This is a genomic window from Pseudoalteromonas sp. SG45-5 (assembly GCF_014164085.1).
Taxonomy (GTDB): Bacteria; Pseudomonadota; Gammaproteobacteria; order Enterobacterales; family Alteromonadaceae; genus Pseudoalteromonas; species Pseudoalteromonas aliena.
In genome coordinates this window covers 1-52,904 of record NZ_JACJEM010000031.1, presented here as the reverse complement: position 1 = coordinate 52,904, position 52,904 = coordinate 1, and the positions used below count along the sequence as shown (strand labels likewise).

41 protein-coding genes are annotated in these 52,904 nt (G+C 37.7%); 7 read left to right on the top strand and 34 right to left on the bottom strand.

All coding sequences use genetic code 11. The features are described from left to right. The first annotated feature begins 280 nt into the window (after positions 1-280). Positions 281-730 carry a hypothetical protein gene (locus H5119_RS11570; RefSeq protein WP_182702334.1) on the top strand — a complete coding sequence of 150 codons (450 nt, stop codon included), beginning with the start codon at positions 281-283 and terminating at the stop codon, positions 728-730. Between the two features lie 14 nt (positions 731-744). Here H5119_RS11570 and H5119_RS11565 read toward each other — a convergent pair whose 3' ends face one another. The 27 genes from H5119_RS11565 to tagH form a co-directional block, all read right to left on the bottom strand. Continuing rightward, positions 745-4,155 (bottom strand): ATP-binding protein, encoded by a 3,411-nt coding sequence (locus tag H5119_RS11565; RefSeq protein WP_182702333.1) that lies wholly within the window; start codon positions 4,153-4,155, stop codon positions 745-747. Positions 4,156-4,672: 517 nt separating this feature from the next. Next, positions 4,673-5,647: a transposase gene (locus H5119_RS11560; protein WP_182702332.1), complete on the bottom strand. Its 975-nt coding sequence runs from the start codon at positions 5,645-5,647 to the stop codon at positions 4,673-4,675. 42 nt (positions 5,648-5,689) lie between these two features. Next, positions 5,690-6,376 (bottom strand): RHS repeat-associated core domain-containing protein, encoded by a 687-nt coding sequence (locus tag H5119_RS11555; RefSeq protein WP_310737454.1) that lies wholly within the window; start codon positions 6,374-6,376, stop codon positions 5,690-5,692. 596 nt (positions 6,377-6,972) lie between these two features. Continuing rightward, a complete protein-coding gene (locus H5119_RS11550; RefSeq protein WP_138586855.1) occupies positions 6,973-7,725 on the bottom strand; it encodes an immunity protein YezG family protein in 753 nt (250 codons plus the stop codon). Positions 7,726-7,736: 11 nt separating this feature from the next. Further along, positions 7,737-12,548 carry a DNA/RNA non-specific endonuclease gene (locus H5119_RS11545; protein ID WP_182702331.1) on the bottom strand — a complete coding sequence of 1,604 codons (4,812 nt, stop codon included), beginning with the start codon at positions 12,546-12,548 and terminating at the stop codon, positions 7,737-7,739. Beyond that, positions 12,548-13,399, bottom strand: a complete 852-nt coding sequence (locus tag H5119_RS11540) for a hypothetical protein (protein WP_182702330.1) — start codon at positions 13,397-13,399, stop codon at positions 12,548-12,550. The genes H5119_RS11545 and H5119_RS11540 overlap by 1 nt, the downstream gene beginning before the upstream one ends. Continuing rightward, a complete protein-coding gene (locus H5119_RS11535) occupies positions 13,396-14,424 on the bottom strand; it encodes a hypothetical protein (protein ID WP_138585664.1) in 1,029 nt (342 codons plus the stop codon). The genes H5119_RS11540 and H5119_RS11535 overlap by 4 nt, the downstream gene beginning before the upstream one ends. A gap of 2 nt (positions 14,425-14,426) precedes the next feature. Then, positions 14,427-14,717, bottom strand: coding sequence for a PAAR domain-containing protein (locus tag H5119_RS11530; protein WP_077535561.1), 291 nt, complete (start codon positions 14,715-14,717; stop codon positions 14,427-14,429). 31 nt (positions 14,718-14,748) lie between these two features. Then, the gene (locus H5119_RS11525; protein ID WP_077535560.1) at positions 14,749-15,105 is read right to left on the bottom strand and encodes a hypothetical protein; all 357 of its coding nucleotides are present in this window, start codon (positions 15,103-15,105) and stop codon (positions 14,749-14,751) included. Positions 15,106-15,112: 7 nt separating this feature from the next. Continuing rightward, positions 15,113-16,966, bottom strand: coding sequence for a type VI secretion system tip protein TssI/VgrG (gene tssI, locus H5119_RS11520; protein WP_182702329.1), 1,854 nt, complete (start codon positions 16,964-16,966; stop codon positions 15,113-15,115). 73 nt (positions 16,967-17,039) lie between these two features. Further along, positions 17,040-17,519 (bottom strand): type VI secretion system tube protein Hcp, encoded by a 480-nt coding sequence (locus H5119_RS11515; protein WP_077535558.1) that lies wholly within the window; start codon positions 17,517-17,519, stop codon positions 17,040-17,042. Positions 17,520-17,768: 249 nt separating this feature from the next. Then, positions 17,769-20,372: a type VI secretion system ATPase TssH gene (tssH, locus tag H5119_RS11510; protein WP_182702328.1), complete on the bottom strand. Its 2,604-nt coding sequence runs from the start codon at positions 20,370-20,372 to the stop codon at positions 17,769-17,771. Between the two features lie 22 nt (positions 20,373-20,394). Next, positions 20,395-21,384, bottom strand: a complete 990-nt coding sequence (gene tssG / locus H5119_RS11505; RefSeq protein ID WP_077535556.1) for a type VI secretion system baseplate subunit TssG — start codon at positions 21,382-21,384, stop codon at positions 20,395-20,397. Next, positions 21,381-23,207, bottom strand: a complete 1,827-nt coding sequence (tssF, locus tag H5119_RS11500) for a type VI secretion system baseplate subunit TssF (protein ID WP_077535555.1) — start codon at positions 23,205-23,207, stop codon at positions 21,381-21,383. Before tssF ends, tssG begins: the two co-directional genes overlap by 4 nt. Then, the gene (tssE, locus tag H5119_RS11495) at positions 23,204-23,689 is read right to left on the bottom strand and encodes a type VI secretion system baseplate subunit TssE (RefSeq protein ID WP_077535554.1); all 486 of its coding nucleotides are present in this window, start codon (positions 23,687-23,689) and stop codon (positions 23,204-23,206) included. The genes tssF and tssE overlap by 4 nt, the downstream gene beginning before the upstream one ends. 15 nt (positions 23,690-23,704) lie before the next feature. Next, a complete protein-coding gene (locus tag H5119_RS11490) occupies positions 23,705-24,484 on the bottom strand; it encodes a type VI secretion system accessory protein TagJ (protein WP_182702327.1) in 780 nt (259 codons plus the stop codon). 2 nt (positions 24,485-24,486) lie between these two features. After that, complete coding sequence (gene tssC / locus H5119_RS11485; protein ID WP_182702326.1) at positions 24,487-26,013, bottom strand: type VI secretion system contractile sheath large subunit; 1,527 nt, start codon at positions 26,011-26,013, stop codon at positions 24,487-24,489. A gap of 36 nt (positions 26,014-26,049) precedes the next feature. After that, positions 26,050-27,540, bottom strand: coding sequence for a type VI secretion system contractile sheath large subunit (gene tssC, locus H5119_RS11480; RefSeq protein WP_138585659.1), 1,491 nt, complete (start codon positions 27,538-27,540; stop codon positions 26,050-26,052). Continuing rightward, complete coding sequence (gene tssB / locus H5119_RS11475; RefSeq protein ID WP_077535550.1) at positions 27,537-28,040, bottom strand: type VI secretion system contractile sheath small subunit; 504 nt, start codon at positions 28,038-28,040, stop codon at positions 27,537-27,539. The genes tssC (H5119_RS11480) and tssB overlap by 4 nt, the downstream gene beginning before the upstream one ends. A gap of 16 nt (positions 28,041-28,056) precedes the next feature. Beyond that, positions 28,057-29,172, bottom strand: coding sequence for a type VI secretion system protein TssA (gene tssA, locus H5119_RS11470; protein ID WP_182702325.1), 1,116 nt, complete (start codon positions 29,170-29,172; stop codon positions 28,057-28,059). A gap of 456 nt (positions 29,173-29,628) precedes the next feature. Continuing rightward, entirely contained in the window at positions 29,629-30,426 is a 798-nt protein-coding gene (locus H5119_RS11465) for a PP2C family serine/threonine-protein phosphatase (RefSeq protein ID WP_138584789.1), read from the bottom strand. Beyond that, positions 30,419-31,147: a type VI secretion system-associated protein TagF gene (gene tagF / locus H5119_RS11460; protein WP_182702324.1), complete on the bottom strand. Its 729-nt coding sequence runs from the start codon at positions 31,145-31,147 to the stop codon at positions 30,419-30,421. Before tagF ends, H5119_RS11465 begins: the two co-directional genes overlap by 8 nt. Beyond that, on the bottom strand, positions 31,129-34,638 hold the full coding sequence (gene tssM, locus H5119_RS11455) for a type VI secretion system membrane subunit TssM (protein ID WP_182702323.1): 3,510 nt from the start codon (positions 34,636-34,638) through the stop codon (positions 31,129-31,131). The genes tagF and tssM overlap by 19 nt, the downstream gene beginning before the upstream one ends. A 10-nt stretch (positions 34,639-34,648) precedes the next feature. Further along, a complete protein-coding gene (tssL, locus tag H5119_RS11450) occupies positions 34,649-35,929 on the bottom strand; it encodes a type VI secretion system protein TssL, long form (protein WP_182702322.1) in 1,281 nt (426 codons plus the stop codon). Between the two features lie 20 nt (positions 35,930-35,949). Further along, the gene (gene tssK, locus H5119_RS11445; RefSeq protein ID WP_138584786.1) at positions 35,950-37,278 is read right to left on the bottom strand and encodes a type VI secretion system baseplate subunit TssK; all 1,329 of its coding nucleotides are present in this window, start codon (positions 37,276-37,278) and stop codon (positions 35,950-35,952) included. A gap of 13 nt (positions 37,279-37,291) precedes the next feature. Beyond that, positions 37,292-37,756 carry a type VI secretion system lipoprotein TssJ gene (tssJ, locus tag H5119_RS11440; protein ID WP_077535543.1) on the bottom strand — a complete coding sequence of 155 codons (465 nt, stop codon included), beginning with the start codon at positions 37,754-37,756 and terminating at the stop codon, positions 37,292-37,294. 14 nt (positions 37,757-37,770) lie between these two features. After that, positions 37,771-39,024: a type VI secretion system-associated FHA domain protein TagH gene (gene tagH / locus H5119_RS11435; protein ID WP_182702335.1), complete on the bottom strand. Its 1,254-nt coding sequence runs from the start codon at positions 39,022-39,024 to the stop codon at positions 37,771-37,773. 538 nt (positions 39,025-39,562) lie between these two features. On the opposite strand from tagH, the gene H5119_RS11430 reads away from it, so the two are divergent. Further along, on the top strand, positions 39,563-41,533 hold the full coding sequence (locus H5119_RS11430; protein WP_182702321.1) for a serine/threonine-protein kinase: 1,971 nt from the start codon (positions 39,563-39,565) through the stop codon (positions 41,531-41,533). A 190-nt stretch (positions 41,534-41,723) separates the two neighbouring features. Further along, on the top strand, positions 41,724-42,059 hold the full coding sequence (locus tag H5119_RS11425) for a PEGA domain-containing protein (RefSeq protein ID WP_138584784.1): 336 nt from the start codon (positions 41,724-41,726) through the stop codon (positions 42,057-42,059). A 158-nt stretch (positions 42,060-42,217) separates the two neighbouring features. On the opposite strand, the gene H5119_RS11420 is transcribed toward H5119_RS11425, so the two are convergent. Continuing rightward, on the bottom strand, positions 42,218-42,586 hold the full coding sequence (locus H5119_RS11420; RefSeq protein WP_182702320.1) for a DUF1294 domain-containing protein: 369 nt from the start codon (positions 42,584-42,586) through the stop codon (positions 42,218-42,220). Between the two features lie 51 nt (positions 42,587-42,637). Here H5119_RS11420 and H5119_RS11415 point away from each other — a divergent pair, with 51 nt between their 5' ends. After that, complete coding sequence (locus H5119_RS11415; protein ID WP_182702319.1) at positions 42,638-43,171, top strand: hypothetical protein; 534 nt, start codon at positions 42,638-42,640, stop codon at positions 43,169-43,171. 61 nt (positions 43,172-43,232) lie between these two features. On the opposite strand, the gene H5119_RS11410 is transcribed toward H5119_RS11415, so the two are convergent. Continuing rightward, complete coding sequence (locus tag H5119_RS11410; protein WP_182702318.1) at positions 43,233-43,775, bottom strand: carboxymuconolactone decarboxylase family protein; 543 nt, start codon at positions 43,773-43,775, stop codon at positions 43,233-43,235. 113 nt (positions 43,776-43,888) lie between these two features. Between H5119_RS11410 and H5119_RS11405 the strand changes: the two genes are divergently transcribed. Further along, positions 43,889-44,473 carry a TetR/AcrR family transcriptional regulator gene (locus H5119_RS11405; protein WP_077535536.1) on the top strand — a complete coding sequence of 195 codons (585 nt, stop codon included), beginning with the start codon at positions 43,889-43,891 and terminating at the stop codon, positions 44,471-44,473. An 84-nt stretch (positions 44,474-44,557) separates the two neighbouring features. On the opposite strand, the gene H5119_RS11400 is transcribed toward H5119_RS11405, so the two are convergent. The 5 genes from H5119_RS11400 to H5119_RS11380 form a co-directional block, all read right to left on the bottom strand. After that, complete coding sequence (locus H5119_RS11400; protein WP_182702317.1) at positions 44,558-46,678, bottom strand: methyl-accepting chemotaxis protein; 2,121 nt, start codon at positions 46,676-46,678, stop codon at positions 44,558-44,560. A gap of 109 nt (positions 46,679-46,787) precedes the next feature. Then, positions 46,788-48,014 (bottom strand): organoarsenical effux MFS transporter ArsJ, encoded by a 1,227-nt coding sequence (gene arsJ, locus H5119_RS11395; protein ID WP_182702316.1) that lies wholly within the window; start codon positions 48,012-48,014, stop codon positions 46,788-46,790. Positions 48,015-48,038: 24 nt separating this feature from the next. After that, positions 48,039-49,049: an ArsJ-associated glyceraldehyde-3-phosphate dehydrogenase gene (locus H5119_RS11390; RefSeq protein ID WP_182702315.1), complete on the bottom strand. Its 1,011-nt coding sequence runs from the start codon at positions 49,047-49,049 to the stop codon at positions 48,039-48,041. Between the two features lie 32 nt (positions 49,050-49,081). Continuing rightward, positions 49,082-49,438: a metalloregulator ArsR/SmtB family transcription factor gene (locus tag H5119_RS11385; protein ID WP_182702314.1), complete on the bottom strand. Its 357-nt coding sequence runs from the start codon at positions 49,436-49,438 to the stop codon at positions 49,082-49,084. Between the two features lie 166 nt (positions 49,439-49,604). Continuing rightward, positions 49,605-50,033: an organic hydroperoxide resistance protein gene (locus tag H5119_RS11380; RefSeq protein ID WP_182702313.1), complete on the bottom strand. Its 429-nt coding sequence runs from the start codon at positions 50,031-50,033 to the stop codon at positions 49,605-49,607. A 123-nt stretch (positions 50,034-50,156) separates the two neighbouring features. Here H5119_RS11380 and H5119_RS11375 point away from each other — a divergent pair, with 123 nt between their 5' ends. Both H5119_RS11375 and astB read left to right on the top strand, forming a co-directional pair. Beyond that, positions 50,157-50,591 (top strand): MarR family winged helix-turn-helix transcriptional regulator, encoded by a 435-nt coding sequence (locus tag H5119_RS11375; protein WP_182702312.1) that lies wholly within the window; start codon positions 50,157-50,159, stop codon positions 50,589-50,591. Between the two features lie 702 nt (positions 50,592-51,293). Continuing rightward, a complete protein-coding gene (gene astB, locus H5119_RS11370) occupies positions 51,294-52,640 on the top strand; it encodes an N-succinylarginine dihydrolase (RefSeq protein WP_182702311.1) in 1,347 nt (448 codons plus the stop codon). Positions 52,641-52,904 lie beyond the last annotated feature (264 nt).

The window sequence follows — 52,904 nt, the reverse complement described above, 5'->3', positions numbered from 1 at the left end:
TCATGCTGTTGTGTGGTAACAAGCCTAATTGCACGTTCACGAAATTCTGATGTATAGCGATTTGATTTTTTCATAGTTCCAGTTTCTCAAGTTATTGAGTCTCTGGCAAACACGGGGCGATTCAAGTTAATTTTTCCGTGCGACTAACCTTTATTTAGTTATTATAAAAAACTTCGTACTTTTATCCTCTATTCGATAAAAACACAATGTAAATAGTATCTTTTAAACTCTATTTTTTATAGAGTTAAGTAAATAATATTACTAAAAAAATTATACACTAATGTCCGATTTAAAAGAGCAACTAGCACTAGAACATTACAAGTTCCTGTTATCTAAAATACAACACCTAGATGAAGCATTATTTAAAAATATAACCATGTATGGAAAGTTTATAACTTCAGTTTTTGCTTTTATCATTGCAGCGGTTATATTCGAGAAATCAGGAAAGATAACAAATGAACTTCTGATTTTGACTTTTAATCTTTCAAAAGTTTTTATACTTTTTCTTTCGCTCATTTTTGCGCTAATCACAATCGCCAATATTTTTTCATGGCGTGATTATAGAAAAGAAGAAATGGCTTTACTTCAGAATTTAACAATCAACTTTGGTAGAAAAGCACCAAGTTTCAAAAACATTCTTAGATGGGTAGAAACTTGGTTTTTGGTGGCGTTATTAGTTATTTCAATAGTTGCATTTAATTTAGAAAATTTCTTAATAAGCCTAATGTAGGCTTATTACAGTAATTATATTCGTTTCATTTCTGTTCCATCAAGAAACCAAAAACTTTTATCTTCATATTCTGACCAAAAAGATTCAGATAGCTCTTTAACCATATCATCTCTAGTTTGAAGGCCAGCTTTAATAATTGAGTTTTGCTGTTTCATTCCTGTAAATAAAATACTCCATCCTTCTTTAACTCCTTTAACGTATGCGGGATCTTTTTCCAATAATTCTGATAGGCTACTCTCTTCTACATCACTTAAGGTTCTAGGTGATACAAATACAAATACAACATTGAACTGCTTATCTTCAAACATTGATTTGTGAGAGTTAATTTCACTCAACCAAAATCCAGTTCTTCGGCTATGAAAACTATAAATTTTGTCTTTATCATCATTCCCAAATGAATCTATTTCTGGGGAGTATAGCCCCATAGTCTCACTGATCATTACAGGATCTTGTTTGAATAATGCCCCTAGTCCATTACTATATGAATTTATCTTAATTCCCTTATCTCCAATTTTGCCTTTAAATGCAAATTCTCCTTTCTCCAAAGCATTAAAAAGCCTATTTGGAACAACAGGTAACATCTCAGAAATAAGATCAAATTCAATAGATTCATCCCACGATGATGAAATCAATATTTCATCATCTCTATACCCATATGCGTCTGATATATTAACCAATTGAAAGCTTTGGCCTGCTTGAATATAAACTTTGTTATTCGTCACAGATATTGATTCGGCGGAGAGTAACTTACCCAACAAGATTTGTTCGGCTACCTTACTCTTTTTAACATTGTTAGGAGATTTGATTACTAATTCTTTTGCTTCAATAAAATTTTGAATAGTTGTATCTGTGGCAGTAAGTTCATTAAGTTCAGACCAACTAACATTTCCTACATCAGAATTGACTAACTCACGAATTAAATAAGAAGAAGCGAATTCAAACCGACTAAATATATAATTCCAAATTAAGTTAACTTCATTACTATCAGGAAGTAAATTACAGGATTCTATATGTTTCTTTACTGTTTCTATTATTGAATTTATCAGCTTTATCGTAATTGAACTCATGCATTGGGACAGGTTGTCAGGCCACGAAGTAACCGATTTCCGATCAACAGATAATTGTGGCCTAATATCACCAGTAAAATTTAGTAGCGATATACGCTCTATGGCAGCCAAATTTTCAATTTCTCTGTCCAATGAAACATTACTGTCAATTGCAATCCCATCAATGCAGACACCATATTGTCCAATGAAGGGGCTTACATTCAATGCCTTTACATCGTTAAATGGAAATCCATTCTTTGGTAAGCAAATTAAACACGTTACCTGAATTCCTTGGTGTTCTATAAATTGTTTATAATTCTTTGTATTAGGAATTACTTGAGAATATGTAAAGTCAGGCATTCTCATGAAATTTCCTGAAACTAAATAATCAATAAATGGAAGCTCATCTTTTACATTTTCAAATTCACAATAGCTATATGGTTTTTCGCCAACCTCAAGATTCCTGCCACTAACCAAGCTTACTTTTACTTTAACACCCATGGTTGGGGTACTAACCATTTGATTAATTTTATTAAATAAATGGTTATCCCAATCTTTAAAGTATTTCTTATAGTGCTGAAATTCCTCATTGAGCCTATCTCCCCGACCTAAAAGCAAAAGTTCAAGTTTCTCTAGTTCAGATACTAATAGCTCTTTCTTTATAGAAGGTGATAGTAGAACTTTCACTATCGTTCCTGAAGTACCTATTCTCTCAGTATCTAATTTATTAGGAAATTTGTAATAAAAGCTTTCATGAGGCCCATCTATAGCACATGAGATAACTTTCTCATTTAGAGATTTAGTTGTGATATCAATGCGAGAACCAATCATGAAACAAGACAAAATACCTATTCCAAACTGTGATGTTGGCGTAAAATTTCCTTCCCATTGAGCTTGTTTTTTAAAAAAATCTGAAGATTTATAATAAGAGTTACCAATATTTAGAAGGTAGTTCTCAATAATATCTTTTGTCATTCCTATACCGTCATCCTGACAGATTAAGTATGTGCCTTCTTCATTGTCACTAAGAGAAAAAGTGATTGAGTTGTCTATTTGGTAACTAGATGATGATTTAAGGCATCTACATGCATCTAGAGCGTTTTGATAAAGTTCTCGTAAACAGGAATATTTGTCTTTATATAACCCTACCCCCATTAACAGCTCTAATATTTGCTTCTGATTTAATTTAAACTTTAGATCTCGAATAGGGTAAAAAACATCTTCATCATGCCTTACACCATCACGGCAAACTTTTTCATTCAATTCAGTAAGGTAATTCTTTTTCCAGTTTCGCTCAAAACGAAAGTAATTTTGAATTTCAACATCAATCCAATCAATATATTCATGGATTTTGAAGTAGTCTTTGGGAGTTCCGCAAAATGCTTTAAAAGAAATAAGACCATTTTCAATAGTATAATTAACACCATTATTTTTAACAGCCCACTCATGAAAACTATAATTAGATTCAAATACTTTAGACGCTCTGATCTCAATAGGTGCTCTATCAAAACTAAAATGAATGATGTCACCTAAACGCAATAATATAGCCACCATTTGTAAATTTGCGGTTTCTTTTCCAAAGTAATGTGATTTTGAATCTACATTCTCTATAAACGGTATATCTTCACAATGAGAACGACATATAGTTGCTAAATCCCTCGCAAGCTGTTTTCCCCATGCTGCTTGCTCTAAATTGGTTTCAAAAATCTTAGAGAGATTCTTAATATACTGCTCAATTCGCAAATGATGGTTTTCACGTATAAACCCCGTTCTTATGGATTCATTTAATAACTCAAATTCTTCAACCGATTTCAATTTTGTGAGTTTTTCTTTATGACCATTTCTAAACGATTGATAGTTAACTAATAAGTCTCCAAGTTCTTCAATAAGCTTACTTTCATCTGACGGAGAAAAAAACCACTGTGATACTTCATCAAAATTTTGATACAACGTCTTACTTTTTATAAACTCTATTGCTTCAGATAACTTAAAAGGACGCTTTAAATCATGTTTGACTGATTCAGCATCCGTATAAAACTCTTCAGTTCCTTCAGTCAATTGAAACAGCTTAATCTCCCATTCAGCAGGAGCCATTGCACAGTCATGTAAAAATGGAGCTAAGTGCAATAAAAATAATTCATAAGAGGATAATTCTTTTATAGTATTATCGCCTAACAACTCTTCTATATTTTCCAGAACTTTTTCGCTATGTGACCCATCATGTAAATCAAATTCCTTAAGAACCGTTATTACTCTTTTCAAATGTTCACGGCATTTTTTCTCTATATCAGTAGCTAAAGTATATAATTGAGATTCTATATTTACTTTTCCGTCTATTGGATCCTGTATTCTTTCACTTAGAGTTTTTATTATTTTCATTTTTGTAAATAATCCTTCAATTATGTATTTCTGACTTATCCAATGAATTAAAATGATTGGTGATGTACGCGATCAAAAACAATTAGTTAATTTTTTATTGCAAGCTTTATCTATTTCTTTTCTTTGGCTTTAATTAGCTTAATTCTTTCAATATTCGATTCTAACGCAAGAATATCTATCCCTTTCGAAAGGTTCGGGTAATACTCTGTTTGTAAAACTCTATAGTGTTGAAGATCATCGAAGTAATGAAAAGCAGAAATAACTTCATGGTTCAACAGTATATTTAATGCTGATTTCAAATATTCGCGCTTTTTCGGAACTAAACTAGACAGCCACTCTAATTTAGCAAGCAAAGCTGTGTCACTAGATTTATTTTTTTAGGTTAATAATTTATTTTTTAAGACTGCGTTACTTCTTTTCATCTACTAAATAAGCCACTTTCATCTATAAACCTAAATTATACGCATAAAAACAACTGCATTGGTGCAGTTATGATTTATTAATGAATAGTTTAAGTCTATGCCAGTAGCTTTTCGCAGTTACTGATATTCGCTCGCCGTTTTCTGTTTAAGCTTTCACAGTAACTTCCTTGTGAGCTGGGTCGCCCTACTGCGCCGTGAAATACGCGCGTAAATTGTGTGGTGAGTTTTAACCAGTTTTCTGGGGAAATATTGACTCTTTCGAGTAAGGGTAAGTGTGTACTCTCAATATACCCTCGTTTGTCCTCTCGTATACAACGTCCTGTTAACTCAACAAGTTGAAGGTACGATTTAAGCTCAAAAGGGAGTCCTTTTGGCATGATTTGACGTGGCATGCCTGCAAAGCGCAGTAGTTGTTTTGGTTGTTTGCCATCTTTTGCGTATGTTAGTCGCTTTTGAACACTGGTATGGTTAGATTCTTCTGGTGTCTTTGCCATTTTTGCTCTGATGGGGTTTAAATCGACATACGCCATGCAGGCCGCAAGGGCTGCTTCATCCAATAATGCTTGTGATGTAAAACGTCCCTCCCAAAACCTGCCAGTGCAGTTATCTTCTTTATTTGCTCTGCGAGCTATGCTTTCATTTAATAATCGCATAAACCAACTAATACTTGATAGGCGTTCTCGGTATTGCTTTACTGTTTGATTAAAAAAGATAAGTTCAGCTTTACTTAGCTTTTCACCTTGTATGTATTTTTGCGTGAGTACAGTACCTTTACAAAGTTTATGCCAGCGAATAACAATTGCTTTGTCATTCAGCCGATTCGCTTTTTTATCATCAACATACATGACTAAATGGGTGTGGTTACTCATAACAGCATAAGCACAGACATCAATACAAAACACCTTGGCTAACTCAAGCAGTTTGTCTTCAACCCACCCTCTACGATGCTCGTAGGATTGACCCGTAAAGTGGTCTTCACCACACAAAAAAGCACGTCGAACACAGCGCGAGATACAGTGGTAATATTTTGTATCAACCAAACTTACTTGTCGCTTTCTTGCAATTGCCATAAGACACCCTGCTCATTTCTCATACTAACAAAAGCCTAGTACTTAGTTCGCCAAACTGCAAAAATTAGGGTGGGTGTCTAGTTTATTCTGGTTATGATTTATCCCACCCACTAGTCCAATTGGGTCTTGGTTTATAAAGCGTTGTTGTTTGGGGCTGTAGTAGCGATAACGGTTGTAATGTAATCCGCTCTCTTCATCTAAATATTGCCCTTGAAAACGGATTGGTTGAGTGAAAGAGTCTTCTTTATTTGATTCTGCTTTTAACTCTTCATAACCATACACATCGGCTTGGTTTTCCCATACGACTTCTGCTTTGTTATTGGTTACAAAGCGAGGGGTATTCAGTTGGTCTAGGTGGTAGAAATACATCTCACCTTGTTTAATTAGCGCAACTGGGTGAAATTGATTTGGCAGGTTAATGTACCACGTATATTCACCGTGTTGGCATTCGCCGATTAACTGGTCGTTATCCCAAATGTAGTCAATTTTACCGTGCTCAGTATGCTTGGCTATACGTCGACCAAGTGGGTCGTAGTCGTATTGCGTGAGCGTGCCGTTGTTATTAAAGCAGCTTAATTGGTTAAACGCGTTGTATTCGCGGCGGGTTTTTATGCCTTTGCCTGTTTCGCGTATTTGATTACCAAACTCGTCGTAGTAAAAGTCGCTGTCGCCAAAGTGAGTTAAACGGTCTGCGTCGGTGGCACTGCTTATTATAGAATACTCGCCCAAGGAAAATACTAAATTATCAGACAGCTGAAGAGGCCTTTATTAATTAATTAGTGATTTAAGGTTTGGTGCACTTGGAACCTGAATTCGGGAAAAATTAGGGTGGGTGTCTAGTTTATTTGGGTGGTTACAATTTAGCGCTGTTTGGCGGGAATAAAAGATAAGGGCTTAGGTTAAAAACCTAAGCCCTTACAACATCCATGTTATTAAAGAGCATATTTTTAATATAGATTTACAATGACTGTATTATATTATTTCGTTACTTTTTTAGTGTTATATTGTTTGATTACAACGTGTTACCAGTAAGTTAACACCTACTATTTAAAGTGGGTGTCATTGTTATTTGTCCAATGACTGCATTATATTATTTCGTTATTTTTTAGTATTATATTGCTTTATTACAACGTGTTATCAGTAAATTAACACCCACCATTTAAAGTGGGTGTCATTGTTATTTTTGCCTTCACACTGATAAAAGCCTAGTACTTAGTTCGCCAAACTGCAAAAATTAGGTTGGGTGTCTAGTTTATTTGTCATTTGAGATGGGTGTTTTTATTATTTAAATTTTTATAAATAAAATATGAAAAAACTAAAATATTTTAACTTAGTTTTGAAATTTCTATAAATATCCATTTATAAAACCCTAAATCATCTTCCTCAGAGTTTTGATAAGGCATAACAGCAAAATCATAATTAAGGACAAATATTAATTCTTCTATACTGTATTTGCTTTCCAGTTTATTTTTATAGGTTTGCTTTATCTCTTCCCATAATTGCATTGCATTATCGGAGTACTTATCTTGCCAGTGCTCTTTCAACAATGCTGAGTTATTATGTTTTAAAGTAAATGCAGAAACATCTGCTCTCGTTAACGTATCAATATTTGGAAGTATTAATAGCGTTTTTTTCCAATACCTAGGGTAACTTTCAGGCAAGCCTTCCCATGTTTCTATTGCTAAAATTTCATCCGAACTTGGATACTTATCTTTATCAGGATCTAATGAATTTAAATAAGCAAAATCTTCATCATATTTAAAATCAATTGTAAAATCACCTTCCGAAGTTATTTCAAAACGAACTTTGTTCCAAGGAACATCATTTTCATTCTTTTGCATAAGGTGATAAAGCGCACAGAAAGCTTTTCCACATTTTGCATTTTTAGCAACTCCATTTATGATATTTGTATCAAAATTGAATTTTTTGTTATTTAAAATGTATTCCTGATTAGATTGAATTGCTCCATCAGGATTTAATAATAAAACTTCAAACCAAGCCTTTTCCCATTGTTCAGGAAGAGCATTAAACATCGCTTGCCCGATATGGTTGTATATATCATCAATTGTTTCAAACACTTTAATATTCCTTAATTATCAAATTCAAACGGAATTGGGTTTCCATTACCTATTACATAGTTACCAAACAAAGAATCTGGAGTTATCCCATCATCTGAATATTCTATCAATATTTCCACCTCAACGCCTTTACCATCTTCCAAATGCTCTGCCCACTTTCTTTCCATTTTACGCCAATCACCATAACGATTTTGGTCTTTTAACTGAGGTACCAAGTTTATTTTTTCTGCTGGGCCTTGGAATAGAGTACCAATTAAATGCCCGCCATCATAGTCAGGGTTATCCCCACCATAACTACTTTGTTTAGAGCTGCGGTGCTTTTTATCTCTTTCTTTTTGCTTTTCAATAGCTGACTTTTTGAGCTTGCCTGTAACTTTTATTGTACGTCCTTGATCATCCGTTTCATAAGTATAAGTTGCAGGTTGACCATCATGGATAGAAGTAACCTCGTATATAGTATTAGGTTTAGGGTTTTCAAGTTCTTTCGCCCAACTACCTCTTTCTCTAGGTTTATCTGATGCACTTCCAGCCAAAATTTTTACAATTGGCTTATCTACCTTGTCATTCTCTGCTTTTGGTTTTTTAAAATTGAATTTTTTAGGTTTTTCTGGCTCTTTTGGTTTTTCTGGTTGATTATTTGTGACTACAATATAACCCCCAGATTTCTTACCTAAAACAGAGCCATTAAACCTAAAATCGGATAGCACTTTTGCATCAGGGTTTTTATCTAACAACTCACCTACAGTTGCTTGTTTTAGTTCCACATCATCATCAAAATACCCTTGCTTCTTCCTCAACTTTGTTAGTTCGTCGAGGTTTGGTTCCGAAGCAGCAAATAACGCTTGATAGTAATCAGGCTTTAAACCATATTCCATCGCCTTTGAAACATCAAAAAATGGAGATTCATGTGGTGTCATAGGTGTACTTTCTAGCGGGCTCTCGAATCTCACTAATTTAGTATCAATTGAAATATGTTCAACTATTTTACCAGAAGCTCCTATAACAGGAATTAATCTATTAGTAGGGGTTTCCTCCTTACACTCTAACCCAAACGGATCCACCCAATTAATCGGATTGGGCGCATATTGATAATGGTTTATCCCACCCACTAAACCAATCGGGTCTTGATTTATAAATCGCTGTTGTTTGGGGCTGTAATAACGGTAGCGGTTGTAATGTAAGCCGCTTTCTTCATCTAAATATTGCCCTTGAAAACGAATTGGCTGAGTGAAGCTATTTGTAGTGCTTACCTCTGACTCTTCATAACCATACACATCAGCTTGGTTTTCCCATACGACTTCTGCTTTTTTATTGGTTACAAACCGTGGGGTATTCAGTTGGTCTAGGTGGTAATAATACACCTCACCTTTTTTAATTAATGCTAATGGGTGAAATTGATTTGGCAGGTTGATATACCAGGTATACTCACCGTGTTGATATTCACCGATTAACTGGTCGTTATCCCAAATGTAGTCTATTTTACCCTGCTCGGTGTGCTTGGCGATACGACGCCCTAATGGGTCGTAGTCGTATTGGGTAAGCGTGCCGTTGTTATTAAAGCAGCTTAACTGGTTAAACGCGTTGTATTCGCGGCGGGTTTTTATGCCTTTGCCAGTTTCGCGTATTTGGTTACCAAATTCGTCGTAGTAAAAGTCGCTGTCGCCAAAGTGGGTTAGCCGGTCGGCGTCGGTGGCACTGTTTATTGTGGTGTTGTTAGTGTCTTCATTGTTTACTACTGAGTCAGCGTTACTGCTATTTTTATTACTATATGGCGCTAACTCTTTGTATTCGCCATGGGTGGCGCGTGTTAAATCAATAGAAGAGCTGGCATCAGTATTTGTAGTATTTTGCTCACTACTGTCTGCATCACTTGTGCTTGATTGCACTGTTTGGCTTTGTGGGTTACCAAAGCTATCCCACTGGTAGTGTGTGATTTTATTGTTCTCATCACAGGCTAGATTTTGTTGTATTAACTGCCCCAAGCTGTTGTATTCAAAATTGATATTGTGGCTGCTAACACCTTCGTTTTTACGGGCAATCAGCTGGTTGATGCTGTCGTAATTGTACGTACAGGTATCGAATAGTGCTTGCGCTGGGTGTGTAAGCTGTTGCTGTGTTAAGCGGTTGAATACATCAAACTGTTGAGTAAGGGTAATGCTGTTACCAGACTGCTGCGTTTTAATATTGCCTTGGCTGTCGTAGTTTAATGTTACGAGCGGCTTTGCTGCGCTAGCTGAATCATTCGCTTTGCTGTTTGCTTGCTGTAAATGAATAGCACTTAACTGACCGAATTTATTGTAGCTGTAGTTAAGCGTGCTTGAGTCTGGCAGCGTCAGGGTTTGGCGTCTGCCGTAGTCATCGTAGCTGTATTGTAAGGTATGCGCTTGTTGCTGGTTATGTACTTGCTCGGCATGCAGTAGTCGCCCGCCTTTATCAAAGCGTTGTTTAAGTGTTGATTGTGCGTTGTGGGCACGGGTAATTTTACCTTGCAGGTTATAGCCGTAATAATTGGCGTTATTAACGATATGTGAGTCGCTTGCCAAGCTTGCATGTTGTGCGGTTACGCGGCCTAGGCTGTCGCGCTCTATTTTTACGTGGCGTTTATCGCTTTGTGTTACCGAGGCTAAGCGGTTACAGGCATCGTATTTATATTGTTGTAGCGTGCCATCAAATCCAGTGACTTGTGTTGGGTTTTCGTTAGCATCGTAACTTATGCGGTATACGTGGCCGTCGCTACGCTCAATGGCCGTTAAGTTACGCTCTTTGTCATAGGTTAAGTGCAGTGCGCTGCCATCGGGCTGAATAACACAATGTGGCTGGCTTAGCCCTTCAAAGTGTTGCTCTGTGGTGTCGCCTTTGCTGTTTTGTGAGCTTATTAGCCGCCCTGCGTCGTCGTAACTAAAATATTGATGCTGTTTATGTTCAGGGTCGTTTTCGTCAAAGGCGGTGGTTTGCGCAAGCTGCCCATGCGCGTTGTATTTGTATTGAGTCAGCAGCCCTGCGTTATTTATGGTGGCGTTTACACGGCCTAAATTGTCGTAGCTGTAACGTATTAGCTCGTCGTTATGGTGCTTGGCTAATAGCTCACCTTGCTCGTTCCATACAAATTGAGTGATTTGGCCATTTTTATTAATGTGTTGGGTTAACTGGCCGAGTTTGTCGTAGCTGTATAATGTGGTGCGGCCATCGCCAAACGTTTCGCTTTGCAGTAAACCCGCTACGCTGTATTTGCGCGTAATGGTTTGCCCATCTGGCAAGGTGGTTAATACCCGTTGCCCTAGTTGGTTATACGCAAAGTGAGTTTGGTTGCCATCAGGCTGCGTGATGGAGGCTAATTGCCCATAAGGCGTATAGCTGTAACGCGTTATGCTGTTATCGGGTTTAACGTCAGTTACTTTTTGCCCCTGTGCGTTATACGCGTATTGCCACACATTGCCATTAGGGTCGGTATGTTTAACTAATTTACCTTGCGCGTTGTGTACAAAGTGCTCTTTATGGCCCCGTGAGTCTATACAGGTTGTTTCGCCGCGCTCAAGGTTGTATTCAAACTGATAGGTATAGGTGTTGTTATCGCCCCATTGTTTTATACATTTAGCACTCGGTGAATAGCTATCCCACTCAAAGTGATGGCTAAAACCGCTGGCTCGGGTTCGCTTGGTTAATAAATTAGCGGCGTTGTAGGCGTAGCGTTCAGTCTCGTTTTGCTGATTAGTGGCTTGAACAAGGTTGTTGTTTTCATCGTACTCATAGGTTGCAAGTACGGGGTATATAAGCTGCTGTTTATTATTTTTATCGCTCTGATACGCTGCAATTTTACTCAGTAAACCCTGTTGGTTGTAACTAATAATACAACCACGTACTTTGTTGACTTCTATACGGTTTATGCGCTCTTTTGCATCGTAATAAAAACCAATACGTTGACCTTTCTCATTGATTATTTTTTCAAGTAACCACGAATTTTCACCGGCTTTAAAGGTCAAGTGTTGGTCGTCAGGCGTCACGAGCACGTGCTTACCATTGGTTTGATAATGCAGTGCCAGATTACTGCTTAACTGATAGCTCGATTGCCCAGGCTTTACTTTTTCAAAGCGATGTTTAGCGCCATGCTCGTCTTGGTACTCTAACCAATACGTGCCTTTTTGTTTAGGCCCTACGTTGGGTGGTGGCTGGTAATGCTCAGTTAAGCGCACCATAAAGTCGTGTCGCCAACCATTGCCCATCACACTGCACACATCGGCATGGGATGAACGGTACAGACGTCGCCAAATTAATTGTTTGCTGCCTGCTAGAGTAAAATCGATTAAAGGTAATATTTCTTCACCCGATAGCATTGAAACCGGGTCTGAGCGGCATGCTTGCTCTGTAATAGGGGTTTCACTTGCGGTCGCATTACTGGCACTGCCTGAGTTTGATTTAGGTGCTTGCGCGGCGCTTTTTCCAGAGGCAGGAGACGCGCCCTTTTTCGCTGATTTTTTACCGGCAGAGCCGCTGTTTGTGTTATCGCTTACCTGAATAGCCGACTTCGCTTTTTGGTGGTAACACGTCACAGCACCTGAAATAAGGGCTTGGGTGAGTGCGCTTGCTGTTTCGCGTGCAGTTGCACTGCGAGAGCACCCCCCCCCCGCACTATTGAGTAAATTAATGACATCGAGGCGCTTAGTAGCATCGCTTGTTAATGTACTGCCAACTTGGGCAATTTGCTTGCTTGCGCTTTCAGGAGTATTTGCCACGGCAGGGGCATAACCAGACGGCGTACTACCTTTACCAGCAACTAGGCAAATAGGGTAACTCGTTCCTTGTAAAACAACTGTATTATTTTGCATTAGTTGTGTACTTCCTCACTTATCCATAAGTATGATGCTGTTGCTTGGTGTTTTGCTTGCTCTTGTGAAATCATTAAGGCATGTTCGTAATGATTAACAATCATGGGGCTTGTTGTTAATTGGTACAAATTAACTAATCCCTCAAGGGCACCAATTTGGCCTAGTTTATAATTAGGCAGCTCATAATGTGTATGCTCATTAATTAAAGTACTGAGCAATTGTAAATTATTTACCCACACGTCGCCGTCGGGATTAATGCCATTTCCTGGCGCAAAAATGATGTCTATTGGCTGCTGAGTTTGCTCTGCTATTCGCGAAAACATACCATTTAATTGATTATGCTTTAAAAAATCGACAGTCGGTGCCAACTCAAAACTGGATTGTGACCAGCCCGATTTTACATGCTCAAACGTGGCAAGTGCACCACCAACGCCTTGGTAACTGTATTCACCTTGAGCATTTGCTTTAAAGGTTGCATCAAGTGCAATAACGTTTACTTTATCCCAGTGATTTTTTTTAGCTAATGCAACCAATGCATGCGCACCCGTTGCACCATAAAACAATAAGTGCTCAACATGATCTGGATACAGCTGCTTCAAACTACTTTCAAAAACTTGCTTAAGCTCATTTTGATATGACAACGCAGGTAAAAGCCACACCAGTGGTCTATTTAAATCCTCTACATTAGCCATTAACGCTTTAGACTTGACTATACAGTCGTATATACATATATCCCACGATTGCCAAACGGACTTCGCTGAGGCAACCGTGATCTCACCATACACAAGCTCATCAATGCTTGTTTCAGCAATAACCAAAAAATCATTAATTTCAATGCTGAAAGCGCTCATTTTTGCACTCCAGAGCTTACTTTTTCTGCCGCTACATGTCGGTAGTAGGTGTATAAATTAAATAAAGCTTGGCTGTAGCTGTCCATTGCAGACATTTGTATCGCATTTAATGGCTCATCAAGCACTTTACCCGCTATTAATCGTTGTGTTGAGAGCTGAGTTTCGTATTTTGGCCAATTCAGCTTTAACTGTTGCTGAAAATCTATAAGGGCATGCTCATCATCATTATATGCTTGAACTTGTGTTTCAAAATTAACAAGCAAATCTAGTGTCTCGCCTAATGTACGTTTAATTAGCGCTATTATTTTTTTTGGTTGCTCTAATTGCAGCAATGACGCATTAGCAAGAGGCACAAGCTTTACAAAACCGCTTTGTAATAACACCTGTAAGGTATCATCAATACAAAGCGTGTTACTTGCGTGATTACCTATTTTATTGACTTGGTCGGCGCTTAGTAATAATAAAAAAAGTGACATTAACGGTGAGTTAATCAGATCATTTTTACAAAGTTCATCGAAAATAGTGAGCATGCTTTCATTACTCGACTCTTCAGTGACTAATATAGCCTGATTTATTGCAATAAGTGCTTGTTCTGAATGCTCGCTTTGAGCCGTGTAAGCAAAAAACAACGTAGTAACGTCAAGTAACCGAATAAGATTAAAACTATGCTGTTGCAACAATACTTTACTTATAATAAGTTTTGCGAGCACCGTTAATTTGGGCTCATTTAGGACATTATTTATAAACGTTATGTTTATGTTTTGAGGCAAATTTGCCATTATTTCAATACATGCTTGGGAAACAATGGCTGGATTTTCGTCACTTTCTATAAGCGAAATAAGTAAATCCAACTTTGGCGCTGTAAATGCCCGGGATAAGTTATTGCATTTGGCGTTTAGCCAGCATAATTCTAACACTCTTTTTTTCAGCATTTTTACATGCCCTACCGACGTAAACGGACACAGCTGCGCATTACTAATAGCAAGTAATTGAGCTGGGTGATTACTTAAGTAGTTAGACAGCAAGGTTACCCACCAATTAATACAGTCGGATTGCCAACAACTATTTTGCCGCCATGTGAGCTATCATCGCCCAGTCGAGCTGCAGGTTTACCATTAATTTTAACCGTGCCAGAGCCACTTTTAATGCTATCCGGTGGACCAACGCATACCATCATGTCGCCTTTACGCGCCGCAGGTATACCGCCAATTAATACGTTAGCAGAACCTAAAACAATAGGGCCGCCAACATGAGGAACATTACCTATAAATTTAGGACAAACGTGCATGTGTCCTATTGTAGCAGCGGGCTTACCCATTGAGACTCCTTGTCTTATTACGGTTTAACGTTTATTCGTATAAAGGAATAATTAATAACTTATTTTGAGTAACTAAAAGAGATAGCTCTTCAATTAGCTCGCCTTTTGTATAATCCGACAGCGCCACAGGGCTTTGCATTGCATACTGATACAAACCAGATACAACATCTTCGCTATTGAGTGTGTTATGCAAATAAATAAAAAACTGCTGAGCAAAGTAACCATTCATCGCTTTTAAATGACTGATAGCAGGGCTTAACAAAGGGTCATCCGGCCTATTAATCGGTAAACACACTAAATGGGGCAAGCCATAACGACAATATACAACATGCCCATTATTATTAATGCCGTTTCGAAGTCCTGCTTGAAAACTATTTATTATTTCCATAATTGCATTAATTTAATTTAATTAAGCCAGCAGATAAAGTGATTGCACTACCATCAACTTTTATATTGCTGCCTTTAATATCTATATTAGTGCCTTCGATAGTGATGTTACCGCTACTGCTCATTTTTATTTGTGCTGAGCCAGTTTTAATAATAATCTCATCGCCCGCTTCTATATTTAATGTTTTACCTACTTTTAGCGTGTCGTTTTTCTTTATATCAGAGAGACGATTTGCCGTAACGTTTAAACTATCGTCATTACCTATTTCGACTTTTCGATCGTTATCTATTTTTTCATTTTGATCGTTTTTAACATACAGTTGCTTATCTTTTTCGGCTTGAATATAAACAAGCTCACTGCCTTTTTTGTCTTCAAATCGTAATTCGTTAAAGTTATCTGCGCCGCCCTCTTTTGTAGAACGCGTTTTAATCCCGCTTTGTGTTTTTTCAGCCGGTAATGCATACGGAGGCATTAAATCAGCGTTGTATATTGCACCGCTGATAATAGGCTGATCTGGATCGCCATTAATAAAATCAACAAGCACCTCTTGCCCAACACGTGGGAAAAAGAAAGCGCCCCATTTTTTTCCGGCCCAATTTTGTGAAACTCTGATCCAACACGAGCTTTTTGAGTCTTTTTTACCTTCACGATCCCAGTCAAACTGCACTTTAACGCGACCAAACTGGTCAATCATTATTTCGTCAGCACTATCACCGGTGACTATTGCTGTTTGTACCCCATTAATTACAGGCTTTTTCTTATTAATTTGTGCTCTGTAGGGTATTTCTTTAGGTACGCACTCAAAATGGTTTGAATAAACCTCGTCTGCCGCGCTTTGCTGACCACCTGATTGATTAGGCACGGTAATCGACGTCATCATTGACGTGATTACAAAGGTTTTACCTTCTAATCGAGGGTCTTCGTGCTTTTTAAAGCCAAATAATTTACCCACCGTGAATGAGCGACAATCACTTCGTCCACTCGATAGTTTCATATCTCTTTGCAGTGATTCTAACTGAACTGACGCCATGCTAGCAGCACGCGGGTGACACTCAGATTCACCTGTGTATTCAAATATTTCTGATACCGATTGTGTTGGCAACTCCGGATTAGCTTGCTCTCCGTCTGGGTATCTTGACGGCTGTTTAAAGTCGTAACCTATACGTTTAAAGCTGCCCGGCGCAATGCTTAAACCACCTTGCCAGCGCGATACATGTGATTCGCTAAGGTGTCCGGTTGAGTAAACAACTTTGGCCTCATCGCATAATTCGTAAGCTGTAATATCATCAGCTAAAACAAGTGTATGATTGCTGCTTGAGTGTTCAAAAAAGTAAAAAATACCTTCATGCTGAAGCAAACGCTGAATAAAATCAAAATCAGATTCTTGGTATTGAACACAGTATTCGTACTTAGGATAGGTTTTGCTAGTTTTGTCTGAAAAAGCGACATTATGCTGACCAAATAAATCGGCAAAAATGTCTTTAATTGTTTTCTTTTGGAATATGCGACTATTTTTACGATTACGCATTGATGCAGCAAAAGGGACTATAGTTGCTTGGTAATCTATGTAGTTTTTTTGTTCGTCAACATCGGCGGTGCGACTACCATTAGAAACAAGATGACTAACTATACCGTGGTAATAACGCTCTGCGCCCCCATCTGCATTTTTAACCTTTATTGAGACAGGCTTACCCACTAAGTCTTCATGCGTTATTTGCTTGCCAATGGTGTACATATTAGCAGACATTACAAATAAATCTGACATTGCTTCTTGGGCAACAAAACGAGTTAAGTAAAGGGCATCTTTACCAGCAGGGGTGCTAATTTGAATTACGTTTTTGTCTTGTGTTGCTTTTTGCATTCCTTGCTTTTCCCATCCTAGAGATCAAAAAAAGCTCTGAGCAAAGCCCAGAGCCATTATTAGACAACAAATATTACATTTGTTGACCTTTAACACCGCTGTAACCATATACTAGTGGCGCAGTAATGTTATTTTGGTCGTCTGTAGGTGTCACTGTCATCATCATTTCTGTGTAGCTGATAGTGATAGTTTCAATTGGACGATCGTTTTGTACTGATACCGAGTAGCTAGAAATCATCGCATCTGTTAGTTCGATTTTCATGATTTCTTCTACTTTATCACCTTGTTTAGTGATATGGAAAATAGCTGGTAAACCTTTACCAATAGTCGCTTCTTTGAAAAGATCCGGAGATGCTTTATCTTGAAGTTTAGTAATTGTTACGTCGCCTAAACGAGTAGAGCTAGATTCACGATCCATCGCTGTACCAGTGGCTGAGCTAATTTCACGGCTTACGTTCCAATCTAATGATAAAACTGTAATTAAATCTTTGAAAGACTCAGCAGTAGTTTCGCCTTTGATTGAACCGTATTTTAAATATGTATTTGCTTGCATTTGATAATGCTCCTTTTAATTAAACAATGTTATCCATTAATACTGGATTCTTTACTTTGGTTTCCCAAAATTCCTTGAAATCATTATCTTTACTACAGCAACGAAAAGGTCTTCAGAATTCCTTTCCCTAGATGAAGACAATGTCTCAAAAATTCCATGTAGTTACCTAAGACGGCTAAAATTATAATGCCCTAGAATTAAAGAAACAACCTTAATTACTAGTTATTTTTAATTAAATTGAATTAAATCTTAATTCAGCGCCAGTTCAAATTCATTTTCGTTGATTAGCAGCGAAATAGCGGTAACTTGGTTGCCATCTACCATATTCGAGAGTAAAACCTCTGATAATAAAGGTAATACTTTATTCTGTAAAATCGTGTGAATATTTCGTGCACCTGAACCTGCATTTTGACAATTAGCAATAATATACTCAATTACGTCGTCAGTATAAGTAAGCTCAGCATCATAATGCTTTTTAACACGCTTAATTATTTTATCTATTTGCAGTCCTGCAATCTTGGTAAGGATATCGTCACTTAGTGGAATATAAGGTATGACGTTAATTCTACCTAAAAATGCTGGTTTAAATGAGCCCAATAAATCATCTTGCAATGCTTTAAGTAGCCCTTTAATGCTCGGCTTACTTTCTTCATCCTCAAACAAACTCATTGTGGTATCGGTGCCTACATTTGAGGTCATTATAATAATGGTGTTTTTGAAGTCGATATCTCTGCCTTCACCATCTTTAATTGTTCCTTTATCAAATACTTGATAAAAAATATCTTGAACACCTGGATGCGCTTTTTCCATTTCATCTAGCAATACAACACTGTAAGGTTTTCTTCTAACGGCTTCCGTTAAAATACCGCCTTCGCCATAGCCTACATAACCTGGAGGCGATCCCAGCAGTAACGATACTTTGTGCTCTTCTTTAAATTCAGACATATTGATAATAGTGACATTTTCCTCACTACCGTAAACTTCTTGGGCAAGCGATAGCGCAGTCTCAGTTTTACCGACTCCACTTGGGCCAGCCAGCATGAAAATACCATTTGGTCTGCTTTCATCTGCCAGTTGAGCGCGAGAAGTTTGCACAACCTTTGCTATTAATTCCAGTGCATGGTCTTGCCCTACTACTCGCTGCTTCATTTGGCTCGCTAAATTTAAAATGCCATGAATTTCATCCTCATGCATTTTACCAACGGGAATACCTGTCCAGTCAGAAATAACCTGCGCAATTAACTCTTCATCAACCTGCCAATGCACCATATTGTGCTCAAATGAGGCAAGCTTTTGCTTACTTTCCTTTAACTTATCAAGCATTTCACTCGTTGAGCTATCATCTTCAGCGTTAATTGATTGAAGGGCTTCGTTAAGCTCAATAACAATTTCTTTTTCTACTTTAAATTGCTCATTAAGTGGTAAAAGCTGAGTTTCTATGTCAACCAATTCTGCTTTTAACGTATTTATCTGCTCTGAGTGATCTAAACCCGTTTTTTGCTCTCGATTTAGCATCAATACTTGCGTTTCTATTTCACTTAATCTATTTACAAGCTGCTCAATTGTACTTGGGGTTGATGCTTGGCTCATCGCAACGCGCGCGCATGCCGTATCAAGTAATGCAACCGCTTTATCGGGTAATTGTCGTGCCGTTATGTAGCGATGAGACAAATGCACCGCGCTCTCTAGTGCTTGCTCAGAAATAAATACCTTATGATGACGCTCCATCACCGGCACTAATCCACGCAGCATAGCCACCGCTTTTTCTGGTGTTGGCTCTTCAACCTTAACCACTTGGAAACGACGTGTAAGTGCGGCATCTTTTTCGAAGAACTTTTTGTACTCGGCCCATGTAGTCGCTGCGATTGTGCGCAGTTCGCCTCGCGCTAATGCAGGCTTTAACAAGTTAGCTGCATCGTTTTGCCCGGCTGCGCCACCACTACCAATCATAGTGTGTGCTTCGTCAATAAAAAGAATTACCGGATTAATTGCATTTTTCACTTCATTGATTAAAGATTTCAGACGGTTTTCAAACTCGCCTTTCATCCCGGCACCTGCTTGTAATAAAGCCAAATCTAAACTGTGAATTTTTACATTTTGTAAGACTGCAGGGACATCTTTTTGTGCAATTCTAAGTGCAAGACCTTCTACTACAGCCGTTTTACCAACACCAGCTTCACCGGTAAGTATTGGGTTGTTTTGACGACGTCTGGTTAAAATATCAACCATTTGACGAATTTCGAAATCGCGTCCTAAAATTGGGTCAATTTTACCTTCAAGTGCTTGCGCAGTTAAATCAACGGTAAATTGATCAAGACTCGGGGTTTTAGAATTCAAATTAGTCTGTGTTGTTGCACTTTGAACAGACTGATTGCGCTCTTCTGACTGCGCAACTATTTCTGGCCACGCATGTAAAAGCTGACCTGGTTCAATTTTATTAAACAGCTTGCTACAACGTGTTACTAAGCTTGAAAGCGTATCGTCTTTTGTTAGCGTATAAATAACATAAGCACTACGAATTTGGTTATCGGTAAATTCTATACTGGTACTTAGCCAAGATTGCTTTAATAAACTTGTGACATGAACCGATAAACTCGGCGATGATTCACTGCCGGTTTTTAACGATTCTAATGACTGGTTCAAGTCTTGTTGAACCTTATCAATATCGATATCAAATGATCCAAATATTAGTCTAACGTCATCTAGCTTTTGCTCAATCATGGCGAGTAACCAATGCTCCAGCTCAACAGTAAAATGACTGCGACTATTACAAATAGAAACAGCCGCTTCTAGACTTTTTCTACAATCAGGACTTAATTTCTCAACTAGCTTATTTAGTGTCATCGAAGACATACGCTGTTCCTTTTAATTTTAATTATCCTTTAAACGATAACTTAGTAGGGTGTGTTGTTAACTTGTTTTTACGTGCACTCAAAAAACTATTTGCACCAAGTTGATAATCATTATTCGACAGTTTTGTTGCCTCTAAATCTTGGAAGTTAGCTTCAATTACTAAACGAAACTGAACTGTATTTCCCACATAATCTTTTATTATTTTATTGGTCAATTTAAACAAACTACCGCTAGGTAGCAGTAATTTAGCTTTAAGTGGATCATCGCAAGAAATATGAACTTCTATATTTGATGATATATCCCACACTTGCTTACCAATAACGGTATCAACGCCCAAACGAGCATGTTGTCCTTCGTAGAGTACTTGGCTGGCTAAGCATGTTTGTTCTTGTAATCGCAACTTATGCCACTGGCCGACCATTTGCTTGATCTGAACATTACACTCTAAATAAGAAGTTAAAATGTTTTTAAGATCAGAGGCATTTCTAATTTTTCGACTATATAAACCCGAAAAATGAAGTTGGTGCTCATTATAACCACCACTTAATAACCCTAAAATTTGGGTATACGAGTCTTTATTTTTATCTTTATTAATATGATTAAGCGCTGGTTTATATTTTTTCCACGCTCTGTAATACAGTGAAATTAGACGATGGTTAAACATGTCATAAAAATCACGCATCGTCGTATCTTTGTATCTCAAACGCTGCATAACCAGTTCACTATAAAACTGTGGTAAAGCACCTGAGCAACCCGTTAACCCCATAAACGACACTTGCATCGTGACTTTATGTAAACCCTCTTCGTAGCTGGTTTCTTCTAATTTAGTAATTGCATTACCAGGATAGCCAAACTTTTGAGTTGATGTAAATTTAATCAACTCTTGTTTGGGATTACTATCGTAACCAACATGGCGGTGCTCTAATCCCTGCTTTTTAAGCTGATTTTCAATAATGAAAACCGCTTTATAAAAGTCGATTTGCGACGCTTGAGAAATAATATGCTTAATCATAAAAGAGGACTATCACCGACTCTTGCCGGCCATTGATAATATATTTGCTCTTGTTCTTTTAAGCGAAGACTGACACGCGTAAAGCTATTTATAGCTGAAAACTGCGCAAAAAAATGGTCCAGAATAGATGCAAAGAAAAACATACCACTGCCAGAGAAATCATCATTAGCAAAGGTAATTTCAATATCACTGCCTGTTGCAAAACTCACTCTACCACTTTGCACAACTCGTGCAGTAGAGGGCGTAATTAATACTCTATAAATATTATCAATCATGCCTTTTGTTTGTGGTGAGGCCCTAAAATCATAAAGTCTCAATACCTCTTTAAGTTTGCTGCAAGCATCGTCACCACTAAATGTGTCCAGGGTTAGATGATTTACTAACTGCCATCTCGTCGCGTCCGCCAAAATAGGCCGAACAGCGTGAGTAAAAGGGATTAAGCAGCGAATTTTTTTAATAACATCACCACGCTCAGGCATCAATAAACCCAGCTCATCATCACCAAAAGGCATACTGGCTGGCAAGTTTCTGTTGCTACAATTTGCACGGACAGTTAAAACAGTATTCCCTTCTCCATACTCCATTGCGGTATTTTCAAATGTAGCATCGACTAGAGACAAAAATGTTTCAGTTCCGGATTCAACATAACCACCTGCCCATGAGGCCGTTTCTCTGCGTATATGCCAAAATAAATCAGCATGACCGTGATATTTTGGGTGTGTTTGCCCATAAAAAGGAGACACAACTTGCTTGTTACCTTTATGGTCAAAAGCAATGACTTCAGTCAGACCAATTACCTCTGAGATCTCTGAATCCATATAGCGCGGCGTTAATTTGTATTCATACTCACTTATTTCCGGACGAATCGGTTCCAGCTCTTGCTCAAATAAGTTAATGATGGGTGTGCAACCAAGCAAAAACATATTTTTATCGACTTGTTTTTCAAGCTCAGCTGACTCTGTATCTAGGTAAAAATAAACATTACATTGATTCGATTTTTTTGGAAGAGACGATTTTATCCCCTGTAATTCAAAAAACCTAAATTTCTCCGGAAAAGTAAAATTTTCAACTAATAAACGATAGCCCGCAGACGAGCGTTGTGAATAGGGAACAACGGCTTCATTTGAACTAAACCCAACGGCTTTTAGCTGACTCTTGGATAAGTACTTAATTCCTTCTTCACCATTATCAAATGCAATGCCGATGCAATGCTTAAACAATAACTCATACACTTTTAGAGTATGATGCCATTGTCCATTTATAAATATTCTTAGTTTTTCAAGCCCTGTTTCAGCAAGTGATACACCTTCGTACTCACCGGTTAATTCTAGCTTAAATATAGATTTCGCTTTTTCATGCCAACGTGGTTTAGGTGCAACAAATGGGCTGTTATCAAACTGCACATTGGTAATTTCTACAGGCCATAGGTAGGTTTCGTAGCAAGTTTGAAACTTACATTGTTTCATCGACTCAACATTGGTTTCTACTTCACTCGCTTTTGGAATGATAATACCGGTTGTCGATAAATTTTCTGCTTCTAATTTTACTATCGACATTGAGGGAATAGGCGCTTGATAATCAGGAAACATTTGGCCCAATAAAGCATCCGTTAACTCTGGGAAACTGTCATCCAATTTTTGCCTGATATTTGCTGTTAAAAAAGCAAATGATTCAATCAACCTTGATACGTGAGGGTCTTCAATGTGATCTTCACTTAGCTTTAAACGCCCAGCTACTTTTGGGTATTTATCTGCAAAGTCTTTACCTAAGTGACGCACAAATGCTAATTCACGATTGTAATATTTTAATAATTCATCGTTCATAAAGATGCCTCAATAATCTTCATACCTAAGTTAACGGGCTCAACCTCAGAGTCAAAACTGATAAATTCAGGTTCAGGATCCGCATACAAAAGCGCATTTATACGTAAGTTAAGCACTCTATTTACAGGCACTTCTTCATCTGTAAACACCTCAACTTCAAGAAATCGCGGCTCAAATTTTAAAATTGTGTCCCTAACGGTTTCACACAATAATGTTCGCCCTTCGTGAGAGCTTACAGACATACTTGAAAAGTCTGGCAGACCGTATGATAAGCAAGATGTTGCTAACTCATTATATTGCGATGGCCAGGTATGCCATTGGATCCTTGCATTAAGCAACGCTTCTATATCCCTTCGTACATTATTTCTTAGCTCACTAATGGTAATACCTTCTGTACGAGAAGGCGCATCTTGAAAGTCTGGCTCATCGTCGATAAGTCTATCGATAATAGATGCTTGAAGCTGTTGCTTATGTTCAATCATAATAGTTCAAATGGATTAAACGCTTTCGAACACGTTTATTTTTAAATTTGGGATAGTGATTGCCTCGTCGTTAACAAACAGCATTTTCATCCCTTTACCAATAGTAAGCTCTTCTTTAAGATCGACCCAATCAGAAACTTGCCCTAGCTTTTCTAGTTCTGTATCTGCGTTTGCATACACCAGCGGTAAATGTGCAGTACCTGAAGGACCATCATTTTTAATAGTAATTTCAACTCTTAACCAAATACTTTCAAGTAACGATGCGTTTGGCTCTACTTTTAATGCTTCTATCTCATTAAAGTTTGCTAAATAAAACTCACCATTAGTGCCTAAAACCTCTAAATATGGCGCTAGGCTGTCATCAAGGTCTCTCACTACTGAGTCGCTGTCTTGAGACGTTTCAATTCTTAGCAATTCCATTTCTTTTGCTAATTTGCCCGCTTCATCAATCTCGCCTTCGAGTAAAGCCATATGCATTTTTAAAAATAAAGTATCAAGCTCATCCGCTTCATGAAATAACTTAGGGATGCCTTTACCTTGATAAAAATCAACTCTTGATTGCTGTGCTCTAATTAAGTGGCGAAGGTTAACTGCACCCACCGCAAACTCTGGGTTTTTCTGAACCATAAAGTCTAACTGCTTATCCGCTTTTTCAAGCTCGCCATTAATGCAAAGTAACTCAGCATAAATACTTCTGATATCAAAGTTTAAAGGCTCATCTTGTAATTGTGTTGCGCACCAAGATAATGCATCAGTAAGTTTACCCTCGCGAATTAAGCTATGTATTTTTTTCATGACTATTCCTTTATTTTATGATGAGGACTGAGCTCTGTAATTAATTTTATACTAGAGACCATTTGATCTAATTGAAAATGTGGTTGTAACTGCAAAACAGAAAAATAGTGCCCTGGGTTAGCCTTGTTTTCACTAACTTTTATTCTAGCATTACTCAATGGGTACTTGCTTCTAATATGCTCAGAAGCGGAATCTGATGCCGTGGTATAGTTATTTATCCAAGCTTGTAAATCTCGTTCACAGGCCTGTGCTGTACTATAAGAACCCACTCTGTCACGTGCTAATAGTTTTAAATAATGCGCAAATCGAGAAACACATAAAATATACTGCAGCATCGATGATAAACGGGCATTGATATTCGCAGCATTTGAATCGTAGTTTATTGTTTTTTGAACCGATGCATTACTATAAAAAACAATATGCTCAGTATTTGTTACAGACGATGCTGGAATAAACCCAAGTTCAGAAAATTGTTTCTCAAATTTACTGGTTACCAGTAAATCTAAAGGCGGTTTTGCCTCTTTTTGATAAGTATCGTTAGCAAAACTATCTCGAGCAAGTCCTGTGACTAACCCTTTAGAAATCTTCCCAGGCTCTATACCGCGAATATGACCAAACCAACCACTTTCGCAATAGGCTCTTATTATTGTTGATACAAACTGATAAGCGGCGTTACCCCAAAGCATATCTGTCTCAGGGTTGGTTATTTGTTCTTTAAAATAAAAATCTTGATGGCGTTTTCCATCATTGCTGTAAGGGGGCCTTACTAATACATGGGGTAATGTGAATCCAACAAATCGGGACTCTTCCATTTTTCTAAAACTCTGCCATTTTGCGTATTCTGGCTGCTCAAAATGATTAAAAAGATCTGAATAATAGCCCAAGTCTGAAAAACTATCTGCACCAAACAAATTAGCTGAGGCAGAACAAATAAAGGGAGCAAATGCAGCGGCCGCAGTTCTTGAAATTTCTTTAATGGTGTCGATATCGTTGTGAGTTGTTCCCTCAGAGCAAGTATTGGTTATTTCATAATCGCCAATAACAACGCCAAAAGGCTCTCCTCCAGCACTATCAAATTCACTTTGGTAAAGTAATTGAAAAAACAAACTTTGGTCAAAATCAATCGCTTTATTTACATCTTTTGATAATGTAACCCAGTCGCAATTTAATAATTTTACTTTTACTTTATTTTCTTTGTCGTACTGCTCACTTTGCAGTAACAGCCACCATAAATTACGCCAGCTGGCTTCTAATTTTTGAAACTTTTTCGCGTGAATAATCGTGTTTAGTTGATTAGATATTTGTTGATCTAATTCCACAATTATACGTTGTAGGTAGGGACCTATAGATTCCTTATTCCATGAAATAGGTGAATCAGAAGAGCCTTCAAGCCATAATAACAATGCTTTATCTAGATTTTTTTCGTTCAAAAATCTATCAAGCAAAGCATCATTATCACTTATTCGAGACTGTGCTTTTTGTTGAAAAGCAATGTCTTGATTTATAAATGAAAACTCTTCGTGATTCATTCTACTGCATTATCCTTAACGCTTGAGATTAGTTTATTAACCAATCTCTGGAATTTTAGCTACAAGACGTAAAGAAGAAGTCAGTTCTTCCATTTGTAGCCAAGGCTTTAACCAAGCAACCGCATTGTAAGCGCCTGGTTGGCCTGGGATCTCTTTAACAGATACTTTTGCATCAGCTAATGGGTAACGTGCTCTAATATCTTGACCACCCCCTTCTGTCGCATTCACGTATGACAGGATCCAACGGTTTAACCAAGACTCAACATCCTCAGCTTCCATAAAGCTACCGATTTTATCGCGCGCCATAACTTTAAGATAATGAGCAAAACGAGATGTTGCCATTAAATAAGGAAGACGAGCAGAAATAGCAGCATTTGCAGTTGCATCTGGTGTCGAATATATCTTTGGTTTTTGACAGCTTTGTCCGCCAAAGAAAACAGCGTAATCTGTGTTTTTATAATGACAAAGTGGTAGGAAACCTAATTTACTTAGCTCTGCTTCACGACGATCTGTAATACCGATTTCAGTAGGACATTTTAGATCCGGATCACCATCATCACTTGTGAATATATGCGTAGGAAGACCTTCAACTTTACCACCGCCTTCAGCACCACGAATAGCAGTACAAAAGCCGTATTGAGCAAAGGCTTTTGTCATATTAGTCGCCATCGCATAGGCTGCATTACTCCAGCAGTAGTCTTTATTTTCAGTACTCACTGAACGACCCGCTTTAGGCTCAACTTCAAACTCTTCGTAGTTAAACTCTTCTACAGGTTTTGACGCCGCACCATACGGCAGACGAGATAAGAAGCGAGGCATAGTTAATGATACAAAACGTGAATCATCGCTATCTCTAAATGAACGCCATTTTGTATATTCTAGCGATTCAAAAACTTTTTCTAAATCACGAGGTTTTGTTAGCTCTTCCCAGTTATCAAAACCAAATAAAGAAGGTGATGATGCAGCAATAAATGGGCAGAAACCAGCTGCGGCAACATTAGACATTAAACTAAGCGTTTCAACATCTTCTGGGTGATTAGTAAATTCAAAGTCACCTACAATAGTGCCATACGGTTCGCCACCAGGCGTTCCAAATTCAGACTCGTATATTTTCTTAAAGGTCTGACTTTGATCAAATTCAACCGCTTTACTTAAATCTTTATGAAGCTCTTTCTTCTTCATATTCAGAACACGAATTTTAAGCGTACCACTCGTTTCTGAATTCATTACAAGGTGGTGTAAACCACGCCATGAACCTTCAAGCTTTTGAAACTCTTCACTGTGCATAACAACGCTAAGCTGTTTCGATATTTTTTGATCGATTAATTGAATAGCTTCATTAAACGTCACTGTCATGTTTTTATTCCACTGAACAGTGCCTTTTAATGCTTCTTCTGTCAGTGTTTTAAGTAACTCTTCAGCGCGGCTTGCATCTGTTTGTTTAGTTGCGCCGATAGCTTGTTCTAAAAGTGAAGAACTTGCCTCAGAAGTAGACTCTAGTTCTGTACTTAATTGTTCAGTACTCATTTTTCAGTCTCCTCTAATTTCAATTCCTTCGCGATAGAATCTAAACTTGCTGTATTACTTAGTACTTCTTCTAATACATTCTCTAGTTCTTCTGAACGATCAATTTTAGTCATTAAATCACGTAGTTTGTTTCTCGTTTCCATTAACTTACGTAATGGTTCTACTTGATTTACAACGGCAGCAGGCTCAAAGTCTTCTATTGATTTAAAATTAAGGTCGACTTGAAATTCAGAACCATCATCCGTTAATGTATTTGCAACTTTCCAGCTTAGTGACGGACTCATACGTTTTAAAACATCATTAAAACTGTCACGATCTATTTGTATAAATCGTCTGTCTTTAAGAGGTTTTAAAGCATCGGTATTATCACCAGAGAAATCGCCCATTACACCAACAACAAATGGTAATTCTTTCTTTACCTCTGCGCCTTCCGTTTCTACATCATAAGTGATGTGTACTCTCGGTTTACGAACTCGTTTTAATTTATCATGGATACTCATTGAGAACTCCTTTTACCTATGTTTCAGTTTCGCTGATTTTAATGCCAGACAACTTAAAGTACCCAGTCCTAGCATCGCTATCTGTAATTAGTTCATTTAATAATTCAGGCAGCGATAATTCGCTCCATCGAATTACTTGTTCTATGGTGTACGACATTGGTGAGTGAGGCTCTGTATTTCTAAAAAACAGAGCGATCTCTTTCAATTTTTTTATCGCATTCTCTCTTGAATTTATCTCGTGATTATTCGCTTTTTCGACCACTGTTGCTGTCGATTCAACGTCATCATCTTTCAATTCAATTTCTTCTTCTTTATTATTTTCAGCAAGCGCTTTCTCAGCCGCTTCAAGCTTATCGGCTGCAACATGTTTCACAGCCGTAAGGCTGACTTCAAGTGCTTGCTTAATACTCGACGTTGGTTGGGGTTGCCCCGTTGCTTTATCCATTACGTCACTGAGTATTGAAAACTGCTCAATCGCTTTTTCTATATCTTGTTTAAGTGAAACAAAAAACTCTGTACTTGTCTCTGCTGCACTCTTTTCAATTAGTTCAAAGTCAACTGAGCCCTGAGTAATCTTTTTTTCTCGTTTGTCGTCACTTAAGCGCGATACGTCATAACCTTGTTGATATTCCCAAAAAGAAAAAGAGTCGATACTTACGCTATCTGTAAGGTAGATGCTCTTGATAGGAATAATCAAAGTCCCTTCACCAGCGGCTCCATTTAAGCCAGCTAACGCCGATACTTTATCCGAAATTTCGTCGTCGTCATCCAATGTTGGATAAAGTGATTCAAAGTGACTGTCAATTAAATTATGTGCAACATTAAAACCAAATGCTAAACCTTTAAACCCGTAAATACGGCACATCGCCTCTATGAACCATGCTATATATTCAATGTCTTTACTTTCAGTTTTAATTGCTTTACTGCATTGCTCAAGCAAAGGTAACCAATCACGGGATAAAGATGCAATACCTTGCTCATCAACTAAAGCATTTCTTTCAGCTGCTCTTAACTGGTTTCTTAAATCTTTTAAGGCATAATATGTGGACGTAGGAGAAACATCTGAGCGAGGATCAATGCCTGCAAACTCAGTATCTGAAATAGGGGAGATATATTCGTCTAATAAAAACATTCCGTCGTCCTAATAATTATCCATAAAACCCCAATAAAGCGAGGCGGATTTTATATTACATTCTTTATAAGAAATTACAAGCCTAGCCACACTAGCATTTATGTGCGGACTATTGCGAATACAAAAACAATCACGTACTAATTTACTATTTTTGCTGGTGAGAAAATGATTCAGTCAAACCATGTTCAGTTCCGTTTATAGCGCCTATTTTAAAAAACTTTATGCCAGTAAACAAACTATTTAACCTCAAATCTGATTATTTAACCTAAACTCTGGTTAAGAGACTTACTAACGTATTGAATCATAGTGATATTTAAATTTATTTTTCTCTAGCCAGAAATTTTCAGTGAAAACAAGCCGAATTTACGCGTCAATAGCGGGCCTATTGCAAGTAAATTCAACGCAGTTAGCGCTGAAAATAGCTGCTCGAGATAGATTTATTATCCAGAGTTCAGGTTATTTAGTAAATAAAGGGATTGTCGCTTCATCTTGAATATTAAAGGTTTCACTATGCTGATTACTTTTAGTCTCATCATATTTAACAATAATACACGTTACATTATCTCGAGCACCTCGCACTAAAGAGGAGTGCATTAAGGCCATTCCTGAGTCAATAATACTGCTTGGCTCTAATGATAAACATATTTCATCATCAGACAACTCGCCTGTTAGTCCATCAGAACAAAGTAAGAAAAGATCGCCCGTTTTAATGTCATTTTGAATAACATCAACGTTTACGTTTTCCATTACACCCACAGCTCGCGTTATTACATTCGATAGAGGGTGATCTTTAGCCTCCTCTACAGAAATAATCCCTTCATCAATTAAATCATTAACTTGGCTATGATCTCTTGATACTTGCGTAAGTACTCCATTGCGCAGCAAGTAAGCTCTGCTATCGCCTACCCACAAAATATAATACTTTCCATCTTTGACAAATAATGCTGTAACGGTACTACCCGCTGTTTTGTTTTCGAGATACTGGGAGCTGTAATCGTTTAGTTGTTTATTTGCCTCTTCTATCGCACTTACAATGTGAGAAACAGTTAAGTCTTTTAAGTCGCGCTCTTGTACTTTTGCTCTAATTACGTCAACAACTAACTGACTTGCAACCTCGCCGGCCTCATGTCCCCCCATTCCATCAGCCACAACCCATAAGTTATGGCTGTTTATCTCTACATGGGAATCTTCATTGAGCTGTCTTACAACACCTCGGTGAGTAATTGCGTAACTTGTATTAAAATTGCTAATCACTATTTTTTACCTGTGTGTAATTCCATTCCCAATGCTTCCATCTTCCATCTAACATTGCCGCAACTTGATTTATAGGAGGTAATGCTGAAGTTATCAGTACCATGGGCTTTATATTACAAGAGCCATGTGTCCACCAAACACTGTATTCACCATGCTTTTTATACAATAATGCATGCATCGCATCTTTCAAAACATCACTGCTCAGTTCTGTTCCTGAAAATTCAAAAGCTTCACCATCTTTATTTTTATCAACAGAGTGGGAGTAAGTCACTTGCTTGTTTTCACAAGCTGCGATTTTAATCGTTTTAGAGACCTCTTTTCGCCATGAAAAAAGATCGACCGAACCGTCTAAAACTTTTAAAACTACATCTTCATATTCAAGTGAAAAAACGCCTGAATTTAAGATATCAATAGGGTTATTGTCTGTAGTACTCAAAACCGTAAAAGGATAATGTCTGCCAACTGCATCCATACTTGGGAGCAATGTCCCCATAACGCCTTTATCGCCTACTATATTTGGGCTCAAAGCAAAATGCCAAACAGGACCTGTTAAATAACTATCTTGCCATACATCCCCAAGTTGCTCTTTGCTAACAGCAATGGCTGCTTGCAGCCATTGCTCCCAATGCTTTGAGAAGTCTTTAGAGACATTATCTTGAACAAAGTCACCTAAACAAGGCACTTTGCCTAAGTAACCAATATTTATAATCGCGTCGGACATGAAAACTTCTCTACACTTGAATTCCAAAATGGGTGTCTAATTGACTTAGGCAAGAGCTCTACTTTTGCATTATTTCCCATTAATGAGAAATGCAGCTTTAGATCTTTACGTGTTTCACTTCTTTTTTCGCTAAGTTCATCAAGCATTCTATAAAGTGACCACTCACCTTGATAAGTCGTGTTAATAGAACGTCCACCACTTGGAGGAGTAAATACAACTCTTGTTTTACTTTGTCCTGAAGCGCCAGGCCAAATAAAGTTAGTTACTTTTAACGGGCCATGACGATACGTCATAGACTGGCCATCAATTTCTATCATTAAGCTAGATACGGTACGGTCAAGTTCAAGTGGGCGTAACCCAAATTCAATCCTTGGTGTATCACTACCACGGTCGAAAAATGCGGTTTGAATTTGGTAAGCGTGTTCAAACATTTTTAGTGCTTCATTACCAATACCAATATCTTTTTCGAACTTCCAAGGACTTGAACTTATATCAACACTCGGTGCAACGTAACTATTAAAGAAAGAGTCAATTGTGCCATTTGGGCCAAAAAAGCGAGTAAAGTCTTTCATGTTCACTTCTTTATCAGCCTGCGGTGCAAAAGGGTACCTGCCAACAATTGCAGCGTTGTATTCTCTTAACACTTTACTCTTCCAAATTTCATTTAAGTGTCTGTTTGCACTATTTTTAGTGATATTGCTTGTATCTCGGCTTATGTCTAACAACCAGCTATTAAACGGGTACGGTAAATCACGACTCTGAAATTCTAATTGACGTATAAAGCTAGGCTTACTTTTACCGCTAATTTGATCTTTTATTGAATCTTTTAGCTGATCGCCTCGGTCAAGCTTGGTTAAATAGACATTAAGCTCTCTAAGGTTTTTTTGAATATTATCTAATTGTTGCGAGTCAATTGCTATCACCTCTTCAAATGCCTCTTCAACCTGATGGCCCGGTAATTTAATATCAAACGTGGGTGCCTCATCAGGTAAAAATCGCTTGATCCGATTCGCCTTAGTTTGCAGTGCAATTTTAGCGGCATTACCGGCAACTTTACCTGCGACCTTCTGGTTTTCTGATACAGGTAATTTAGTTAATTGAACATTTTTTTGGACCGCTGCGATGATGTTTTTGATTGGTGCTTCAGAGCCCGCGAGTACATCTGTAACATTAACCCCTTCAGCAGGCGAACTATACTGATTAAGACTCAAATCATCCAAAAATGACTGCCAATAATAAATATAATCTTGGAAGTAACGTTGCTCTAATTTTTTCTCAATTTCGTCTTTAGATATGTCATAAGTGCCCGATGCTTCTTCACCATAAACCCAGCTACTGGCCATTAAATTACCGAGCATTTTACTTTTTTCAACGTTGAAAATACCGTGGAAACCGTTAAACGTGTACAAACCAGGTATACTTCTGGTGAGCTCACCATTGTTACGAAAAGTAAACTTTTGAGCGCTTTCAAAACTAATAATGTCAGTGAGTCTAAACGGCGGAATACTGCTGTTAAGAAAATCAGCTTGAAGCCGTTGATATGCTCTCTCTGCTATCGGTAGTTTAGTTAGCTCACTACGAGCTGTACGCACAGCTTGATTATCGATGTCACTTTGAGTGATGCCTTTGTTTAATAATGCAGAAATATGGCCCATTAACTCATCCCTGGTTTGCATATTTTTATCACCAGGTAAGTTTCTTTCTAAATAAGCATTAAACCACGCCGTAATATCTTCGCTTTCGAAGTATTCAGGCTGAAATAGCATTAAATAGCATTTTAATGTTTCATATAAATAGCTCAGGTGCTCCGGGTGAGCTTCCATTTCTTTAATTAATGTATTGCCTACAAAAGGTTCTAGATACGTTTGTAAAGAGCGATCATAAGCGTTAACCGACGACTCTTTTATTTCGCTTAACTTATTAAAGCCAAACGATGACGACTCTTGTAACTCGCTTACAAGCGGCCCACTTGCAGGTAAATTTCTCAAAGCATTGAGTCTATCATTGAGAACAAGTAGGTTATTACGATCAAAAGAAGCCGAATCAAGTTCTTGATAGGTAACAATGGCTTCTTCTGTTGCAGAAATTAAATTACTATTCCACGCAAAACTAAAATACCAAGAAATTGAAAAGCCAAATAACGCTAGGCAGGCAAAGGTAATGCTCACAATGCGTAACCATTTATTTTGCTTATCATGGTGTTTATTAGTGCTGGCTAAGTTCTGCTCAGGAAAAATAACACTTTCTAAAACATTTTTTATAAAAAAGCTTTTTGACTGATTTATATGCTCAGATTTTCCTAAATTGCTATCACTTAAAAAGCTCGAAGGTGTACCTTCTTGGGTCGCACTTGTTAGGTAAACGCCCCTAAACATCGGCAATTCTTCATATGCGTTAGGTGTAAATATTTCCTTTAAAAATCCATCAGCAACACCTTGTAATACCCTAAGCTGCCTTGGAAATTCAAATATTTTAGCTCTTATTACTTCATTTCGCTCATTGATCAATCGACGATTTAGCATTTCTGTTAGTTTAGAAATCAACGAATGGAATTCTTTATTAAAAGCTTCAACTTGGGTGTCTTTTGCAAGGTCAAGTTCAAAGGTAACACCCCAAACTTGTTCACATTCTTCTTCGCTTAATTCACCAAAAAACTCTCTAAACCCATCAATTAAATCTACTTTCGAAAAAATAACATAGACAGGGAAAGTCATTCCAAGTTGATTTTGAAGCTCTTGTAATCTTTGTTTTATTGCGCGAGCATGCAGGTTTCTTTCGGTCTTGGTCTGGCTCATTAGCTCAGAAATACCCATGCTGATCATGACACCGTTGATAGGCCTAAGTGGGCGGTACTTTCGAAGTAAACCTAAAAAGCCTTCCCATGCTCGTGAGTCATGCTTTGCATGACTGTTTTGCGTTGTATATCTGCCAGCTGTATCTATCAGTACTGCTTTATTAGTAAACCACCAATCACAATTTCTAGTGCCACCTATGCCGTGCACTAAATCAACTCCTAACTTATCCTTAAGCGGATAATCTAATCCTGAGTTGTGTATTACTGTTGTTTTACCCGCACCAGGCGGGCCTATCATTATGTACCAAGGCAGCTGATAAATATTTTTGCCTTTAAATAACTTAACATCTTTAAGCAGATCAATCGCTTCGTTCATTCTTGCTTTTAACGTTGTGATCTCTTCGTTAACTTCACTGCTATTTGAATCATCACTGTCAATAAGCTCATCAGCCATTTTCTCGTCTCTTTTGCTTTGTTGCATAAGACGATAAATTTTTGATACAGAAAAAACGAGTAGCACTAGCAATATTGTTAACAATCTTGAGGCTATGCTTTCTAATGGAACGTAATCAGCAACAGCAATTAATGGACCGCCAAACCAGATCAATAATGATAGAGCAAGAAAACCTATAATTAATATCCCAGTGCGTGATGTAAGCGCGTATGTCATTTTTTTAATTTTTTGCGAGAAACTCATGTCAGCCCCATTAAAATAATAAATCGATTTCAATTCGTCGGTTTAATGACCGAGAAGCTGAATCTGAATTGCTGGCTATTGGCTCTGCAGCACCTTTACCTTCTGGCCATAAACGTCCACTAAGGTTTGTACTTTTAGCCATTGAATTAGCGACTTGTGTTGCCCTGGCTAAAGAAAGATGCCAATTAGAGGGGTATCTATCGGTATTAATAGGCGTGTCATCAGTATGACCCGTAATTAATATACGCCCTTTTGTCCCTTCTAAACTAAGTGCGAGTTTCTCAAGAATAGGCTGAAAAGAAGGCAGCAATTTTGAATCTCCTTGATTAAAAAGACTTTCACTATTAATCGAGATTCGAATACGATCATTACTTTTTTTAATTTCGACAATGCCCATTGTTATTTCAGTTTGTAATAACTGTTCTAAAACGAGTAATTGTTGGTCTTTTTTATCAATAGATACGTCATTTGCCAGAGGATGAATGACGGCAAGCTTTTCATTAACGGAAAAAACGGCATCATTGAGCCTCATGTTAATAAATAAATAAACAGTGAGCAGCACTAAACCTAACACAGAGAAAACGACCCAAAGTGGGACTTGATTTCTTAGTTCAACACCTGCAGCGACTCTGCTTTTCCAATTGGGGGATAATTTATTACTAACTGGGCCATCTAATTGATTTAAAAGATGATAAAGTTGAGAGCGATACTCTTCGACTTTATTATCTCCGCCTGTATCTAGTCTATATTTCCCTTTAAAACCTAAATTTAGGCAGTGGTATTGTAGCTCTAAAAACTGTTTGTTTTTTTCGGGTTGACCCAATGCATCATCAAGAAGAGTGTAAAAATATTCGCCACCAAACGTTTCTTTATGGAATGTTGACAATAAGCTTTCATCGGCCCATTCCATTGAACTCCACTTTGAATTTAATACCGATTCATCTAAGATTGCACACAAGCAGTAGCGAGAATTATTAATCACATTTTTAGGTAGATTTTGGCTTCGAACTTCAACTTCAAAGCGCTTTAGTGCTTCAACACAGCGATGCTTAAGTGCTGCTAAATTAGTCATCTCCTTTGACTGACTAATTGAGATAACTAATGAAAAACAATCTGTGGCAGCTTCTAAAAGAGGGTTTTTAAATATAGATACTTTAATATTGCTTGCTTGTCTAGCTGATGGTGGCTCTACCGACATTACGGTCTTATCAGCGTCATTGCTATCAGTATTAATACTTGGTGCATTTCGCCCCAATCTACCAGGGCGAGGTTTTATAATGGTTTCGTCCATTGAAACTCTTCCTTTAAAAGTTAAGTTCTAATAGCCCAAAGGCTTAATTGAAGTTCTGGGTAATTCCCTGATAAATGAATAGCTATTCCACCACTTGAGCGAAGTTTTTCCCAGTGTTCGCCATGCTTATTTAGCTCAAAGTAATGAAAGCCTGCATGATACGGAATTTGCCTAGGTGCGGTAGGTAAACTACTAATTGTTATTCCTGGAATTTGATTATTTACAAGATCACGAATTGTTTCAACACTGCCAATTTTTATTTGTGACGGGAGTATTTTACGTAATTCTTCATGTGGCACACTTGCTTTGATAGCAAGAACAAATTGAGCTGAATTAAGCACCGATTTGTCTTTTAAAGCACCAAATGAAATACCAAACTTACTTTGCTCCAGCTTAATTTCAGTCGCTGTTTGCTCTATTACATGACTTAATGACTGATATAAGAAATTAACGACTTCGCTAAATACTTGTCCTAAATTCTTGTGGTCGTATTTGGGAAGCTTAGGCACTCTTTTGTTGACCGTACTGAACGTAGACAACTCTCCTGCGAGCTCAATAAGCCGCGTATAAAATACATTTGGGTGGAGGTTATTGACTGTTAATAGGTTTTCAAATACCGCATCATACTTATTCAGTGTTTGTAGCATAATAAAGTCAGCAACAGACGTACTTCCGGCATAACCTTGGCATAGCCTAACGGCAATACTTTCTGCGCGTTGCTTAATCATCGAACCTATTTCACGTACTAATCCAACAAGAGGTTTACATTGTCCAACCTGCAATGAGGCTGGAATATATTTAGTGTCTAACTTTATTCTACCTTCACTACTTACATCTAAAATTTTCGCTAAAGGAAGTAAAATATAACCAGAGTGATCATCTGAGGATAACACCAACTTACTGAATGTTTTCGCAACTTGGATTATTTCTTGAGATTGAGAGCCAATTAAGTCATCACTTACAGACAAATCATGCAATTTGTAACGAGTGACTATATTTTCTTCAGGCGCTGAGATATTAATCCCGCTATTTTTAAACGCAGGTATAGCAAGATACACTATCTCATCATAGACATCTTTGCCTACTACCAAAGGTTCTGGTAATGGGGTTGATTGAGGCATATCCAGCGGCAGTAGATCTGGAGTTATCGCAGATAATGCTTCAATAGCAAATTGACCTGAATTCAATAATTCAGTATCTATTGCTACTTCAAGTATTCCCCACGGATCGGCCAAATTCCCGCTACACACTTGCTTTATTACATTCGCAATATGTTTATCTGATTGCTGAAAGTGCTGTGGTCTTAAAAACATCCCTTCAGTCCACGCAACCCGAGTATTGTCACTCATTTACAAATCCTTTTTATTGCTCTCTCATGTATGTAGCAATTGCTTCCACATTAACATCTATGTCGTCATAACCAGTTGGATCTACCTCAATAACAGATCGCCATCTAGCTTGGTCTATATTTCTATACGCAACCACAACGCCTACATAACGAGTATTTTTGTTTAAACTCATTTTATATTTTTGCACTGAGTTTGGCTGTAATTCAAGTTCATCTTTTTTAATTAGGTCAGGTCCAAGTAATTTCTCAGGTGTATCATAAAGACTAAAGAAATCCTGCGTATCAAAGATAGTACGTGAACTAAGTTCAAAAATTTTCATAACTACCGGAGACGGTCTATCCGATGTATCCGGGTTTACGTTCTTGGATACATTAATAATTAAATCCGTTGAAGGCGGAACCAATTGATTAACAGTACTGCAACCGAGTACTAAAAATAGTAAACTAAAACTCATCAAATAGAGCTTAACTTTATACATTATTGCTTTCCTTTCTAGAGCGTTTCTTTAATTCTATCGTTATATGCTTTTAAGAAGTCATCTGACATCGCCATCGCACCTTTCGTATTCACTTCTTGCGATAAATCATCATGTAAACTTTCATATAGTTTCCAGCACTTGTAATCAATCTGCCCTGGTATAATCTTTAGTATATTGGCGTTATCATTTACTTGTTGACTTATATGCTGCGGAGAAACTTGCGCTAACATTCCTTTCAATACACCGTCAGCTCCTGCCAATAATGCATGTTCGTGTCTGCGCGTATCAACAAAGCTTTCTTTTATTGATTCTTTAGAGGAAAGGAAGCTTGCACTATTTCTGATGAATAAATTCTGAATAACATCATCAACATCCGCAGAAAATTTTAAAGGGTTGTTTTGCTTAGTCTGAAACATCGTGTGATTTAAGCGAAGTTGGTTTTTTACATGCGCTCTTTGGCGCAGAGATTCCATAAGCTCGTTTAGTAATAAATTTAAACCTTGCCCCATTTCGAACCAATGTTCTTGTGTATTTAAAGCATCCTGCAATTCGGCTTTAACGCCTAATCCCTTTAAAAAAGCATCTGATAGCACGGAGCCACTGCTCACAGTGGCCTTCGCTGATGATGGCTCTGGTGTGTGAACTTTAGCCGCTACATTTTGCTTTGGAGGTGTGGGTGCAATTTCAGGTTTTTGAGGTTCTTCAAAAACCGGCTTGTCTGCAACTAAAGATGCAGGAGCCATAAGACTCGATAACTCATCCCAATCTTCAGGTATTTGATTATTACCACCAGAGAAGCTTTCTTGTACCATATCAACAGCAGGCATAGATTCATCTAACAGAGATTCGTTTGTAAAGTGATGCGGTTGCGAAAATGACTCAGGCTTATTTCCCATAAAATCATCACGGTGTTGAGACAAACCAGCATTGCTCGTAGCAGCGCCCTGCGGCTCAACTAACTTTACATCAATTTGAAAATCGCCAATAGTAAGTACATCTTTATCTGAAAGGCGTTGTCGATTACCTTGACCAAGCGGCGTCACACCAAAATTGACAAAAACACCGTTAGTAGAGTCGTCATAAACGTAAAATGCATCGTCTTCTTTTTCTATTCTTCCGTGCTTACTCGATATAATCTTTTCAGGATCGGGAAAGTGCCAGTCACATGTTTCAGAACGGCCAAAGGTGAGTACATTTTCTGTTGTCTTAGATGCTTCAATTTCAGGTGAGAGTCTATGATAACTAGTTATGTTTAGTATCAGTTCCATTTGATAAGTTAGTCCCATAAATCTTCAATTGCACTAGGATAAAGTACAAGAGAAACTATTGTCAACATTGAAATTAATATATGGACACTGTCTTGATCTTACTAATCTAAAAAATACGGGAAATATATAATTTATTAATGAAATAGTATTATAAAAATATGTTGTTAAAAAAACGCTGTGTATCGCCATTTTAAATTCTATTTATTAAAAACATCTTAATAAAAAAACACATTATGTAACGCTTTAGAAAATTATCACCCATAGCAACCAAAGTACTGCTCTGCTCTTTAAAATTCAAAGTACCCGCCAAGGTAGATCGTTAGATTTTTATAAAATATTACAAACATTAAATTAGTTACAAATTGAAAACAACATCGAAGCCACAAAGACGTGATTTAGATCTAAATATTAGGCAATTGAATCATTGCTATAGTGGGAGAATTTTGTAAAAATGGTGGACTGTATCAGAGGGAAAGTTGGTAAGAATAAAAAACTTACCTATGCGATTATTTACATTAACACAACAAAAGGACTTACGATGAGCAGTATCAATAGCTCAAGTGATAAAACTCGAATTGCTTCACTTGACTCTAATCTTAAAAGAACACCGCCAAAAAATAAAATTAATCTAATAGGTAAAAAAATATCAGGTCGTTATTTGATCGAAGAACTTATTGGTCAAGGCGGAATGTGTTATATCTATAGAGCTAGAGATACATTTTTAGAAAATGCGACTCGCTCAGAAGCATTTGTAGCAATCAAAATTTTACAAGAAGAGTTCTCTCACTCTGAAGAAGCAATTTCTCTTTTAAAAGACGAGACAGCAAAAACACAGCAACTCTCTCACCCTAGTATTGTTAAAGTTTTTTCTGCTGATTCAGACGGTGACTTATATTACGTTACAATGGAGCTGATCGAAGGGGAGACCTTAGAGCAAATCATTAAACGAAATAAGCCTTCGGGTTTGGTGTTTAAAAAAGCCAAAATTATTTTAGAACAACTAGCCGATGCTTTAAATTATGCCCATTCAAGAGGCGTAATACATAACGATCTTAAACCTTCTAATATTATTTTTGACAGTAATGGTAATTTAAAAGTACTCGATTTTGGTATTGCTAAACATAAAAGTATTGAAGATGCCTACGCAGTAAACAGTAATACTGAGCTAGGTGTAGTTGGTGGGTACACACCAACTTACGCAAGTCCTGAGCAGTTAAAAGGCGCTGATGCAACGCTCAGAGACGACGTGTTTTCATACGCATGTATTGCCTTTGAATTACTTAGTAGTAAGCATCCATTTAATCGTGTTGCCGCTGACAAACTCCCCAAAGACACGACGGCTAAACGCCCTAAAAATTGCCCACTATGGTTATGGGGAAGTTTAAATAAAGCACTTTCATTAGAAACGTCGAAACGGCACGACTCTTTAGTGCCCATATCAAATAAACTTAAGTCTAATCTAAAGCCAACTATGGTATTCGTCGCAGTATCAGCTGCTTTGATCCTCATCGCTGGTCAATTGAATTTATCCAATGGCAATAATATAAAACAGCTAGAAGCAAAGCTTGATAATGCTAATGCTATTAATCAACAAATAGAAACTTGGATGGCGTGGAATGGCCCAGCTATTTTGCAAAGATTAGGTGAAATACCTCCACAATATAATGTGTTAAAACAGGGTCTGTTGAGAGTTAACCAAGACACTATATTGAAAAGCTTTGCTGACCAAGCAAACGACAGTAGCAACAACACAAGTAAATTTAAAAACTTTGATGAAATAATTGCTATATATTCTAATGCGCTTGAATATTATCCTGACTCAGAAACACTTTCGGTTCAACTTGAAAGTGTTCTTAGGGAGCGCCAATCTATAATTTTTGATATTACATCAAGGATTAACTTATTATTAGAACAATCACGTTACAACGAAATTGATAACAACAGTATTCCTCAGCTAATTAGCGATCTCAACGAAGTCGACAACACTTACGTGTATCGCCCTTCACCTACACATTTTGAGAATTTTGAAGTTGCTTTAAACCAAGCCATTGAAGTAGATGACGTCGTATCTCAAAAAGCGTTATTAAATGTTGGTAAGGCTATATTTACTGATAAACAAAAAGCTGAAAGTCTATTCACCAATTTACTAAAAAGAGAGTCGGCAATTGATGCGTTAAGTTCGTATCAGACAAAATTAGATGCGGGAGAACAAGCCACTTACCCAACATCAGACGCTGTTGTGTTCTATCTGCCAAGATTTCAACGTTATGATGAAATGCTAGAAAATATAACCGATCATAAAGCACTATTAGCTTTTGAAGAGCAAGTAAATTTGGAATCAACTGGACTTCCAAGCGACTTTTCTCTTTTAGTTTCATTTCGAAAAGAGTTATCAAGACGTTATATTACAATGGCCAATGCATTGATGAAAAAAAGAATGTATAAAACGGCCGAGCAGTTAGTGGAAAGAAGTGAAGCTATCACTAAATCTTTGGATAATTTACTTTAAAATAAGCATATCAACTCGTAGAGTTATTACTCTGCGAGTTACATAACGAAAGTGACAATAATTGAATAAGCAGTAGATACATATTAAACTGTTGCTATTTTTTAAAACGAGAGTTAGGGACGACAAGTTGAATACTTCATTTACTCTTCCAAAATTTTCGAAACACTCAATACTTTTAAATGGACTATTTATGAAAAAACTAAGCGCATTTGCAGCCATCCTTTTATTAAGCGGTTGTTCAACAACTTCATCTGTTGATGAAACTGAGCAAGTAGTTAATGAAGTCGTTATGGATGTTGAAGAAGTTGTAGCGCCAATTTCATTAACAGTTATCGCTAACCCAGCCGATGCCCGTGTTCGCATTATGAATATTTCTCCTATCTACCAAGATGCAATTGAACTTGAAGAAGGAAAATACGATATTGAAGTAAGTAAAAAAGGATTTATTACTTACAGAGAATGGGTTGTTGTTGATAAAAAAACAGTAGTCACTGTTCAATTGCAAAAAGCGACGGCAGGCCAATAATCGCTGTAAACAATATAAATCTTTTTAGCTAATGTACTTTTCTATAAAAGTATATTAGCTTCTCTACTACCTAACCAAATATTCAACTCACAACCCTTTTATGTGTGGTGACTCCGAGTACTTATAACGCCAATATGCACTCAATTAATGCATTAGTATTACAAGAGTGTTTTAAAATAATGGTTAGCATACCCCAAGATGCATATATTAATTAAAATACATAACCACAGCACAATAACAAAACGTTTTTTTTGCGACTTATGACGCAATAACTGTTGAGCTATTAATGCACCAGGCCATCCCCCGAAAAGCGCTATTAACTGCAATGTTCGCTCCGGTGTACGATTTACTTTTTTATATACCGATTGCTTAGCTTTGCGTTTATCCCACGCGTATACTAAAAAGCTTAATGCGCTCAAAACGCTGATATAGATTGGTACATAAATTAGCGTGTAATTAAGCGTATAAGCTAGCCAAGTAAAAATAATAAAAAGGCTCGCTATCGTTATTAAAGTTTTCTTTATCAATTAATTATCACCTATACTAACTTTATAAAACTAAAAAAAGAGAGTGAAAGTATGACATATTTTAAAACGCTATTCTTAGCCTTATGCCTGTGTGTATTTACGTTTAGTTACGCAGATGAAAATAACCTAACTTTAGATAAACAACTAGCTGTATTTCAACCTTTTTTGGGTACTTGGCAAGCTAACTTTGAAGTAGCCCAAGGCGAAAAGCCAATTCAAGATGTAGGTAAGTGGGAACGAGCACTCAATGGCAAGGCTATTCGCACTACACACTCTATTAATGAAGGTGAGTATGGCGGCGAATCTATGATTTTTTACGATAGCAAAAAAGAGTTACTCGTTTTTTATTACTTCACAACGGCTGGTTTTTACACTAAAGGCACATTAAAGGTGCTAAGCCCCACTCAATTTGTAGCCTATGAGGATGTAACGGGTAGTAAAGAAGGAATTACTAAAGTTAAATCTATGAGTGAACTAAAAGACGAAAAATTTATTGTATCGACCTCTTACTTAAGAAAAGGTGAGTGGACAAAGCCCGAACAACGTATTTATACACGTAGTACAAAAACGGTTAAATTTAAATAGCCGCAATTTATAAATGACAAAAGGCAGCCTAGGCTGCCTTTTGTCATTTATAAAATCGTATTTATTTTACGTATTTTTTAAATGGTTCATCAACAGGCGTATCTGCAAGGTGGTTAGTGTAATTACTCATAACTTTTTGAGATAAGCCTACAATGATTTCAAGTAGTTGTTGCTTGCCATAACCTGCTGCAAAAAACTTTTCAATTTGCTCATCGCTGATCACACCGCGCTCACGTGTCATTGCTAATGTTGTTTCACGAAGTGTTTCAAGCTTAGAGTCCGCAAGTGGTGTTTGATTTACCAATGCATCAACAATATCTTGATCAACTTTCATTGAAGCTGCTATAGCGCTGTGTGCAGGCACGCAGTAATGGCAGTTATGTTCAACATTAATTGATTGCCATACTACAGTAAGCTCTTGTGCATTAAACGATGTTTTTTGAAACAAGTCATGCAGCACTTGATACCCTTTAAGTAATGTTGGCGCTTCAGCCATTACTGCATGTAAGTTAGGGACCATACCAAATGCAGCTACTGAATCAGCCATTAGAGACTTTGACTCTTCAGGTGCATTTTCTGCTGTGTATAAAGTAAATTCTGCCATGTTTAGCTCCAATAAATAATTAGGTTTAAGTAACTTCGAAACACATACTATTTGATTTTGAGCGACTGTTCAAGTTAAAATTGAGCAAGTGTTCAAATTAATTGAGAAATGACATGGCGAACAAAATAAAGTTTGAGCGTGAAACCGTTGTCCGACTTGCAAGTCAGCTATTTTGGGAAAAAGGTTTTCATGCAACCTCAACGCGCGATTTGCAAGAAGCAGTTAACATGCGCCCTGGCAGTATTTACTCTGCTTTTGGTTCAAAGGAAGGACTTTATATTGAATCTTTAAAAGACTACACAGTACAAATGCAAACCCAAATTAACGAGTGTTTATCTACTTCAGATAATATTCTTGATGGTTTACGCATTTTTGTTGAGGATGTAGTCACAAAAAAAGAAAATATACCGAGTGCAATCTGCATGTTGGTAAAGGCCAATTGCGAATTTGCCGAGAAAGACAGTCGCCTATATCAACTTAGTTTAGATTTAGCAGATAAATTTGAAAGCTATCTTTCAATTCTCTTTGAGCAAGCAATAGCAAATAATGAGCTGAGTAATAATATACCTGCACAAGATTATGCACGATTTTTTGAGGTTCAGTTTACTGGGCTACGCGGTTACTTTAATCGTCCCGGTGTTGAATCGCTAGCTCAACCTATGATTAATCAAATGTTCAAAATTATGAAGAGTTTGTAAACTCACACCTCAATCATTTGCATAAATGTAAATGGCAGTGATTTAATCACTGCCATTTACATTTATGCTAACACGAGTCAAACGTTACGTTTTTAACTTATTAAGTTCTGAATCTTGCTGCGTGACCAACTTGTTGAGCACCTCGCTGCTGTCTCCAGCTTGCGCCGATAAGTCAGATAACTGCGAGGCGGCGTCAGATATAAGCGTTAAATTACGGTTGATCTCTTCTGTCACTAAGCTTTGCTCTTCCGCTGCGGTAGCAATGTGCGTGATTTGATTTGTTATCTCATCAACTTTAACCACAACACTGTGCAATGCATCAAATGCAACAGATGTTTCCTCTACTGCACTTTGTGCACGCACCACACCCTTTTCGATAACCGTTGAAGCATTCCCAACTTCATGAAGTAAACTATCAATTAATTTACTTATGTCATCAGTGGATGAACGTGTTTTAGAAGCAAGCGCTCTTACTTCATCAGCTACAACAGCAAAACCACGACCGTGCTCACCTGCGCGTGCAGCTTCAATAGCAGCATTTAGCGCTAGCAAATTAGTTTGCTCTGAAATAGTACGAATCACATCCAAAATTTGTGTAATATCTTTACTACGCGATGCCACTTTTTCAACGGCTTGGTTAGCTTCTTTAATTTCTTCTGACATCGTTTTAACTTGCGTCATCGCAGAAGACAAACTCGATTCACTACTGACTACTAAGCCATTGATTTCGTCAGCTTGTTGCGCCGATTGCTCAGATGCTCTAGCCACTTCGAGTGCCGTAGCGCTCATTTCATTCATAGCCGTTACTACGCTTTCAATCTCTTTAAATTGTGCTTGAACATTTTGCTTAGTATCTATGGCGATATGCGATGCAATTTCGCCTTGATGTTTTGTTTGTTCAGAAACAGCTTTTAACTGAATTATTAATTCTCTTAATTTAGATAAAAAACGATTAAAACCAGCAGCTAGGGCAATTAGCTCAGCATGCGTATCAACTTCTAAAGTATGAGTAAGATCCCCTTCTGAGCTTGCTAAATTATCAACTCGTTGTTGGATCTGCTCTAAAGGGGCAACCACACTACTAACAACCAATTTCATGACAATAAAAGCAATAACAGCAATTACTGAGCCTGATACTAAGATTAATAAACCAAGATACTTGGCCATTTCTGACATGTTATTAGTTAAAGTAACCGGTCCAGCTAATGCTAAATCTGCAGGCACCTCAATTAGTAACGTCCAGCTTGCATCGGCTAATTTAATTTTAATAGGATATGAAACTAAAATGTCATTTCCAGATTTATAGACTCCTCCTTCGCCATCTAAGCTCTCAAAATTTTTGTTTACAGAGTCATTAATTGCTTCTTTAAAAGGACGCCCGAGCTTATCTTTATAATGACTACTACCAACGATTAAATTTAAGCTACTTAACAAAGTTACTTTTGCTTTACCGTTGTATAATTCTTCTGATAACTTTTCGGTTAAAGATTGAAAAACAGGTAAGGTAATGTCTGCACCAGCTAATCCTATAAATTGGCCCGACCTCATTATTGGCACTGTAAGAGAGGTCATCATTTCAGAATAACCGGGGGATATCTCGTATAAATAAGGCTCCATGATGCATGGCTTTTCACTATCCTTAGCACATAAATACCACTCTGCTTCGCGCAAACCAAACTCATTAAGTTTAGTTATATATTTTTCACTCGCATCATCTACAACTTGTTGCTTAACAACACCTTGTTTACTACGCGTAAAATAAATTTCTAGCGTCCCTACGCCTTTTACTGAATGAGGAAAGCCGCTAGTGAAGTTAGCGTCACTGTTGTCAAAGCCATTTTTTTCAAATTGAGAATAGATAGAAGATAGCAAATCATTGTCGGTGATAAGCGATCTATTTAATAGCACGGCAGAGTCACGGCTCAACGCGTTTTTTTCTGCTGATTCACCTAAAATAGAGGCTAAAGAAAAAGGAACTCGGTATACCTCATTTATAAAAGCGGCAATTTGCTCACCGTATGAAGCGGCTTTTGCTGTTAGCTTTTCATCGACTTCTGTGACAATTAATTGTTCTGCTTCAATTGACAACTTAGCATTGCTTGATGAAAGCTCAGACCACAAAATAGTCGATAAAACGATAACAGTAAGTAGTATTCCACCCACACTGATCCACAATAACTTTTTTGCTAGCGCTATTTCCCGCATTAAATTTACCTTCCTTTTACGTAGTTACTTTCAGTCTAGACTAATTGCCAAATCATACTAGCTAAATTAGCTAAACTATTAAACTAAAACTACATTTAAGATAATTGCGCTAATTTAACCTAATTTTATTAAGAAAAAAGGTGATTAAGGTTGCAGTTGTGAGTAAACACACACTTACCCATAAACATGCCACCAGCCCATAAATTTGGAATACCCAACCAGAAAGCACCGTACCAAGCAAACGCCCCATTGCATTGGCCATATAATAAAAGCCAACGTCGAGTGACACCCCATCGTTTTTAGCAAAACTTACTATTAAGTAACTATGCAGCGATGAATTTACAGCAAATACACCACCAAAAATAAGTAAGCCGATTACAAGCGTAAAATGTACCGCTACATCAAATTGCATCAACAACGCTAAAATGCCAGTTACGCCACTTAATAAAGCAACCCACCAATACGCTTTTTTGACTGAATGTGAATTTGAATCACTTTGCCCCGTTATTCGCGGTGCTTGCGATTGCACCAGCCCATAAGCAATAACCCACAAAGCCATAAAGCCGCTTACCCACCAGTGATCCCAGTTAAACTGAGCGGCTAAGTAAACCGGTAATGCAACGACAAACCACACATCGCGCGCCGCAAACAAGCATAAGCGCGCTGCACTAAGTAAGTTTATTGCCCGGGATTTAGAAAATAACTCTTTAAACTTAGGTTTGTTTTTAGCTTTACCAATATCGCCTTTTAAAAAAATTAAACTAATAACCCACGCAACACTGAGTAAAGCTATTAAGCTTACTAGCGCACCTACAAAGCCAAATACAGTAAGCAGTAATCCGCCTAAAAAAAAGCCCACCCCTTTTAAGGCATTTTTAGAGCCGGTAAGTATGGCAATCCATTTATATAATTGGCTTTGCCCTGCATCGTCTTGTGGTACTAAATACTTAATGGCGCTCTTTGCGCTCATTTTATTTAAGTCTTTAGCTATGCCACTCAGTGCTTGTGCTGCCATAACATAGGCAACAGTTAGCCAATCCCCTGGCACGCAAAGCATGGCTAAAGCTACAAGTTGTAGCCCAAGCCCTACATTCATGGTTTTGTTCAACCCTAAATACGCGCCAAGCCAACCACCTACTAAATTAGTGATCACACCAAAAATTTCATAAAACAAAAACAACATGGCTATTGCAAATGCACCATAACCTAACTGATGAAAATACAGCACCACCAGCATGCGCAGTGCACCATCGGTTAAAGTAAATGCCCAATAGTTACCAGTAATTATTAAATATTGTTTTATAGAACTTGGTAAGTTAGCCAACTGCGCAAACATAACGTTAAACCTTTTTAAATGAGATTAAACTAAATCACTTTTTGCAACTTTAAGCATTAGCTCAGCAGTACGGTTTGCATAACCCCACTCGTTATCATACCAAGCATATAATTTAAGCTGAGTGTTGTTAATTACCATAGTTGAAAGGGCATCTATGGTGCAGCTACGTGGATCTGTTTTGTAATCTATAGATACAAGCGGTCTTTCTTCGTAGCCTAAAATGTCTTTTAGCTCATTATTTGCAGCGTTTTTAAACCAGGTGTTTACTTCATCTTGTGTAACACCCCGTTCAAGCTCAAAAACACAATCGGTAATTGACGCGTTAGTAAGAGGTACACGCACAGCATGGCCGTTTAATTTACCTTTAAGCTCGGGGAAAATATGTGTAATAGCCGTTGCACTACCGGTTGTAGTAGGTATTAAACTTGTACCGCACGAACGCGCACGGCGTAAATCTTTATGAGGGGCATCAATAATCGTTTGAGTATTAGTAATATCGTGAATCGTGGTCATTGAGCCGTGTTTAATACCCACTTTTTCTTGCAGTACTTTTACTATTGGTGCTAAACAATTAGTTGTGCAAGAAGCAGCCGTAACAATTTTATGCTCCTTTGCGTTAAAAAGGTCATCGTTTACACCCATTACTACATTTAATATACCGTTTTCTTTTACAGGCGCCGTTACTACAACGCGCTTAACACCTTGTTCTAAATATTGATTTAACAGCTCAGTGGTTTTCATTTTACCGCTGGCTTCTATTACTACATCGCAATCTGACCAATCAGTTTCACTTATGCCTTTGTTATTGGTTACCGCAATCGTGTGTTTACCCACGCTAAAGCTATTATCATCACTAGAAACCTGTTGTGCTAAGCGCCCGTGTACTGAGTCAAACTCAATTAAATGTGCGTGTGTTTTAGCATCGCCCGCTACATCATTTACTTTAATAAACTCTATTTCAGGCCAACCAACTGCTGCACGCAGTGTTAAACGCCCCATACGGCCAAAACCGTTGATACCTACTTTAATAGTCATAATTAAATACCTTTAATAAGTTAATTTATTAGTTAGTTACAGCAGCTAGTAATACGTTCAGGGCGATTACCCATAGCGTTTAAGCGCGTTAAATCATTTTCATAAAATGAAGGGTTAGCAGTAAGCGTTTGCGTTAATACATTTTTAGCCCATTCTGGCAGGGCTTTATTAATGCTGTAATACACCCATTGATTTTGTTTGCGGTCACTCAATAATCCGCATTGTCTTAACTGTGCTAAATGGCGAGACACTTTAGGCTGACTTAGCTCAAGTGCAGCAACCAGTTCGCATACACACAGTTCTTTTTCGTGGCTAATTAGGAGCATTGCTTTTAAACGCGTATCGTCCGCTAGACATTTATAAAATTGAAGTGGATTGAATTGTTCCATAGTGTCCTCGCAGTGTTAGTGCACATACAATAAAACAAAAACAGAATATATGGAATATTGAATATACGATTATTTGTATATTTAAATTATTTTGCTTTAAAACGCAAAAAAGCACACAACGACTACTTATCGTTGTGTGCTTTTTAAATATTATATCAGTTAGCTATTAAATAACTGAAAGCTCTACTTCAATATTGCCACGTGTTGCGTTTGAATATGGGCATACTTGATGCGCTTTATCTACAAGCTCTTGCGCTGCTGCTTTATCCATATCACCTAGTGATACAGCCAGTTTTACGGCAATACCAAAACCGCCTTCAATCGCGCCAATAGACACTTCTGAATTAATATGTGTATCGCTTGGTAAATCTATTTTTTCGCTACCCGCTACAAATTTAAGTGCGCCAATAAAACATGCTGCATAACCTGCGGCAAATAATTGCTCTGGGTTAGTGCCTTGTCCGTCATCACCGCCTAAACCTTTAGGTGTTGATAGTTTTACATCTAAACGGCCATCATCAGATTTAGCTGCGCCTTCGCGTCCGCCAGTTGCAGTTGCTTTTGCTGTGTAAGCTACGTTTTGTAATACATTCATAATGAACTCCAAAGTTTAGTAATCAATTTAGTTTGTGTGCAAAATAATAGATTAAGTAATTAGAGATTGCAAATACTTTGCGTGCAAATTAAAATAACATGTATCGAAATAAAGGATAAAGTTATGTCGTTTGAGCAATTAAAGTTAAAAAATCAGTTATGCCATCGGTTATACATGGCATCTAACAGCATTGCGCGTGCGTATCGCGAGCCTTTAAACGAGCTAAATTTAACTTACCCGCAATACGTAGTAATGATGGCGCTGTGGGAGCAAGACGAAATAACAATTGCAGAGCTGATAGATAAAACCGCGATCGACGGCGGAGCTATGACCCAAATACTCAAAAAAATGACAGACAAATCACTACTTGCTGTTATTAAAGATGAGCACGACAAACGCAAACGCCTAGTGCAGCTAACCCAGCATGGCCAATCGCTTAAATTAAAAGCAGCCGATATTCCTAAAAACATTTTATGTAAATTTGATAGTGTAGATGCAACACAAGCGAAGCGGTTAATGCAGCTGCTCGATTTAGTAGTAAACGACTTAGCCGATTAAGCTTTAATTAAAATGACTCATATGAAAAAATTACTTTTGTTGGTGCATATAAAAAATAGGCCGCTAATCTACTTTTTAAGTGACTACATTTTTTAAAAAGACTTGCACATTTAAGTAACCCAATAGTTGCAGAGCTTTTTGCTAAAGAAACACCACACTGGTGCATATTTTAAAAATACTTCACCGCTTTGGTGCTAACCCTTAAGTATATTTTTGCACTTAAATACTAAACACTTGATTTTTATTCATAAAATATTCAAGTTAATGTTGGCATACTTCTTCCTATAAACTGATGTGTTCAGTGAAAATACCAAGGAAAAATCATGTTCAACTTATACCATACCCTTTACCTCTTATGGCGTTTAGACATTAGCGTTTGGCAAGTTAACGACCCTACAAATACCCATACCACGGCTGAAAAAGAGCGCGCCTATGTTAAGTAACATCGCATTGTGTAAAGGCTTGGCTTAAAGCTTAGTTGTATAAACTTACTTTAGGCTGAGCTTTTGCGCACTATGAAATTTATGCGTACATTTTTTATTAAACTCAAATTAACCGCTCAATATAAAAACAACCCCCTTGCAATAAACCCCACATTTAAAAACATCAAAAATCAATAAAAACACTGTACTTATAACTTTGCAAGCAGCCCGATTGCGTTGTATTGTGGCATCCTATTGAAAATTTTTAGTTGGAACGTGTATGCACGCTTTGGAAGTTAATTTTGATGGTTTAGTTGGTCCTACCCACAACTACGCTGGTTTATCGTATGGTAATGTTGCCTCGTTAAATAACGCAGCAAGCTTTTCAAATCCTCAAGAGGCAGTACTGCAAGGCCTTGAAAAAATGAAAGCCATGCACGACAAAGGCCTAACTCAAGGTGTATTTGCACCCCATGCGCGCCCCGACTTAAACGTACTGCGCCGCTTAGGCTTTACAGGCAACGATGCTCAAGTAATCCACAAAGCATTTAAAGCAGATCCTATTTTATTACGCGCGTGTTATTCAGCGTCTGCAATGTGGACAGCTAATGCCGCGACGGTATCACCATCTCCCGATACAACCGACGGCAAAGTACATTTTACTTCAGCTAATTTAAATAATAAGTTTCATCGTTCATTAGAGCCTGCAACCACTACACGCTTATTAAAAGCGATGTTTAATAACGACAAATACTTTGCGCACCATACCCATTTGCCAGACCAAGGCTTTTTTGGCGACGAAGGTGCGGCAAACCATACTCGTTTTTGTGACAGCCACGGCGAGCAAGGTCTTGAAATGTTCGTATTTGGTGCCAGCGCGTTTAACAGCCAATTACCAAAACCAGCTAAATTTCCTGCAAGGCAAACGCTTGAAGCCTCAGAAGCAATTTGTCGCTTACATAACTTAAAAGATTCAAGCCAAATTTTACTACAGCAAAATCCAGACGTAATAGACCAAGGTGTGTTTCATAACGATGTAATTGCAGTCGGTAACGCCAATGTATTACTGTGCCACCAGCAAGCATTTTTAAACCAAGCTTTGGCACTGCAAGATATTCGCGACGCGTATGTGGGCAGTAAAGAGTTTTACATTATTGAAGTACCAAGCGATAAAGTGAGTATTAACGATGCAGTAAGTAGTTACTTATTTAATAGCCAACTAGTGAGCCTTGATGATGGTTCAATGTTATTAGTTGCACCACAAGAGTGTAAGCGCAACAGTGCAGTCAATGCCTACATTGAAGAAATGATTATGGCTGATAACCCAGTCAACCAAGTACAGTTTTTTGATTTACGCCAAAGTATGCAAAATGGCGGCGGCCCTGCATGCTTGCGTTTACGCGTAGCCCTTAACGAGCAAGAACTCGCTGCAGTAAACCCAGACGTTATTTTAACGGATACTAAATACACACAGCTGTGTGACTGGGCAAAACGTAACTACCGCGACAAACTAGGCGCGAGTGACTTTGCAGACTCAGCCCTATTAACCGAAAGTTACCAAGCACTTGATGAACTTACACAGCTGCTTAATTTAGGTTCAGTGTACGACTTTCAACTAGAAGGCTAATACTAAAGCGAACAAAAACATAGCGAGCCAAACCTCGCTATGTTTATTTATACGCAGCTGCGTTGAGCTTTGTGGATTTAAATTGGTTTAATTCAGGAAGGTTTATTCACAGCCGAGGTTTATAAGCCCAGTAGACTTGGTTATACCAATCTGCTTATATATGGGGTCTATTTAACGTTAAGAAAATTACGCTAGAACTAGGCAAAAATTTTTGTATCTAGTTGTTCTAAATAAAAAATTTTTAACGACGTTATAGTGCAATTT

Bases quoted from the DNA above. Each gene is read 5' to 3' on its own strand.
- tssC (WP_182702326.1), bottom strand. From the start codon at position 26,013: ATGAATCACGAAGAGTTTTCATTTATAAATCAAGACATTGCTTTTCAA.
- H5119_RS11565 (WP_182702333.1), bottom strand. From the start codon at position 4,155: ATGAAAATAATAAAAACTCTAAGTGAAAGAATACAGGATCCAATAGAC.
- H5119_RS11380 (WP_182702313.1), bottom strand. From the start codon at position 50,033: ATGAATGTATTACAAAACGTAGCTTACACAGCAAAAGCAACTGCAACT.
- H5119_RS11545 (WP_182702331.1), bottom strand. From the start codon at position 12,548: ATGCAAAATAATACAGTTGTTTTACAAGGAACGAGTTACCCTATTTGC.
- tssK (WP_138584786.1), bottom strand. From the start codon at position 37,278: ATGAGTGACAATACTCGGGTTGCGTGGACTGAAGGGATGTTTTTAAGA.
- H5119_RS11385 (WP_182702314.1), bottom strand. From the start codon at position 49,438: ATGGAACAATTCAATCCACTTCAATTTTATAAATGTCTAGCGGACGAT.
- arsJ (WP_182702316.1), bottom strand. From the start codon at position 48,014: ATGTTTGCGCAGTTGGCTAACTTACCAAGTTCTATAAAACAATATTTA.
- H5119_RS11425 (WP_138584784.1), top strand. From the start codon at position 41,724: ATGAAAAAACTAAGCGCATTTGCAGCCATCCTTTTATTAAGCGGTTGT.
- H5119_RS11540 (WP_182702330.1), bottom strand. From the start codon at position 13,399: ATGAGCGCTTTCAGCATTGAAATTAATGATTTTTTGGTTATTGCTGAA.
- tagF (WP_182702324.1), bottom strand. From the start codon at position 31,147: ATGTCCGACGCGATTATAAATATTGGTTACTTAGGCAAAGTGCCTTGT.
- H5119_RS11530 (WP_077535561.1), bottom strand. From the start codon at position 14,717: ATGGGTAAGCCCGCTGCTACAATAGGACACATGCACGTTTGTCCTAAA.
- tssM (WP_182702323.1), bottom strand. From the start codon at position 34,638: ATGAGTTTCTCGCAAAAAATTAAAAAAATGACATACGCGCTTACATCA.
- H5119_RS11415 (WP_182702319.1), top strand. From the start codon at position 42,638: ATGACATATTTTAAAACGCTATTCTTAGCCTTATGCCTGTGTGTATTT.
- H5119_RS11570 (WP_182702334.1), top strand. From the start codon at position 281: ATGTCCGATTTAAAAGAGCAACTAGCACTAGAACATTACAAGTTCCTG.
- tssA (WP_182702325.1), bottom strand. From the start codon at position 29,172: ATGTTTTTATTAGACGAATATATCTCCCCTATTTCAGATACTGAGTTT.
- tssH (WP_182702328.1), bottom strand. From the start codon at position 20,372: ATGTCTTCGATGACACTAAATAAGCTAGTTGAGAAATTAAGTCCTGAT.
- tssI (WP_182702329.1), bottom strand. From the start codon at position 16,966: ATGCAAAAAGCAACACAAGACAAAAACGTAATTCAAATTAGCACCCCT.
- astB (WP_182702311.1), top strand. From the start codon at position 51,294: ATGCACGCTTTGGAAGTTAATTTTGATGGTTTAGTTGGTCCTACCCAC.
- H5119_RS11410 (WP_182702318.1), bottom strand. From the start codon at position 43,775: ATGGCAGAATTTACTTTATACACAGCAGAAAATGCACCTGAAGAGTCA.
- tagH (WP_182702335.1), bottom strand. From the start codon at position 39,024: ATGGAACTGATACTAAACATAACTAGTTATCATAGACTCTCACCTGAA.
- tssF (WP_077535555.1), bottom strand. From the start codon at position 23,207: ATGAACGATGAATTATTAAAATATTACAATCGTGAATTAGCATTTGTG.
- tssG (WP_077535556.1), bottom strand. From the start codon at position 21,384: ATGATTAAGCATATTATTTCTCAAGCGTCGCAAATCGACTTTTATAAA.
- H5119_RS11390 (WP_182702315.1), bottom strand. From the start codon at position 49,049: ATGACTATTAAAGTAGGTATCAACGGTTTTGGCCGTATGGGGCGTTTA.
- H5119_RS11405 (WP_077535536.1), top strand. From the start codon at position 43,889: ATGGCGAACAAAATAAAGTTTGAGCGTGAAACCGTTGTCCGACTTGCA.
- tssB (WP_077535550.1), bottom strand. From the start codon at position 28,040: ATGAGTATCCATGATAAATTAAAACGAGTTCGTAAACCGAGAGTACAC.
- tssE (WP_077535554.1), bottom strand. From the start codon at position 23,689: ATGATTGAACATAAGCAACAGCTTCAAGCATCTATTATCGATAGACTT.
- H5119_RS11490 (WP_182702327.1), bottom strand. From the start codon at position 24,484: ATGAAAAAAATACATAGCTTAATTCGCGAGGGTAAACTTACTGATGCA.
- tssJ (WP_077535543.1), bottom strand. From the start codon at position 37,756: ATGTATAAAGTTAAGCTCTATTTGATGAGTTTTAGTTTACTATTTTTA.
- tssL (WP_182702322.1), bottom strand. From the start codon at position 35,929: ATGGACGAAACCATTATAAAACCTCGCCCTGGTAGATTGGGGCGAAAT.
- H5119_RS11400 (WP_182702317.1), bottom strand. From the start codon at position 46,678: ATGCGGGAAATAGCGCTAGCAAAAAAGTTATTGTGGATCAGTGTGGGT.
- H5119_RS11525 (WP_077535560.1), bottom strand. From the start codon at position 15,105: ATGGAAATAATAAATAGTTTTCAAGCAGGACTTCGAAACGGCATTAAT.
- H5119_RS11515 (WP_077535558.1), bottom strand. From the start codon at position 17,519: ATGCAAGCAAATACATATTTAAAATACGGTTCAATCAAAGGCGAAACT.
- H5119_RS11560 (WP_182702332.1), bottom strand. From the start codon at position 5,647: ATGGCAATTGCAAGAAAGCGACAAGTAAGTTTGGTTGATACAAAATAT.
- tssC (WP_138585659.1), bottom strand. From the start codon at position 27,540: ATGAGTACTGAACAATTAAGTACAGAACTAGAGTCTACTTCTGAGGCA.
- H5119_RS11430 (WP_182702321.1), top strand. From the start codon at position 39,563: ATGAGCAGTATCAATAGCTCAAGTGATAAAACTCGAATTGCTTCACTT.
- H5119_RS11375 (WP_182702312.1), top strand. From the start codon at position 50,157: ATGTCGTTTGAGCAATTAAAGTTAAAAAATCAGTTATGCCATCGGTTA.